Source organism: Candidatus Symbiopectobacterium sp. 'North America' (genome assembly GCF_015762685.1).
Taxonomy (GTDB): Bacteria; Pseudomonadota; Gammaproteobacteria; order Enterobacterales; family Enterobacteriaceae; genus Symbiopectobacterium.
In genome coordinates, this window is the sequence record NZ_PEHF01000032.1 from 1 (window position 1) to 52826 (window position 52826).

At 52.9% G+C, this 52826-nt stretch carries 39 protein-coding genes, 2 tRNA genes and 6 pseudogenes; 27 read left to right on the top strand and 20 right to left on the bottom strand.

From position 1 onward, the window contains the following. Positions 1 to 58: 58 nt before the first annotated feature. Positions 59 to 505 (bottom strand): annotated as a pseudogene (gene dacB, locus CS369_RS07545) (D-alanyl-D-alanine carboxypeptidase/D-alanyl-D-alanine-endopeptidase); the annotation flags it as partial. Between the two features lie 271 nt (positions 506 to 776). Here dacB and greA point away from each other — a divergent pair. Beyond that, a complete protein-coding gene (greA, locus tag CS369_RS07550; RefSeq protein WP_196906615.1) occupies positions 777 to 1253 on the top strand; it encodes a transcription elongation factor GreA in 477 nt (158 codons plus the stop codon). 118 nt (positions 1254 to 1371) lie between these two features. On the opposite strand, the gene yhbY is transcribed toward greA, so the two are convergent. Further along, a complete protein-coding gene (gene yhbY / locus CS369_RS07555) occupies positions 1372 to 1665 on the bottom strand; it encodes a ribosome assembly RNA-binding protein YhbY (RefSeq protein WP_196906616.1) in 294 nt (97 codons plus the stop codon). Between the two features lie 200 nt (positions 1666 to 1865). Here yhbY and rlmE point away from each other — a divergent pair, with 200 nt between their 5' ends. The 6 genes from rlmE (at position 1866) to CS369_RS07585 (ending at position 7455) form a co-directional block, all read left to right on the top strand. Continuing rightward, positions 1866 to 2495 carry a 23S rRNA (uridine(2552)-2'-O)-methyltransferase RlmE gene (gene rlmE, locus CS369_RS07560; RefSeq protein WP_196906617.1) on the top strand — a complete coding sequence of 210 codons (630 nt, stop codon included), beginning with the start codon at positions 1866 to 1868 and terminating at the stop codon, positions 2493 to 2495. 47 nt (positions 2496 to 2542) lie between these two features. Next, positions 2543 to 4435 (top strand): ATP-dependent zinc metalloprotease FtsH, encoded by a 1893-nt coding sequence (gene ftsH, locus CS369_RS07565; RefSeq protein WP_196906618.1) that lies wholly within the window; start codon positions 2543 to 2545, stop codon positions 4433 to 4435. A gap of 151 nt (positions 4436 to 4586) precedes the next feature. Next, on the top strand, positions 4587 to 5420 hold the full coding sequence (gene folP / locus CS369_RS07570; protein WP_196906619.1) for a dihydropteroate synthase: 834 nt from the start codon (positions 4587 to 4589) through the stop codon (positions 5418 to 5420). A 6-nt stretch (positions 5421 to 5426) separates the two neighbouring features. After that, positions 5427 to 6764, top strand: a complete 1338-nt coding sequence (glmM, locus tag CS369_RS07575) for a phosphoglucosamine mutase (RefSeq protein ID WP_196906620.1) — start codon at positions 5427 to 5429, stop codon at positions 6762 to 6764. Between the two features lie 252 nt (positions 6765 to 7016). Continuing rightward, entirely contained in the window at positions 7017 to 7352 is a 336-nt protein-coding gene (gene secG / locus CS369_RS07580; protein WP_196906621.1) for a preprotein translocase subunit SecG, read from the top strand. Positions 7353 to 7368: 16 nt separating this feature from the next. Continuing rightward, a tRNA-Leu gene (locus CS369_RS07585) sits at positions 7369 to 7455 on the top strand. A 118-nt stretch (positions 7456 to 7573) separates the two neighbouring features. On the opposite strand, the pseudogene CS369_RS07590 reads toward CS369_RS07585, so the two are convergent. The 10 genes and pseudogenes from CS369_RS07590 to CS369_RS07615 all read right to left on the bottom strand — a co-directional run bounded on the left by CS369_RS07590 (position 7574) and on the right by CS369_RS07615 (position 19662). Beyond that, positions 7574 to 9130, bottom strand: a pseudogene (locus CS369_RS07590) (TolC family protein). 115 nt (positions 9131 to 9245) lie between these two features. Further along, positions 9246 to 9833 carry a hypothetical protein gene (locus CS369_RS23290; protein ID WP_244664861.1) on the bottom strand — a complete coding sequence of 196 codons (588 nt, stop codon included), beginning with the start codon at positions 9831 to 9833 and terminating at the stop codon, positions 9246 to 9248. Between the two features lie 3 nt (positions 9834 to 9836). After that, positions 9837 to 10967, bottom strand: a complete 1131-nt coding sequence (locus CS369_RS23295) for a putative Ig domain-containing protein (protein WP_244664862.1) — start codon at positions 10965 to 10967, stop codon at positions 9837 to 9839. After that, positions 10919 to 11434, bottom strand: a complete 516-nt coding sequence (locus CS369_RS23300) for a hypothetical protein (RefSeq protein WP_244664863.1) — start codon at positions 11432 to 11434, stop codon at positions 10919 to 10921. Before CS369_RS23300 ends, CS369_RS23295 begins: the two co-directional genes overlap by 49 nt. Beyond that, positions 11427 to 13934 (bottom strand): DUF4347 domain-containing protein, encoded by a 2508-nt coding sequence (locus CS369_RS23305; protein WP_244664864.1) that lies wholly within the window; start codon positions 13932 to 13934, stop codon positions 11427 to 11429. The genes CS369_RS23300 and CS369_RS23305 overlap by 8 nt, the downstream gene beginning before the upstream one ends. Before the next feature lie 405 nt (positions 13935 to 14339). Further along, positions 14340 to 14825 (bottom strand): hypothetical protein, encoded by a 486-nt coding sequence (locus CS369_RS23310; protein WP_244664865.1) that lies wholly within the window; start codon positions 14823 to 14825, stop codon positions 14340 to 14342. Between the two features lie 18 nt (positions 14826 to 14843). Continuing rightward, entirely contained in the window at positions 14844 to 15143 is a 300-nt protein-coding gene (locus CS369_RS23315; RefSeq protein ID WP_244664866.1) for a phage tail protein, read from the bottom strand. A 308-nt stretch (positions 15144 to 15451) separates the two neighbouring features. Then, a pseudogene (locus CS369_RS24900) lies at positions 15452 to 17558 on the bottom strand (HlyD family efflux transporter periplasmic adaptor subunit). Then, positions 17555 to 18889, bottom strand: coding sequence for an efflux RND transporter periplasmic adaptor subunit (locus CS369_RS07610; protein WP_196906622.1), 1335 nt, complete (start codon positions 18887 to 18889; stop codon positions 17555 to 17557). Before CS369_RS07610 ends, CS369_RS24900 begins: the two are co-directional and overlap by 4 nt. Then, positions 18886 to 19662, bottom strand: a pseudogene (locus CS369_RS07615) (efflux RND transporter periplasmic adaptor subunit). Before CS369_RS07615 ends, CS369_RS07610 begins: the two are co-directional and overlap by 4 nt. A gap of 362 nt (positions 19663 to 20024) precedes the next feature. Here CS369_RS07615 and CS369_RS07620 point away from each other — a divergent pair. Beyond that, positions 20025 to 21260 carry a hypothetical protein gene (locus CS369_RS07620; RefSeq protein WP_196906623.1) on the top strand — a complete coding sequence of 412 codons (1236 nt, stop codon included), beginning with the start codon at positions 20025 to 20027 and terminating at the stop codon, positions 21258 to 21260. 57 nt (positions 21261 to 21317) lie between these two features. Here CS369_RS07620 and CS369_RS07625 read toward each other — a convergent pair whose 3' ends face one another. From CS369_RS07625 to CS369_RS23340, 4 genes are all read right to left on the bottom strand, one after another. Then, entirely contained in the window at positions 21318 to 23063 is a 1746-nt protein-coding gene (locus CS369_RS07625; protein ID WP_196906624.1) for a ShlB/FhaC/HecB family hemolysin secretion/activation protein, read from the bottom strand. Between the two features lie 16 nt (positions 23064 to 23079). After that, positions 23080 to 25515: an S-layer family protein gene (locus CS369_RS07630; protein ID WP_244664869.1), complete on the bottom strand. Its 2436-nt coding sequence runs from the start codon at positions 25513 to 25515 to the stop codon at positions 23080 to 23082. A gap of 146 nt (positions 25516 to 25661) precedes the next feature. After that, positions 25662 to 26096 carry a hypothetical protein gene (locus tag CS369_RS23335; protein WP_244664870.1) on the bottom strand — a complete coding sequence of 145 codons (435 nt, stop codon included), beginning with the start codon at positions 26094 to 26096 and terminating at the stop codon, positions 25662 to 25664. Between the two features lie 35 nt (positions 26097 to 26131). Continuing rightward, on the bottom strand, positions 26132 to 26620 hold the full coding sequence (locus CS369_RS23340; protein ID WP_244664871.1) for a filamentous hemagglutinin N-terminal domain-containing protein: 489 nt from the start codon (positions 26618 to 26620) through the stop codon (positions 26132 to 26134). Between the two features lie 523 nt (positions 26621 to 27143). Between CS369_RS23340 and CS369_RS07635 the strand changes: the two genes are divergently transcribed. The 11 genes from CS369_RS07635 (at position 27144) to cptA (ending at position 41556) form a co-directional block, all read left to right on the top strand. Continuing rightward, positions 27144 to 27220, top strand: a tRNA-Met gene (locus CS369_RS07635). Between the two features lie 220 nt (positions 27221 to 27440). Continuing rightward, entirely contained in the window at positions 27441 to 27893 is a 453-nt protein-coding gene (gene rimP, locus CS369_RS07640; protein ID WP_196906625.1) for a ribosome maturation factor RimP, read from the top strand. A gap of 21 nt (positions 27894 to 27914) precedes the next feature. Further along, positions 27915 to 29426, top strand: a complete 1512-nt coding sequence (gene nusA, locus CS369_RS07645; RefSeq protein ID WP_196906626.1) for a transcription termination factor NusA — start codon at positions 27915 to 27917, stop codon at positions 29424 to 29426. A gap of 26 nt (positions 29427 to 29452) precedes the next feature. Then, complete coding sequence (gene infB, locus CS369_RS07650; RefSeq protein ID WP_196906627.1) at positions 29453 to 32170, top strand: translation initiation factor IF-2; 2718 nt, start codon at positions 29453 to 29455, stop codon at positions 32168 to 32170. Between the two features lie 94 nt (positions 32171 to 32264). Further along, positions 32265 to 32666 (top strand): 30S ribosome-binding factor RbfA, encoded by a 402-nt coding sequence (gene rbfA / locus CS369_RS07655; RefSeq protein WP_196906628.1) that lies wholly within the window; start codon positions 32265 to 32267, stop codon positions 32664 to 32666. After that, positions 32666 to 33610, top strand: a complete 945-nt coding sequence (gene truB, locus CS369_RS07660; protein WP_196906629.1) for a tRNA pseudouridine(55) synthase TruB — start codon at positions 32666 to 32668, stop codon at positions 33608 to 33610. Before rbfA ends, truB begins: the two co-directional genes overlap by 1 nt. A gap of 134 nt (positions 33611 to 33744) precedes the next feature. Then, the gene (gene rpsO, locus CS369_RS07665) at positions 33745 to 34014 is read left to right on the top strand and encodes a 30S ribosomal protein S15 (RefSeq protein WP_195312637.1); all 270 of its coding nucleotides are present in this window, start codon (positions 33745 to 33747) and stop codon (positions 34012 to 34014) included. Between the two features lie 300 nt (positions 34015 to 34314). Next, positions 34315 to 36438, top strand: coding sequence for a polyribonucleotide nucleotidyltransferase (gene pnp, locus CS369_RS07670; protein ID WP_196906630.1), 2124 nt, complete (start codon positions 34315 to 34317; stop codon positions 36436 to 36438). A 131-nt stretch (positions 36439 to 36569) separates the two neighbouring features. Next, positions 36570 to 37454: a lipoprotein NlpI gene (gene nlpI / locus CS369_RS07675; RefSeq protein WP_196906631.1), complete on the top strand. Its 885-nt coding sequence runs from the start codon at positions 36570 to 36572 to the stop codon at positions 37452 to 37454. A 176-nt stretch (positions 37455 to 37630) separates the two neighbouring features. After that, complete coding sequence (locus CS369_RS07680; protein WP_196906632.1) at positions 37631 to 39526, top strand: DEAD/DEAH family ATP-dependent RNA helicase; 1896 nt, start codon at positions 37631 to 37633, stop codon at positions 39524 to 39526. A gap of 275 nt (positions 39527 to 39801) precedes the next feature. Then, a complete protein-coding gene (gene cptA / locus CS369_RS07685) occupies positions 39802 to 41556 on the top strand; it encodes a phosphoethanolamine transferase CptA (protein WP_196906633.1) in 1755 nt (584 codons plus the stop codon). Between the two features lie 135 nt (positions 41557 to 41691). Here cptA and CS369_RS07690 read toward each other — a convergent pair. The 3 genes and pseudogenes from CS369_RS07690 to CS369_RS07700 form a co-directional block, all read right to left on the bottom strand. Continuing rightward, positions 41692 to 42723: pseudogene (locus tag CS369_RS07690) on the bottom strand (luciferase-like monooxygenase). 89 nt (positions 42724 to 42812) lie between these two features. Further along, complete coding sequence (locus CS369_RS07695; protein WP_196906634.1) at positions 42813 to 43643, bottom strand: U32 family peptidase; 831 nt, start codon at positions 43641 to 43643, stop codon at positions 42813 to 42815. 25 nt (positions 43644 to 43668) lie between these two features. Next, positions 43669 to 44664, bottom strand: a pseudogene (locus tag CS369_RS07700) (peptidase U32 family protein). A gap of 380 nt (positions 44665 to 45044) precedes the next feature. Here CS369_RS07700 and CS369_RS07705 point away from each other — a divergent pair. Both CS369_RS07705 and CS369_RS07710 read left to right on the top strand, forming a co-directional pair. Beyond that, positions 45045 to 45569 carry an SCP2 domain-containing protein gene (locus tag CS369_RS07705; RefSeq protein ID WP_196906635.1) on the top strand — a complete coding sequence of 175 codons (525 nt, stop codon included), beginning with the start codon at positions 45045 to 45047 and terminating at the stop codon, positions 45567 to 45569. Further along, entirely contained in the window at positions 45563 to 46072 is a 510-nt protein-coding gene (locus tag CS369_RS07710; RefSeq protein WP_196906636.1) for a GNAT family N-acetyltransferase, read from the top strand. Before CS369_RS07705 ends, CS369_RS07710 begins: the two co-directional genes overlap by 7 nt. Before the next feature lie 5 nt (positions 46073 to 46077). Here CS369_RS07710 and CS369_RS07715 read toward each other — a convergent pair whose 3' ends face one another. Then, positions 46078 to 46380 carry a GIY-YIG nuclease family protein gene (locus CS369_RS07715; RefSeq protein WP_196906640.1) on the bottom strand — a complete coding sequence of 101 codons (303 nt, stop codon included), beginning with the start codon at positions 46378 to 46380 and terminating at the stop codon, positions 46078 to 46080. A gap of 289 nt (positions 46381 to 46669) precedes the next feature. Between CS369_RS07715 and CS369_RS23345 the strand changes: the two genes are divergently transcribed. The 6 genes from CS369_RS23345 (at position 46670) to deoD (ending at position 52723) form a co-directional block, all read left to right on the top strand. Then, a complete protein-coding gene (locus CS369_RS23345) occupies positions 46670 to 47194 on the top strand; it encodes an MCP four helix bundle domain-containing protein (protein ID WP_244664872.1) in 525 nt (174 codons plus the stop codon). A 107-nt stretch (positions 47195 to 47301) separates the two neighbouring features. Beyond that, on the top strand, positions 47302 to 48180 hold the full coding sequence (locus tag CS369_RS23350; RefSeq protein ID WP_244664873.1) for a methyl-accepting chemotaxis protein: 879 nt from the start codon (positions 47302 to 47304) through the stop codon (positions 48178 to 48180). 330 nt (positions 48181 to 48510) lie between these two features. Beyond that, positions 48511 to 49290 carry a deoxyribose-phosphate aldolase gene (gene deoC / locus CS369_RS07725; protein WP_196906637.1) on the top strand — a complete coding sequence of 260 codons (780 nt, stop codon included), beginning with the start codon at positions 48511 to 48513 and terminating at the stop codon, positions 49288 to 49290. A 41-nt stretch (positions 49291 to 49331) separates the two neighbouring features. After that, positions 49332 to 50666, top strand: coding sequence for a thymidine phosphorylase (gene deoA / locus CS369_RS07730; protein ID WP_196906641.1), 1335 nt, complete (start codon positions 49332 to 49334; stop codon positions 50664 to 50666). A 63-nt stretch (positions 50667 to 50729) separates the two neighbouring features. Continuing rightward, positions 50730 to 51953 (top strand): phosphopentomutase, encoded by a 1224-nt coding sequence (deoB, locus tag CS369_RS07735; RefSeq protein WP_196906638.1) that lies wholly within the window; start codon positions 50730 to 50732, stop codon positions 51951 to 51953. A gap of 50 nt (positions 51954 to 52003) precedes the next feature. Beyond that, positions 52004 to 52723 (top strand): purine-nucleoside phosphorylase, encoded by a 720-nt coding sequence (gene deoD, locus CS369_RS07740; RefSeq protein ID WP_196906639.1) that lies wholly within the window; start codon positions 52004 to 52006, stop codon positions 52721 to 52723. Positions 52724 to 52826 lie beyond the last annotated feature (103 nt).

A 52826-nucleotide genomic window follows, 5' to 3' on the forward strand; every position in this document is an offset into this window, starting at 1 on the left:
GATTTAAGCAAGCCCAACATCAATCGAAAATCAGTGTTGCAAAAATGGGGGTGACCATAGATTTGTCATGGCTGGCGAACACTGAGGTATCGATGATCACATCACCGGCGATACTCTGTACGCCGCGTTTTTTCAATTCGGCGATCATATTACGGATCTGCTGGCGCTTCAGTGTAGAATCGCCACTGAAACGCACTACCAAATTACCGTTCAATTTTCCGCCACTTACTGCACCATGACTTTCCAGTGTGGTCACGAAACGGTAATCTGGGCCTAGCTGTAGCAAAGCGGCTAACGCCGTCAACACTTTCTGGGTACTGGCGGGTAATGCCATTTGTTCACTGTTGTAAGCCACTGCGGGACTACTGGCACCTATTTTCTGTGCCAAGAACGCCAAATTAGCGCCATCCGGCAGGTATTGAATGTGATCGTTGATGCTTGCTGCGTGAGCCGGTAACCCAGAGCTCTGTAGCACAACCACGCAGGCAAGTCCGGAAAAGTCGATAAAAAACGCATAATATCAGCTTACAACAGGGTAACGTGGGGTCATACTACGGCGCAATGCGGTCTAAAGTAAACGATGATCCTTATGGAACTCTGGGTGAAAATACATATCAAAATGTAAAATCGCTCCTGACCTGAAACCTTGTTCCGGATCAGGTTACTTTTGTTTATCGCCAGGGAGCGCTGGCATACCGACCGTCTGTCGCATCGTTCGTTGAAGCGTCAGGATGACGATAATGAACGTCTTACAAGTTTCTTAGAGGTTTGAAGATATGAAACAATTTCCGATGACATTGCGTGGTGCAGAAAAACTACGTGAAGAGCTAGAATTCTTGAAAGGCACTCGCCGTCCGGAAATCATTGCGGCGATTGCTGAGGCTCGTGAACACGGTGATTTGAAAGAGAACGCTGAGTACCATGCGGCACGTGAACAGCAGGGTTTTTGCGAAGGCCGCATTCAGGAAATCGAAGCCAAGTTGTCCAATGCGCAAGTGATTGATGTGACAAAGATGCCAGACAGTGGGCGCGTCATTTTTGGTGCAACGGTGTCCGTGATGAACCTGGACACAGAAGAAGAACAGACCTATCGCATCGTGGGTGATGATGAAGCGAATTTCAAACAAAACCTGATTTCTGTGAATTCGCCGATTGCCCGTGGGCTGATTGGCAAAGAGCAGGATGATGTCGTGACCATCAGAACGCCCGGTGGTCTGGTCGAGTATGAGATCCTGAAGGTCCAATATCTGTAATTTCGCCGATTAAATCGGCAAATTGTGTAAAGAAAAGCAAAAGGCCGCATGCGGCCTTTTCTCTAACGAACGGGCATGGCACCTTTTCGTTAAATGTGAAACACGGTGATATAATTGGTTACTTGGGTAACACAATTTTACGTTCTTTCGACGGGCGATACAGAACCAGCGTATGGCCGATAACCTGAACGTTGCAGGCTCCGGTTTCACGGATAATGGCTTCAACAATCAATGCCTTAGTATCCCGATCTTCAGTTGCAATTTTAACTTTGATCAGCTCATGATGTTCTAGCGATTGTTCAATTTCGGCCAGAACACCTTCGGTAAGGCCATTGTTACCCAGCATAACCACTGGTTTTAGCGGGTGAGCCAAGCCTTTCAGGTGCTGTTTTTGTTTGTTGCTTAGATTCATGTGTCTTTTTTACTTAGGTTGGGATTGAAAACGGGTCATTCTACCGCCATCTCACCATTATAACCAATTTGGTGACGTTGATGGGCCGATCTTTAGCGGCGTCGTTGAGCAATACCGGTTGTAAATGGCACGTTGATGTTTGATGGCGAGTGGGTTGTACATGACAAGTTGGTTGTACATAACAAAAAGTTGGAAAGCCGATGGCAAATAAAAAGCGTTCTGCAAGCTCCAGTCGCTGGTTGCAGGAACACTTTAGCGATAAATATGTACAGCAGGCGCAGAAAAAAGGGCTACGCTCCCGTGCTTGGTTTAAACTGGATGAAATACAGCGTACTGACAAACTTTTTAAACCGGGCATGACTGTGGTGGATCTGGGCGCTGCGCCTGGTGGATGGTCTCAATACGTGGTGACGCAAATCGGCAATGCGGGCAGGATCATCGCGTGCGATATCTTACCAATGGATCCCATCGTTGGTGTCGATTTTCTTCAAGGCGATTTTCGTGATGAATTAGTGCTTAGCGCCTTGATGGAGCAGGTAGGGGATAATAAAGTTCAGGTTGTGATGTCAGACATGGCACCCAACATGAGCGGGACCCCCGCCGTGGATATTCCAAGAGCCATGTATCTGGTTGAGTTGGCCTTGGAAATGTGTCGGGATGTTCTGGCACCGGGCGGAAGTTTTCTGGTGAAGGTCTTTCAGGGAGATGGCTTTGATGAATACCTGCGACAAATTCGCTCTCTGTTCACAACAGTGAAGATTCGTAAGCCTTATGCTTCGCGTGCTCGTTCTCGTGAAGTGTACATTGTAGCGACAGGGCGTAAACTGTAGTACCCTAACGCTGTTTTTTAACACAGTTGTAATATGAGGTTAATCCATTGAGTGACATGGCTAAAAACCTGATTCTCTGGCTCGTCATCGCAGTGGTGCTGATGTCCGTATTCCAGAGCTTTGGGCCCAGCGAGTCAAATGGCCGCCGGGTGGACTATTCTACCTTCTTGACAGAGGTGAATCAGGAGCAGGTCCGTGAAACACGTATTAACGGGCGTGAGATTAACGTTACAAGAAAAGATGGCAACCGCTACACCACCTTCATTCCTGTTAACGATCCCAAGCTACTGGATAACCTGCTGACCAAGAATGTGAAAGTGGTTGGTGAACCGCCGGAAGAGCCGAGCCTGCTGGCATCGATCTTTATCTCCTGGTTCCCGATGCTGTTGCTGATTGGCGTCTGGATTTTCTTCATGCGTCAGATGCAAGGCGGTGGCGGTAAAGGCGCCATGTCCTTTGGCAAAAGCAAAGCGCGCATGCTGACCGAAGATCAAATTAAAACCACGTTTGCTGACGTCGCTGGCTGTGATGAAGCCAAAGAAGAAGTGAGCGAACTGGTGGAATACCTGCGCGAGCCAAGCCGCTTCCAGAAACTGGGCGGTAAAATTCCGAAAGGCATCCTGATGGTAGGGCCGCCGGGAACAGGTAAAACCCTGCTTGCCAAGGCGATTGCCGGCGAAGCGAAGGTGCCATTCTTCACTATTTCAGGTTCTGACTTTGTTGAAATGTTCGTGGGTGTCGGTGCATCTCGTGTGCGTGACATGTTCGAGCAGACGAAAAAAGCAGCGCCTTGTATCATCTTCATTGATGAAATCGATGCCGTCGGTCGCCAACGTGGTGCGGGTCTGGGCGGTGGTCATGATGAACGTGAACAAACCTTGAACCAGATGCTGGTTGAGATGGATGGTTTTGAAGGCAACGAAGGCATTATCGTGATTGCCGCAACCAACCGTCCTGACGTGCTTGACCCTGCATTGCTGCGTCCGGGCCGTTTTGACCGTCAGGTGGTGGTTGGCCTGCCGGATGTTCGTGGCCGTGAGCAGATCCTAAAAGTGCACATGCGTCGCGTTCCCTTGGCGACGGATATGGATGCCTCGGTGATTGCGCGCGGTACGCCAGGCTTCTCCGGTGCCGATCTGGCAAACCTGGTGAACGAAGCGGCCCTGTTCGCTGCACGCGGTAACAAACGCGTGGTCTCCATGGTGGAGTTCGAGAAAGCCAAAGACAAGATCATGATGGGTGCAGAACGCCGCTCTATGGTCATGACGGAAGCGCAGAAAGAGTCTACTGCGTATCACGAAGCAGGCCATGCGATTATTGGTCGTCTGTTGCCGGAGCACGATCCGGTGCACAAAGTCACCATTATTCCGCGCGGTCGTGCGCTGGGTGTGACCTTCTTCTTGCCGGAAGGCGACGCGATCAGCGCCAGCCGTCAGAAGCTGGAGAGCCAAATTTCTACGCTGTACGGTGGTCGTCTGGCGGAAGAGATTATATATGGTGCAGAAAAGGTATCTACTGGTGCCTCGAACGACATCAAAGTGGCAACGTCTATTGCGCGTAACATGGTAACGCAGTGGGGCTTCTCAGAAAAACTGGGGCCGTTGCTGTACGCAGAAGAAGATGGCGAAGTGTTTCTGGGCCGTTCTGTTGCCAAGGCCAAACACATGTCTGACGAAACGGCACGCATTATCGATCAGGAAGTCAAATCACTGATTGAGCGTAACTATGTGCGGGCGCGTGAACTGTTGATGGCGAATATGGATGTGCTGCATTCGATGAAGGATGCGCTGATGAAGTATGAAACTATCGATGCGCCGCAAATTGATGATTTGATGTCACGCCGTGACGTGCGCCCGCCAGCGGGATGGGAAAGTGCACCGGTCAGCAACAATGAACCGGGCAACGGTGGCGGTACGCCGACCGCAGCACAGCTAAGCTGATAAGCGAGAAGTGCAGCCCACAGCGTGCACGGTTATAACACGTTATGTGATAGTGTTGTCCGGTCATAGCGCTGTTGACCCCCCTCTTTTAAAACCCCGACTTGCCGGGGTTTTTCTTTATTGATAAACCGGTTGTTAAAGGAAGAAGGTGATGAAACTAATTGCCCGTGATGCCATTTTGGATCTCACTCATCCTCAAGTGATGGGGATTCTCAACGTTACGCCGGATTCATTTTCCGACGGCGGAAAATACACCGCTCTCGATGAAGCCATCCGCCATGCGCAAGAGATGGTCAACGTGGGGGCAACGCTGATTGATATCGGCGGCGAATCTACCCGTCCCGGTGCAGCCGACGTTAGTGTACAGGAAGAGCTTGATCGCGTTATCCCAGTGGTTGAAGCCTTGGCGGCGCGCTTTGATGCCTGGCTCTCGATTGACACGTCCAAGCCCGAGGTGATTAGCGCAGCGGCGCAGGCTGGTGCGCATCTGATTAACGATATTCGTTCATTGCAGGAACTGGGCGCACTGGAAGCCGCAGCGGCAAACGGGCTACCGATTTGCCTGATGCATATGCAAGGCCAGCCGAAAACCATGCAGCATAACCCGCACTATGACGATGTGGTGGCCGAGGTAAACGCCTACTTCCAACAGCAGATCGCACGGTGTGCCGAGGTTGGCATTGAAAAAGATCGCATGCTGCTGGATCCCGGATTCGGTTTCGGTAAGAATTTATCGCATAATTATCGCCTTCTGGCGCATTTGCAGGAGTTGCATCATTTTGGTTTACCGCTGCTGGTCGGGATGTCGAGAAAATCCATGGTGGGACAACTGCTTAATGTTCCTCCGCTCCAGCGCGTACATGGTAGTGTCGCCTGTGCGGTCATTGCTGCCATGCAGGGCGCGCATATTATTCGCGTACACGATGTAAAAGCGACGGTTGACGCGATGCGAGTTGTCGAAGCCACGTTGGCAGAGAAGGAATAATAACGAATGAGTAACCGCAAATATTTTGGTACGGATGGTGTACGTGGCAAAGTGGGCGAGAAGCCCATCACCCCAGATTTCGTGTTAAAACTTGGTTGGGCTGCCGGTAAGGTGCTGGCGAGCCACGGATCGCGCAAAATCATTATCGGCAAAGACACTCGCATTTCTGGCTATATGCTGGAATCCGCGCTGGAAGCCGGGCTTGCCGCCGCTGGGTTATCGGCTTCATTTACTGGCCCGATGCCGACACCTGCCGTGGCGTATCTGACGCGCACTTTCCGTGCTGAAGCGGGCATTGTTATCTCTGCATCACACAATCCCTACTACGACAATGGCATCAAATTTTTCTCTATCGATGGCACCAAGCTGCCGGATGACGTGGAAGAGGCTATCGAAGCGGAGCTGTATAAACCGCTGACCTGCGTAGAATCCGCTGAGTTGGGCAAAGCGAATCGCATTGTGGATGCTGCCGGGCGCTACATTGAGTTTTGTAAGAGCACGTTCCCGAATGAACTGAGCCTGAGTGGGTTAAAAATTGTGGTGGATTGCGCCAACGGCGCGACCTACCACATCGCTCCGAGCGTGTTGCGTGAACTGGGAGCAAAAGTGATTTCCATTGGCTGTGAGCCAGACGGCATGAATATCAACGAATCCTGCGGTGCAACAGATGTGCGTCAGCTTCAATCCCGCGTGTTGGCGGAAAAGGCGGACGTTGGTCTGGCGTTTGATGGCGACGGCGATCGGTTGATCATGGTGGATCACGAAGGCAATAAGGTCGATGGCGATCAGATCCTCTATATCATTGCGCGTGAAGGGTTGCGCCAAGCGCAGCTGCGCGGCGGTGCGGTGGGTACACTGATGAGCAACATGGGCCTGGAACTGGCATTGAAGCAACTGGGTATTCCGTTTGCTCGCGCTAAAGTGGGCGACCGTTATGTGCTGGAAAAAATGCAGGAGAAGGGCTGGCGCATCGGCGCAGAGAACTCCGGGCATGTCATTCTGCTGGATAAAACCACCACGGGTGACGGCATCATTGCTGGCCTTCAGGTGCTGACGGCGATGGTGCGCAACCATATGTCGCTGCACGATCTCTGTAGCGGCATGAAATTGTTCCCGCAGGTGTTGGTCAACGTGCGCTTCACCGGCAGCAGCGATCCGCTGGAAAGCGACGCCGTGAAAAACGTGGTGGCAGAGGTGGAGAAAACGCTGGCGGGACGAGGTCGCGTACTGTTGCGTAAGTCTGGTACAGAGCCTTTGATTCGCGTTATGGTCGAAGGGGAAGATGAAGCTCTGGTTGTCAGCCTTGCCAATCAGATTGCGGATATTGTGAAGGCTGCGCATTAATTTCTCGGGTATCGGGCTGTCTTTGTGGTCTGTAACGGATACAGCCTCTGTACCCATTGAGGGGTTTAGCCGTTTTTTTTCCGCAATCGCATTGATCTTTCTAAAATACACTTGCGTCGCCCAGTGGGTTTAGTTAGTATTCAGATCCGCTCTACCGGGGACAAATCCTGTCCGCTAAGCGAGATGTGTGCGGTTTGCCGCGAGAATTTAGCCTCCTCATCTGATGATAGGGAAACAGTTACGGGTACTATCATGTACGAAGCTCTTTTAGTCATTTTCCTGTTTGTTGCATTAGGCCTGGTAGGTCTGATCATGCTGCAACAAGGTAAAGGTGCTAATATGGGTGCCTCGTTCGGAGCTGGGGCTTCTGCGACGCTGTTCGGTTCGAGCGGTTCCGGTAACTTTATGACACGTATGACCGCTGCATTGGCGACGTTGTTTTTCGTCCTCAGCCTGGTCTTAGGGAACATTAGTTCACATCAAAGCAAGGGCGGCAGTGAATGGGATAATCTGGGCCAACCTGCTCAGGTTGAACAGCCTGCTACGCTAGCAGCACCGGCTGCACCTGCGAGTGACATTCCCAAGTAATTGAAAGATTTCGGATGCCGAGGTGGTGGAATTGGTAGACACGCTACCTTGAGGTGGTAGCGCCCGATTGGGCTTACGGGTTCAAGTCCCGTCCTCGGTACCAATAATAAGAAAAGACGTCGATTGACGCCTTTTTTTATCTCTATTTTGCGCATAGCAGGCTTTCCCTTCCTTTTCCCTCCGCGTTGCCCTGATGCCCCTTAGACACCAGGGTGGCTACCTTAGAATGCTTGCAGCGTACTGATTTTACCCTGTTGCCATTGACTTTCCGATTGGCGCAGCGCATTGCTGATGTCCACCAGTTTATCGGAGGGCAGCATTTTGGGCAGCAGGTCCAACCCAACGCTGGAGATAATCTGCCCGTAGGTGTTACGCAGTTCCGCATAGGCGAGATCCTGACGTAAATCGGCGTTTAACGCATTCAGCTCCCCTTGAATCAGCTGCAACTCCCCGATGCTGTGAGCCTGATAGCGGTTTCTCAACTGCTGGGCAATTTGACTATCCAAATCACGCAGTTCTGCGCTGGTTTTATACTGACGCAGCGATTCGTTATAGTTGGCACGTGCCACATATAACTGCGCCATGATGGCCAGCGACATGGCTTGAAGCTGGATCTCTGCTACCTGCTCGTTGGCTTGAGCGGTTTTGCGTGCCGCAGGGCCGGACATCAGATTGAACAGGTTCCAGGTGGCTTTGACGCCGACATCGGCCCAACTGTTGTTCACCAGGAAAGAGTTGCTGTCGTAATGCCCCCCTACACTCAGCTCAATACCCGGTAGCATACGTAACAGCGCCTTACGGGTTTCAGCCGCGTGAATACGGACCTGATAATCTTGTTCCCGCAGCGCTGGTCGGCTGACCAGCGCTGCTTCTTCGAGGGTTTTGGGGTCTACGTTCAACTGTGGAACAATTTGCTCGCTGCTGCTCGGCAGTGCTAATTTGAACGGGGTATCCAGCGGCAGGTTCATCAAGGTGGCAAGTTCTGTTTTGGCCAATGACAGTGCCCGGCGCTGTTCTTCCAACTGGCGGGTGGCATCGATCAACGCCCGATGATAGCTTAATGCTTCAACAGGATCACCGACCTGTTGTTGCGTCATGAGCTCGCTGGCATCACGCGCTTGATTTACCTGTGCGATCAGCTCATCAATTTGTCCCAATAAACGCTCAGCCGCGACCGCACGCCAATAGGCAGAACGCACATCTTGCAAAATGGTATGTACCACCTTGCGCTTGCGTTCTTCCGCAATCCAGCGCTGATAGGATTTCTGTTTGGCGCTGACGTAGCTGACGCCGAAATCGAGCACGTTCCATACCATGGTGAGATCGGCAACGTCGCGATCTTGTGAGGTTGAATAAGGTACCGTCGTGGAGCCGTTGTTAATGCTACGGCTGCTGGATGCGCTGACATTATTGCGCCCCACGTAGCCTGCTGAGGCCGCCAGCTTTGGCAGCATGTCATAACGCGCCAGCTCCAGTTGCTGTTGAGCCAGAGCGTTCTCCATTACCTTTAAACGTGATTCAAGGTTGTATTTCAGGGCGCGCGCCATGGCGTCATACAAGCCAATCGGTGCGGTGACAGGTTCTTGCTGGCTGAACATTGCCACCCGATCCTGCTGGCTGCGCTATGTGCTTTCCGATCTGGTAATGGGGTCGCTGGTGACGGCGCAACCACTGAGTGCGATTACCAATGTACTGAGGCTAAAAAGTTTTCGTCCCTTTTCCCCTATTTCACCCCTGCCCAAGGTTGTTAGTGCCGACAACCGGCTTGCCACAAACATGTTCGTCATAACGTTAGCGCCTTCTGCTGTAGACTTATTGTTATCCCTGTTGCTGACCCCTATCGGACAATGCCTGCTCAATGGCTGACAAGCGTTGTCCTTCAGCATCTCCAATCTATTGTAATTGCTGATGCAACGACGGGGTAAATATCGCTGCGGTTTTTTCGATTGCAGGAGCCGAGCCACCGGTACTCGCCGTGTCTGGATGTATACCGATACCTTTCCAACTGCCGTGGTTAAACACCTCCATTGGCGTTAGCGACGGCAAGTAAATGCCGGAGAAAACGCTAGCGAGTGAGGACGAGCCACGCAATGCAGGATTCTTGCTAAAGCTTGGGAACGATCCCAATGAACTGTCAAACTGGGTACCGCTGCTGAGCGCCCGCACACCGGCGAAGGTTGAGGCTACCTCACTGGTTGGCACGTTGTCCGCTCCGCGTTCGTGACGCGAGGAGGTGAAGATAGTGGACATAATTGAACCTGCTGCGGTTGTATTTCCGGTATTGAAACTGCCTAGTGCGTTTGCTGAGAACAGTGAACTCAAGGTCTGTGGAGCATTTCCCGCTGTCAGGGATTGCGGCGTTTGGCTTTCTCCGGAAGGGGATACGCTGGTACCGGTGGTCACGCGGAACTGCGGATCGCCGTCCGGATCGCTAAAGGTACCGGCAGGAACGGTGAAGCTGAAGCTACCATCCTGCGCCACGCTCTATGCCGGGATCGGCGTTGCGACGACGGGCACGTCATTAACGTTGGTGACGGTCAGGGAGAAGTTGGTGCTGACCGGGTTAAAGCTCAGCCAACTAGGAAGCGGCGAGCCGTCTGCCAGCGTGGCGCTTAGGGTCAGCGTGTCACCATCTGGATCGCTAAAGGTACCGGCCGGAACGGTGAAGCTGAAACTACCATCCTGCGCCACGCTTTGTGTCGGGATAGGGTTCGCTATCACCGGAACGTCATTAACGTTGGTGACGGTCAGGGTAAAGCTGGTACTGACCGAGGCATCGCCGTCATTGGCAGTAACCTTGATGCTCAGCCTGCCGACATCGCCATTGCCCGGTGTACCGGAGAAGCAGCTGGTGGTCGGGTTAAAGCTCAGCCAGGCAGGCAGCGGTGAGCCGTCCGCTAGCGTCGCGGTCAGGGCCAGGGTATCGCCGTCCGGATCGCTAAAGGTTCCGGCGGGCACGGTGAAGTTCAGGCTGCCCTCCTGTGCCACGCTCTGCGCCGGAATCGGGGTTGTAACCACCGGCGCGTCATTGACGTTGGTGACGGTCAGGCTAAAGGTGGTGCTGACAGTGGCATTGCTTGGGTCGGTCGCCGTGACCTTGATGGTCAGGTTGCCGACATCGCCATTTGCAGGCGTGCCGGAGAAGGTGCCGGTGGCGGCGTTAAAGCTCAGCCAGGCAGGCAATGGCGAGCCGTCCGCCAGTGTGGCGCTTAGGGCTAGGGTATCGCCATCCGGGTCGGTGAAGGTGCCAGCGGGCACGGTGAAGTTCAGGCTGCCGTCCTGCGCGATGCTTTGTGCCGGAATGGCCGTTGCCACCACTGGCGCATCATTAACGTTGGTCACCGTCAGGCTAAAGCTGGTGCTGACCGAGGCATTGGTGGTATCCGTGGCAGTCACCTTGATGGACAGGCTGCCGACATCACCATTCGCAGGCGTGCCGGAGAAGGTGCCGGTGGTGGCGTTAAAACTCAGCCAGGCAGGCAACGGTGAGCCGTCCGCCAGCGTGGCGATCAGGGTCAGGGGATCACCATCCGGGTCGGTAAAGGTCCCTGCGGGCACGGTGAAGTTCAGACTGCCGTTCTGCGCCACGCTCTGTGCCAGGATGGTCGTCGCCACCACCGGGGGGGCCCGGTGACGATCGTCAACGTCGAGGTGGCGCTGCTGCTGGTATCGTCGTTCACTGTCACGGAAATGGTGCGCGCGCCTGCCGTTGGGGTAACGGCCGCATTCACATAGACAATCGCACGCAGCACCGCCTGGAAGGCTTCCTGCGTTGCACCCCCCGTCAGTGTCAGTGTTTGCCCATCGCTGGTCACATTGATGCCCGCAGCATGGGCTGCCAGCCGAGCAGATGGCCACAGTGACAAGGATTCGCTGGTGCTGTCCTGTACGCCCGTTAGCGACAGTGTCATGGTCCAAATACGGCTGCCGCCATCGGTTTGCGTGATGGTGGTCAGCGCATCGGAAATGGCGACGCCATTGCTCAGCCCGCTGTTGATCGTGGCTGAATAGTTATTGCCGCTGCTGCTGCCATTGAGGTCGACTTGTGGCGCGGTGCCAGAGGCGAATTGTGATTTAGGCACCGATATCGACATTGCCCTGTCGTACACGATCCAGCCCGCTTACATCGGTGTCACCCGTAACAAAGAAACGGCTGCCCTGATTGATGGCATTACTGGCACTTATGCCGGTCAATTGCACGGTGACGGTACCGGCGGCTCGTGTCACGCTATAGCTGCCAATGCCAGTCAATGTGCCTGTACTGTTCGCACTGAGACTGATGTTGTTGCCACCGATGTTGATAAATTCGCCACTATCGGTGACATTGGAAACGGTCAAGGTGAGTGAACTGAAGGTCTGGCCGCTGTCGTTGGTATTGGCGGTAACGCCGCCGAACAGATCCACCGAGCCGGCCATGCCACCGATAAATACCGGGTTACTGCCGGTGGCGGTAAGGGTTGGCACATTACCAGCACTGGTGGTAATGGCATCGATTTTGACCACGCTAACGGTATTATTGCCGTTACTGTCCTTCGCCACCACATACACATCATACAGCGTGCTGGCAGCGAGACCGGTCAAGGTAAAACTGAAATCGTAGGGGACGCTGTTCAGTACCTGACTGCCCGATGCCGTGGCAGCCGTGCCGCTGGCGTTTTGTCCGGCAATCACTTGTGCGGCGGTTGGCGCACTGGCGCCATCGGCCACTATCACATAGTAGACATTACCGGCTTCACTGACGCTGCCGCTCAGATCAAAACCCCCGGGGGTGGCGTTGGCCACGGCGGGGGACTGGTCAAAACTGGGGGCGATATCATCGGTCACCGTCAACGTCACCACCTTGTCATAGGTGGCTTGGCCATCTGAGACCTGCAAGCGAATCGAATAGGTACCCGCTGCCATGGTGGCGGCATTGACGGCGCGCAGTTGGTTACCGCTGAGGGTGAACAGGGCGTAGTCAGTACTGCCGGAGCCGCTGACCAGGCTGTAGGTAAAGCTGTTGGAATCCACATCGGTTGCTGACAATGACGTGACCGTGCCGTTGCTGCCCAGGGATTGGCCAAACACGGTATTCGACAGAGTGATATCGGTCGGTGCATCGTTGATGGGCGTCACCGTCACTGCGCTGCTTATATTGAGCGTAACACTGTTATTGCTGGTGCCCGAGTCGGTGAGTTGTGTCAGCGTGACGGTGCGAGTGGCATTGCCCGGATTGTCACTGCTGTTGCCGTAGGTCATGCCAGACAGCAAGCTGCTCATGTCACTATTGCTCAGTGTCGCCCTGGTAATGGTGACCGTGGCAAGGCCGCTGCTCAGACTGACACTGGCGGTGCCATGCAGGGTCAGGTATTCCGTGCTGCCGGCCACATTGCTGACGGTAAAGACCGCACTGGCAAAAGTTTGCCCGTTGTCTTGGGTGTCGGCGCTGATACCGGTAAACAGGCCAACTGCGGCACCGTTCTCAGTGAAGGTGGGGTTGGTTCCGCTCCCCGTGGCGGTAGGGACTGTATCGGTAGGTTGGCCCGAATTGGTCGAGGTAAAGTGCCAAACCAGCACACCGTCACCCGACGTCATATTGGTGTTAACGTGAAAGGTGATGACTTGATCATTACCCGTCACCGTGGCAGAAATATCCGCCGCACTGGTGGTGGCCGCATTGTATTTGGTGACCGAGGTGATGGCCAGCAAAGTACCGCCATAGAAGGTGAAGTCAAAGGTGGTCAACCCATCACGTGTGAAGATGCCGTTACTCATCGTCGTGGTAATGGTTGATGTGACGGGGTCAATGTCGGCATACCAGCTTGAATCCACCGTCGACGAGCCACCATCGAAAAACAGCTCAATCCCCGGGCCCACTGAATCGGAGGAATAGGTAATGCCATCGACGCTAAAACCGACTTTGGTGCCGCTAACATCAAGGGTGTGACGGTAACTGTCTATCTGTAGGGCACTGGTTTCGATAGCACCTCTGTGATTTTCCAGAACCCAATCACCGCCCAGCGCGCTGGCACCCATGGTATCTCTGGAGGCGGCCAAATCGGCGCCAGTGAGTTGAGCTAACAGAGTGACGAAGCTTTGACCGGAGTCCTGTGCCACATCACAGCCGTAAATCAGTAAATCACCCGAGTCTGTCAGGGCAGAGACCAGCGTTGCCAGATCGGCAGAGCGTGCATTGGTAGTATCACTGTCGAGTGTCAGGTTACCCAGCTGAATTTCACCTTCAGAGCCATGACTAAGGATATGAATGGCATCATAGCCGCTGTGACCCTGTGCCCACTGCACTAGTTGGCTGAGGCCATCTTTGCTGCCGTCAAACAGTTCGACTTCAATCCCCGCCGGCACGTTATCCACCAGCGTTTGATAATCGGTGACTGAGGTGTCGATAAACACCACTTCTTTGCGCACGGTTTCACCCACGACGGCAATATCGTGAGTGCCGCTGGTGTCATAATGGCTGTCGGTCTGGCTGTGCTGAGTTTGGGTGCCATCACCAGCATGGGCTGCATTTTTGCTGTCAGTAGCGGCAGTGGGATTTGTATCGGGAGTTGTCTGCCTGATTGACGGTGGCGGCGACGGCACCATCAAACATCATGCGCGCTTCAAGCATGAAACCCAGCGGCGTTGGCGAGGTCGTGTTTAACGTAGCGCTGTTTTGAACACTGTTTCTGCGTGCCTGTAACAAGTGGTGCCATAACATAAAAAGTACCCCCGAAAACCCGAACCAGGTGACTACAGTGAGAGATACGTTGTGGGGAGACATAAACCACATGTAACAAAGTTATTATTGAACAGTTGTTTTATTATATTTGTGTAAATTTAAGTTAAAAACTTATCCTTGGAAATACTGTTTATGTAATAAATGTTAGAAAAAGGTTTCTTTTTTTACGTTCTCAATTCACGCTGTAGTTGGACAAGGAATAACCAATGAAACCGCCGTCGATCGACATAAACTGCAATGTCATCGACGGCATTTAGCACGCAATAGCGCTACGGACGTTCAGGGTAGATCCCTTGTGCTGCAATGCAAGCGGTGAGCCCTAGTGCCGGATCGCGAACGGAGAAGGGCGTATTGGCACCGGTATTGCCGACCACCACCTCCGGCACTTTAAATGAGAACGATGGAATGGTGGGGCTACCTGTAACCCCTACGTCGGCTGGCAGCGTGGAGCCAGCCGCCGGTTTGGTTTGCACATAGGGGCCTTTGAACGTGGCATTTTGTGTGCCCGCCCCGACAGGAACCGTGGCACTGATGGCTGACAGATAATTAAGGCCTGCTAAGGGCGCAACTCCACCGCTGGTGGGTGCTGTGGTCGAGAGAGGGAGCGTGGCCGTGACGTTTAACGTTCCCGGAATGGTAGAGACGGTCACATTATTATTAGCGGGCTGCACCGTGGTGACGCCATGGGAGTGCATCGCCAGATTGTTGACCGTCAACGTAGCTGTTTCCGCACCGAGCATTTGGCCGCGGACCACGTTAACGCTCAGGCCAGTTCATTGACCGACGCCGACGGCGCTGCGGCCTCGCAGATCAGGAACACCAAAGGTGCCCGCGGAAACCTGCCCACCATAAATGTTGCCGAGCAGTGAGAAGAGGGCTTGATTGGCGTTGATTTGCAGTAGCTGTCCATCCGCACGAACGAATCCGCGAGGACAAAAGTCGGTGGCCATATAGCAGACGGAGCCCACTAAAGGTTCTGAGGCACACGCGGAAGCGTCTTCAGCGTGGAATAGCACAATAGCCAGAGACGTTGCCAGGGCGGACTTGGCGAATAATGATGCGGTTAATTTCATATTGACTCTCCTTGCAATAACACAGCTTCAGGGAACAACATGGATTTGCACTAAATTAATTCGCTTTCTTATTATTTCATTGAATGATTAAATTCATAAAAGACAGCCACTTAAATACCATAGCTCAGCGACTCTGATTTGTTAGTTGCAAAAGAAAAAAAGTTAACCGGCGTAAAACAAACCTGACCGTGAGGTAGGTTCATGGGCGTGAATCATGCTGTTTTCTATTAATGGGATATGCTGGCTCTTTAATGAATTCGCCACGTGTTGATAAAAGCAGCGGGATGTAACTGTGCATTGGTCCGTGGTCAAAACCCACTTTCGCGTATGCCCAGTGCGGTAACACGTCGCCATATTGCACCCAGCAACGATTCTTTCTCACCTTGCAAAATAACGCTGCCGCGTAAAGGTTGTTGTGGCAATCGGGTTTCCGACACCAGCGAGAAGCGCACGCTGTAGTGCGCTTGCACTGGTTAAGTATATTGCTGGCTATCGCGGCGCACAGCAATGGGGCCATGGCGGTCAGAGGCCAGCATTTCCTGTTGCAGATAAGCGCTGCCGGTAGGCGCAATCGTCTGTAAGCGGACGGCCTGACGTGGAAAGGCCGGGTCGTCTGCAAGGAAGACGCCCTTCATCTCTGGCTGGGTGCGCGTCAGGCGATCTTCGAGAATATAACCTATCACTCGCCCTTGACGGGGGTCTATGAGCCGCAATAGAGGGGTATCGGCAGTCACCCAGCGGTCAGGGGTGGTATCCCGGGCAATATCGCGCACTACCCCGGCTTGTGGTGCACGTAACACTAAGCGTTGCTGCTGTGCGGCCAATCCCCGGTAGCGAGCCAGTGATTCCGCCAACTGCCTGTCGAATACCTGCTTTTCGCTGGCCGTCTCCTGTCGAACGGCTCCCCGCCGTAACTGTTGCTGCAACAGTGCAATACGCTGGCGCTCAATCTCAAGACGGTAATCGAGATCGCTTGATCCCAGCTCCAGTAAGATGTCTCCGGCATTGACTTGCTGACCATCGGTCACATAGAGGCGTTTTACCTGTGCGGGCAGCGGTGAGTAAAGGGTACTGACGTTGGCGGCTTCCAGTACCGCCGGGATATGCACACTACCTCGCCAGGGATAAAGCAGAATAAACAGCACAAACAGGAAAAACAGTATGGTACGCAACAGGGATGCAGGCTGTATGGATGAGCGCATAGACCACCAGATATAGGCTTCTTTTAAGACAGGCAACGCAATAAACCAGGCAATCTCAATCAGCATCAGGCCGATACCGATAACCTTGATGAAAAAATGATATACCACCAATGCTATGCCAAAAAAAAAGGAAGAAACGCCAGATCCACGAGGTGTATCCCCAGATAAGCAGTTTACGTTGCAGGTTCGGCGACCAGGTTTCCGGCGGCGGATGTCCGTAGCCAAACAGGCTTTCACGCAGCCGCCAACGGCACAGGGCGTAAGCACTCTCCTGTAAGTTTTACACGCGCCATAGATCGCTCAATAAAAAGTAACCGTCAAAGCGCATCAGGGGATTCAGGTTTACCGCCAGTGTGGTGACCCAGGTCGCACTGGAGAGCATAAAGGTCGCTGTGCGCATTGGACCATCGGGCAGCAACGCCCAAACCAACAGTGCAATCCTGGCCAGCAGCATTTCGGCCAGAATGCCGCCAGCGCCAATCAAGAGGCGTGAGCGCCGATCCTTGAGTTTCCAGGCATCGCTAACGTCGGTGTAGAACAAGGGAAACAAGACAATAAACGCCACCCCCATGCTCTGCACCCGGCAGCCAGCGCGCTTCGCCATAAAAGCGTGGCCCAACTCGTGAATGAATTTGGCAAACACCAATGACAGACCGAATACCGCCATGCCGGGCAAGCTGAACAGATGAGGAAATGCATGGGTATAGCGCACCCAGTCACGGCTGACCAGAAACAGGCCTAATGCCATTAGCAGCGGAAACACGCCAATAAGAAAAAACGGGCCGTAACGCTGTAACCAAGGCCAGCAACGATTGAGCATGGGATCTGGACGCCACAAAGGAATGCGGAAAAACAGATATTGATGCAGCACGTTTTTCCATAGACTGGTTCGCAGCGCGCGTGCTTTGTCCAGATAGCGCTGACGCTGCTGTGCATCCCCGGCACTGACCAAATCGTGCTGACGCAGAAACTGTAACAGTTGCTCCAGTTCCTTTATCCGCAACGGCAACCCCGGTTCCTGATTGTCGGCATCCAGAATCTGCTGCGGGTGGCGCAGCGACCAATGGCGCAGCATCCGGATTGCGGATGGCGCCAGATTGAAGTAACGCCCGGTGACCGGATCGGAAAGCACCCATTGTGGTGCACCGTTGATGCCGGGGGCGGATTCTGTCAATTGAAGATCGGCGCGCAGTGCCGGCAACAGCGGATTCATAGCCCGATGGCCTGGCGGATCACAGCCAGCGGCCGACGAAACAGATAAACCGCCAACGGAACGTATTCGCCGGACAGCTTGGCAGTACCGCGCAGGCCAATACGCGGCGGTGCATCGGTAAAGCGACCATCCAGCCGATAAGCCAGATTCCCTGCCGGCGTCAGCTCTGATTCATAGGCGATACGCGCCAACTGCGCGGCATGGGGCGTCAAGGGATCGCTGTCGAGGAACAATGTGATGGGGGCATCATGCTGCAACTGAATGGCATCGCCGACATCCAACTCGATACGCAATGCGGCCAGCATCGGGTCCGCCAGTTCCATTAACCGTTCACCTGTGCGCACGGGTTTTCCCGTCCAACGGTCCGCGTCGGCGAATACGGCGATACCCTCTCGATCCGCACGAATCTCCGAACGGTTAAGCAGGACAGTGGCATAATCGCGCTCGGCGCGCTTTTGCTCTATCTGAGCAGACAGGAAATCCAGACGCGCTTTGGAATCCGCATCCTGAAACGCACTCTGTGAGCTGGCGCGGTATTCCGCTTCGGCGACGTTAAGTGCTCGCTCAGCCACATCAGCTTGTTCTTTTAGGCTGGTGTCATCAAAACGTACCAGTACATCGCCCTGATGGACACGTTGGTTCGGTTGTACGACGAAAGATTGAATCACGCCATCCAGCGGAGCTGCCACGATGCGGCCCTGATGAGGGACAACTTCCGCAGGCGCGAGCACAGACTGACGTACCGGAATAAACAGGCAGGCGACGACCAGCAGCAGCGGCACAGCGATTTTCCAGCTAGACCGGCGTTTGCGCCAGCGAGAGGTTTGTGGCTCAAGCGCTAACCATGCATGGCTAAAGGCACCACCGAGTTGCTCTGCCAGTATCCGATCGGCGTTTTGCCACAGCTGCTCACGCGCATACCAGATGCCCCCAAAGGTGTTACCTTTACGATCAGTTAGCGGTGACCACAGCGCTTCGGGAGCGGGTAACGTTTGCCAGTCACGACGGCTCTGTTCATCAAGCAGTGTGGCCTCGATCACCGCGCATTGCTGAAATCTGTCGTTATCTGCTGCTTGCCATTGGGTGCAAGCACGCTCAATAAACGCGACAAAGGGGGCATGAGGCGCAGGCTGTGTTACACCGGTCACTGCGCGTACTCGACCATTAATGATCAAGGCCGCGTGGCGAAAGCCAAAAAGAGGCTGCCTGTCGTTGACGATACAATACGCCAACTCGTCGCTGGTGGCAGCTGCGCGAGCCTGACGTTCTACATAAAGAAAACGGGCGAAGACTGCGGCACTGGTCGTGGTGGACGAGGCGGCGCTGGTCACTTCGCCTCCGGGAACTGCGCAGTACCACTCATTCCGGCCATCAGGCTCTGATCGGGATGCGCAAGGGAGCCTGTCAGGCCGAGGGTCTGGCTGCTCTCATCAATACGCGCTCCCAGCCTTGCCACTGTGGCTTGCAGCGGCTTGCCCGTTTCGTCGGGTGTGAACGTGAAGGTTAAACCGGGCCTTAATACTGACAGCAGGCGTGACGACACCAGCAAATTAATTTCCAGATGGCGGTTATTCACGACATCCAGCAGCGGTGCTCCCTGCGCGACACTCTCATAGGTCTAGGCGCGGCGTTTAACGACTTGTCCATCAAACGGGGCGTTGATGCGACAACGGCTGACTTGAATCTGGTACACCTGACTTTCCGCTTGCGCCTGAGCAAGATGGGCGGCCGACAATGCCACGGCGTGTTTACCGACGGATTTCAGTTGGGCCAGTTGCTGGTTTTGGTTCAATTCAGCCTCTGCCGCTTGCGATGCGTTGAGTTGCGCTTGATAAATGGCACAATCAAAACGCACGACGACGTCACCTTTTTTAAAGGCTTCCCCTTCCTTGAACGGCATCTCGACAATGCGTCCCAGCAGATCGTTGGAGAGGGTGGCTTGATCGACCGCGACCAAAATGCCGCGTGCTTGAGTATCGGTGCGGTTAATCGGTGCATTGCCAGCGACAGTGGGGGTGAGCAACGGATCCGAGACATTCGCTCGCGCTGGCTGAAGCAGTGAACCAAGAAAAAGCAGACCTACCGTACAGTGGTAACCCAACATGTTAACTCTATTCACTCTCGCCTGCCTTTCCTGCGAAGGTCGTGTTTAACACCGGGAATACACGATGGAATTCGGTGTTACGTTTTGTTAATTGTTTGTATTTTAATGTTTCGCAGTATAGCAAATGGAGCCAAAGGCGGAAGAGGAAGCCAATCGGTTACGGGAAAAATCTTGGCGAGATAGCGACATTCGTACCTGTAATTTCACGCTTCAAGCCCGGCCTTATCGCTGAAGGGCGTTCCCTTAAAATTTCATTGCGCTGGTTATGAAATAATCATTTTCACACAAGTTGTCGCTGTCTTGGCAACCTACATAGTTGTTAGTCATGAAATGATGAGCAATCAACCAAAGGTACAAGCGTAATGATGATAAAAAATGGCGGGATCACCCTATCACCGCAAGTGAATGGAACAAGGACCACCAGCATCGGGGACAGTGATATTAATACCCGTACTGAGCCAACAAAAGCGACACCAAAAGGCAAACTGCAACCGCTGTTATCGGGCATCAGCAACCGTTCTTGCTCCCTTTCTACTACGGTAAAAAATGTCTTTGTCGGTATAGGTGAAGTTTTCAAGGCCATCACGGCGAAATGGGGAAGGGATGCGCACACCCCGGCGCGTATGCCGATGCAAAAGGCTTCCGCTACTAATGCGATGGCTCAGTACAATACGCTGCTGTTAGATTTGGTCTCTGGTGAGAGTGCGAACACGGTGACGCCAAAAAACATCTTGAGTCCGCTGCTTAACGATGGAAAGCCAGTTCCTAGTGATAGGAACAGTGACAGCGATAAAGATAAAAAAATGATTTTTGATTACCTCCTTAAAAATCCAACGAGCCATTTATTTAGCAGCGACAATATCCGTTGTCAGGGCGATTACATTTTTTTCAAAAAGCCTTTTCCGCTGGCTCGACGGGGTGACGATATCATATTTATCAAGAATCATATGGAGGGACGGGCGCTCTCCAAAGTGAAGATTGATATGCGTTCTGGAACTAATGGGGAGTTCCGTGGTGAAACTGCTATGAAGGTTTTGCAAGACGAAACGCTAACATTCACGAGTCTGGCCGATTTATGTCAAAAAATGACCGCAAATCCGCAACGCAATATCAAGGCGATGCAAACAGGAAACTCACTCGCCAATGCGTTTAATGCGAATAAAAAAGAGGCCGCATTTTTACTGTATGGGCAACACAGAGATCGTTTTAATGCATTCGTTACGGTGACGGGGACAGGGGATTGTGTTTCTAAGTTCGACTATGCAGCGCTGGCGCATCCGACCCAATGGTACAGTGCTGAGGCGAGCAGAGAAAATGTGCATTCTCGAGTGAATGTTGTGCCAGACCGTGTGTCATCCAGTGTGTCTGACAAGACTCTGTCAGCTATGCGCCGCACTATCAGTCCTGGGCCGGGACATGTGTTGGCAATGGCTAAACGTTTTGATGTGCAACCGTCTATTACTGACAATGCTTCGGTTAAGCACGATGCACCAACCCGCAAGCAGAAGATATCTTCTAAGATTCAGGACCTGCAAAATACATTGACTGCGAATATTAACCAGAACAAACCGCTAGGTGACGGTATTCGCCAACGCTAGCGGTGAGTCGTAAGAGAAAACGCCGTATCCCTTGGGGGATAAGGGTTATTGCGTCGATCAAAAGAAGGTTAACACGCGCAGATTGACACGGTCGTCATCGGGTTCGCCGCTTTGTTTACCTCGGGCATATTCAACGGAGACCATGGCGCTGTTAGGGCTGGCTATCTGGTTGGTGCTCAAACGTAAACCCATCCCGTAAGCGCTGCCGTGCACTTCTTTTTGTTCTAACGCTGTCGGTTTCGAGAGCCCAACGGTGCCCAGTGAGCCAAAGGCGTAAGGCATCAGTGCATTACCAAAGGTCGGTGCCCAGGAAAAAGCACCTAATGGCTGTTTAAGGCCCACTTCTGCACGCCCTACCAACGCACTGTCGCCACTCATCGTGCCCGAGTCGAAAGCGGAGATCCAACTTGAACCGCCCATAGAGGCCTGCTCGGAAGAGGGCAAGACGTTATTGAATGCCGTTTGTGCCAATCCCGCCAGAGAGAGTTGCACCTTGCCGTCAGCCAACCCCTGACTGTAGTTCATGGTCAATTCCAGTTTTTGAAAATCGGGTTTGGCACCGTCTTTGCTCATGGGGAGGTCAACGCTTCCCTTTCTGGCTCCGAGCCCATCTATACCGAAAGAGGCGGTTAGGGAGGAAGAAAAACGGGAGGCGTAATCCGTCGTGACATCGAACGTCTGCGTCAGACGCAAGATACGCAGCTTATCCTGTGTGAAAGGGATATCGAGGTTGTTGAGTTGCAGATTCTGCTGCTCATTCTGAATATCCAAAGCCATCAGCGTCGACGTATTGATGTCGCGGGCGCGCAGCCAATGGTATCCCACTCGGGTTGAGAAACGGTGATACCGATCGCGGGTCGTGACGGCCGTTTCCGATGTAGGTTTGGTGCGGCTATCAACCCCTTCAAGATTTAGCCAGAAACCGTCGGTGCCCAAGGGGACGACAAGCCCAAGCGCGAACTGGCGGCTGCGCGGTTCGCTGTCCATGATGGGATCATCGCCGCGTGGATAACCGTTCAAACGCATATAGAGCTGATCGCCCAAACCGGTGATGTTGTTGAGCTCTCCGCCGACGCCGAGTGAATATTTGCCAAGCTCATCAGACTGCCCGTTATCGAGTGAGACACTGCCGGTGATAGGGCTATAACGCCCATCGACGATCAGCACGGTTGAGCCCGGTTTGCTTCCCGGTTGCAGGGTGGATTTGAGCATTACGCCCGGCGTGTCGCCCGCTAGCAGTAAACGACATTCGAGCATGCTACGCGTAAGACGCTTTTCTCCTACAAGCGTAGCCAGCAAGCTTTCCATACGGCGGCGCGCCGTGATCGGAAAGGCGGAAGTATCGATTTTTTCAATAAAACCATCGGTGATAATTACTCTTAGCGGTGCGCCGTCATTAATTTGCTGAGGTGGCAAGGTGACACGCGTTAGCAGATAGCCTGCCTTGGCGGCTTCCAACTCTCGTGCCGCAGCAAATAGCAGGGCCGCCGAGACTCTCTTGCCTTTCAGCGTGGACGCAATGCGGGCCGTTTCTTGCACCAGTTCAGGGTAGCCGCCTTCAACAATGAGGCCTGATGGTACAACGTACAATTGTTCTGAACCTTGTGGCGCATGCAGACCCGTGGTTGCTGGCAATGTGATCCTCCCGCTGTCCCGCTGTTGAACGGGGGCATAAGAGGGTTGCGCTAATTGGCCCGCTGATGGCGCAGCCGATGCTGCGTTTGTGCTGAGGCCGATACCGATGCACAGGCTGAGCAGTGTCGGTGACAAAAATGCTGGTGAAAATAAAGATGATACTCGCATCAAAAATCTCTTTTTATTATTTGCCTGAGCAATAAAGTGCGTAGTCCGCACCTAACATACATACCGCGCCTGCAAGGCGAGGTTCGACAGTAGCCATAACGTCATCATTGGCACTGCTGCCACTCGTTTGTCCCTGTGTCGTCGGGGCCGTAGTGGTATCGTGCGTGACAATCATGTTGAAGCCTGTCAGCTGTTGCGTCAGGTTTTGCGTAGCGAAATGGTTACCAATATTGGCCGCGAGCGGTAAATCAGTGGGGATTGGCAGATCGACGGTTAATGCCCCATTCACATAGGTAATGTTGTAGTTGGCAAGGCGATCGCCCACATCATTTTCAGCCACTACAGCATATTGCCCCACCGCCGCTGAACGATCGGCACCTGAGCTCGAGACGGTTACCGACTCGACGCTATCTCCGTTCAACAGGCCGTTAGCTTGATAGCTGAGCGTTGCTGTTTGACCATAAAGCTTGCTGGCGTTATCAGCGCTAATGGTGAGTGCCGCTGGGGTAACGCTCAGCGTGCCCTCGTTATAGCTGATGGTATAGTTGCCCAGTTTGCTGCCGGTGGCATCGCTGGCGGTGATGCCGTAGCTGCCGACGTTGGCGGTGCTGGCGTTACCGGCGCTAGTCAGGGTTAACCCGTTAACCGTATCGCCGTTCACCAGACCTACTGCGGTATAACCGAGGTTTGCACTGTTGCCGTAGATCTTGCTGGCGTTACCGGCGCTGGTCAGCGTCAGTCCGTCAATCGTATCACCGTTCACCAAACCTACTGCGGTATAACCGAGGTTTGCACTGTTACCATAGATTTTGCTGGCGTTGTCAGCGCTGATGGTGAGTGTTGCTGGTGTGACGTTTAGAAAGCCACTGTTATAACGGATCGTGTAGTTGGACAGCCCGACACCGCCCGCGCCACTTACTGCGAGACTATAGCTGCCAATGTTTGCCGTGGAGGCGAAACCTGAGCTTGTATAGGTCATAGAGGTAATATAATCCCCGTTGACTAACCCGGAAGCGGTATAGGAAGCGAGGGGGAAGAAGCTGCCATAGACCTTGTCTATGTTATTCGCGGTAATGGTCAGCAGTGCGGGCGTGACAGTGCCGCCAAGGCTGATGATGTTTGCAGCTTGTCCGCTCGCGTTAATGGCGGTCAGCCCTGCGGTGCTCAATGTGTGAACGCCAACGCTGTCTGTAAGCTGAAGCCCATCGGTTAAACGGCCGCTTATCACGTTCCAGAAACCGGCACCATAATAGGTTGTCGTTGGTGTTGTGCCGTAAACGGCATTCTGTGCCACGCCGACGATGCCCGAGAAACCAAACAGATTGGGTGAAGCAGTACCGGTGGCGGGAGCCCAAACTGTGCTATCAAGCCCGCTAAAGTTACTGGCGTTTTTCATTTGAGCGGTAGTGAGCCAAACAACAGTGCTGTTGCTGCTGCCGGAGCCTACCCCCACCGAGGAGGAGGTTTGGGTATTCCAATAGAAATTTTGCAGCGTGCCGAAGCCATTATATCCGATCACCCCGCCATAGAAGGAGGGCGGCGTCGAGTAGTTAAAGACAGTGGCGGCATAACTATTGGTGACAGTACCACTTACGTTATAGCCGACCAATCCCCCTGCCCAAGAGTTAATGCCTGTATTCAAGGTACTGGTGGTGTAGACATTATTTAATGCCCCTGCGTTATAGCCGACCAGCCCACCGATAAAGGATGCTGCGCCACCCATACTCGATGCGGTTATATTGCCAGCAGAGTAGCTCTGGTTAACTTTCGCCCCGAACGCGTTGTTTCCGATCAGCCCCCCGACATTCTGTGAGCCATTGCCGGATGTCCCTGAGAGATTGATGGTACCATCGGCATAGCTTTGCAGAATATCTTTATTATTTTGCCCCACCAGTCCGCCCCAGTAGGAACCGTTTGAACTGTTGGTCGCAGTAATGTTGGCACCGGAATAGCTGTATTTGACGGTGCCTGCATTGAGCCCCACCAGCCCACCCATATAGGTGGTGGCTGTGGAGGTGCGCGTCAAGGTACCGGCCGCAGAGGCATAGGCAATCGTGCCGGTGTTATAGGCAGCTAACAAACCGGCATAGAAGGTGGCTGTGGATGAGCCAGTTAATTGCGCCGCGGTCAGCGCGATATTTCTGATGGTGCCAGTGTTGTAGCCAAACAGGCTTACATACGTATCTGCACTGGTGATTTTCAGATTAGAGATGGTGTTGCCAAGACCGGTGAAGGTGCCGCTAAATGCCGTGCTTTGTGATGTTCCGACAAGGGCATTGCTGTAGGTGGCGCCATTGGCATTCACATTTTGCGCCAGCGCATAACGACCCGATAATCCGGTGGTGTCGATGGCATCCAACTGCGCCATCGAGCGTATCAGCGTGTAATTCTCGCCACCGATAGAAAGTGACGAATTGGCACCAGACAGAGTGACGGATTTGCCCGATAGCAACGTATAGTCTTTTCCACTGCCATATAAGCGCCAGACCCGCGTTGGTACCAGTGGCAGCTATATTGCCGTTAAGGGCAATGTTGCCCGCAGCTTCCAGTGTTAACGTAGTATTGGCAGACCAGCCAATATTGCTGGCGACGGTAATATCACCGCAATGCCAGCGCCCCTTGCAGGGTGCTCGTATTAATCACGCTATCATCGGCGCTGGCGCTGAACCCAGAGCCTGTATCGGCGGCCGAAGAGATAATCACATTGTGTGGATCGAGCAGCAAGTTACCGTATTTACCACTGTCTGCCGACAGATCGGTTTTGCCTGTGTAAGCCAGAGTCGATTTGCCAGAGACTTCCGTTTCGCCAATGGTGATCGCCCCGTTTTGGCCGCCCACGCTGTTGGCTTCGACCACGCCTGAGAGATTGATGGCGTTGCGTACCGCATTACGCGCGGTTGCAGCCGTCATGATAACGGCTCCGTTATTCTGAATTAATGCCTCTTTCACACCGGAAGTGCTCGGTACGGCAACCTGGAGAAAACCATCGCCAGAGAGATCGAGCGTGGCTTTCTCGGCGGCACCCAAGCCCACTTTGCCTACCTGTACATTGATAAGCCCGTCATTTTTTACGCTCCCCCCAGCAAGGCCGCATATCCGCCGCGTCCTACGCTGATGACCCCGGCATTACTCACCTCTGCAGCTTTTTCATTTCCGGTAAACTGGCGTTTCCCTTTAAGGAAATCCTCATCTTTAATATCCAGTGTGGAGGCGACAAACCCGCCGCCTACCTTGACGGAACCGGAGGAGGTAATTGCAATGCCGTTCGGGTTAATCAGATAAACCTGTCCGTTCCCAGTGACTGCTCCGGCGATCGAAGAGCGAGTGGAGCCAGTTACCCGATTGAGGATCGCAGAAGAACTGCTCGGCTGGATAAAATTAACGGATTGACCCTGACCGACAGAGAAACTGTTCCAGTTAACAATGGCCGTATTGGATTGCTGAGTTACCGTCATCGCATTGCCGTTTGCGCCAATTGATACGTTACCCGCTGCGACTGTGGCACCGCCAGGCAACTCTCCGCCCAGTGTGGGGGCGGTGATAGCGGTGCTTACCAAGAGTGCGATGATACGTTTGTTGAACCTGGTGCTAATTTTCCTGTGCTGCGCATAACAAGATGTTACTAAAAAAGGTGATGTCATTAGCATTATTCCTAAAAGTAGTGATAATTGTAAATTTCGTTTCCTTATTATCACACTCTAATTTTACGGTAAATTTATATTTTTAGTCATTGGGTTATAAAATGAACAAGTGATCGATGTGTAAGGATTAAATGCTGATTCGGTGTGCTATTTGTTATGTTAAATGGCGCGCGGCACTGCGATATGGAGCGTTTTTTGCCAATTTGGTTTCTTAAAAAAGGCATGCGACTTTAATGCTGTTTTTTCAGCGTTTTTACGGCTGAATGAGCCGTTTTTCTCTGTTTTTTATGGGCGCGCGGCGGGCTGTTTTTCAAGGGTTGACAACTGTCTTTTCTTTTCAATAAAATAGAGAAAGATTTCAGATCTGGTCCTCGCATCATCTCTGATTAACAGCTTGCTTTTTCACGGCTGGCGGCTTACTATTTGCCACGTTTTCGGACGCGGGGTGGAGCAGGTTGGTAGCTCGTCGGGCTCATAACCCGAAGGTCGTCGGTTCAAATCCGGCCCCCGCAACCAAATCACTTCTTTCGCTTAAGTTTTTTTTCAAATGAACTATGAATAGCGGTTATGACACCCACAGCGGATTTTTTGAAAAAATCCTTGCGAGAAGTAATGCCGCAGCCTATTGCGGTATATAGGGTCCAGTTGCATAAAGCCCCGATATTTCGGGGTTTTTTGTTATTTGGCAACAACATGACTGGGCTTTTAGCCCTTTTTTTATGTCTTGGGGGTGGGCTTGTCCACATTAGAACAGAAATTGACAGCGATGATCTCGGCACCCGTTGAAGCACTAGGCTACGAATTGGTGGGCGTTGAGTTTGTCCGTGGTCGCCAATCGACGCTACGTATCTATATTGATAGTGAAGACGGCATCACAGTTGATGATTGTGCTGATGTCAGCCACCAGGTGAGTGCGGTGCTGGATGTTGAAGATCCCATTACGGTTGCCTATAACCTGGAAGTGTCATCACCTGGCCTGGATCGTCCTTTATTCATCGCAGAACATTACGTGCGCTTCCTCGGCGAAGAAGTGACCCTGGTGCTGCGCATTGCGGTACAAAACCGTCGTAAATGGGCGGGAATTATCAAATCCGTTGAAGGTGAGATGATTACCGTAACAGTGGAAGGCAAAGATGAAGTGTTCGCACTGAGCAACATCCAGAAGGCGAACCTGGTACCCCACTTTTAAAGTTTGGATGAGGCAACTAGGATGAACAAAGAGATTCTGGCTGTTGTTGAAGCAGTTTCCAACGAAAAAGCCGTTCCGCGCGAAAAAATTTTTGAAGCACTGGAAACTGCGCTAGCGACAGCGACAAAGAAAAAATACGAACAGGAAATTGACGTTCGGGTTTGCATCGATCGCAAAACCGGCGATTTCGATACGTTTCGCCGTTGGGTTGCTGTTAACGAAGTGACGCAACCAACGCGTGAAATCACGTTGGAAGCGGCCCAATTTGAAGATCCGAGCATTGAGCTCGGCGGTTACATTGAAGACCAGATCGAATCGGTCACGTTTGACCGTATCACCACACAAACGGCCAAACAGGTTATCGTACAGAAAGTACGTGAAGCTGAACGTGCCATGGTGGTCGATCAGTTCCGTGAGCAGGAAGGCGATATTGTCACTGGCGTGGTCAAAAAAGTGAACCGCGACAACATTTCGTTGGATCTGGGCAACAACGCAGAAGCTGTGATTGGTCGTGAAGATATGCTGCCGCGTGAAAATTTCCGTCCGGGCGACCGCATTCGCGGCGTGCTGTACTCAGTAAGACCGGAAGCGCGTGGCGCACAGCTGTTTGTCAGCCGTTCACGCCCTGAAATGCTGGTGGAACTGTTTCGCATCGAAGTGCCGGAAATTGGCGAAGAAGTTATCGAGATCAAAGCGGCTGCTCGCGATCCGGGTTCTCGCGCTAAAATCGCAGTGAAAACCAACGACAAGCGTATCGACCCGGTGGGGGCGTGCGTGGGCATGCGCGGTGCGCGTGTACAGGCCGTATCCAGCGAACTGGGCGGCGAACGCATTGATATCATTCTGTGGGACGATCATCCGGCACAGTTCGTCATCAACGCCATGGCACCGGCAGACGTCGTTTCCATCGTGGTTGACGAAGATACCTGCACCATGGATATCGCCGTAGAGTCCAGCAACCTGGCACAGGCGATTGGTCGCAACGGGCAGAACGTGCGTCTGGCTTCCCAAGTGCTGAAACAGCATCGTTCAGATGACCGCTGGGAACTGAACGTGATGACCGTGGAAGACCTGCAAGCCAAGCATCAGGCGGAAGCACACGCGGCAATTGACGTATTTACCAAGCACCTGAATATCGACGAAGAGTTTGCCACCGTGCTGGTCGAAGAAGGTTTCTCCTCACTTGAAGAACTGGCTTATGTGCCTATCAAGGAACTCCAGGAGATCGATGGTCTGGATGAGGAAACCATCGAAGCACTGCGTGAACGTGCCAAAGCGGCATTGACCACGTTGGCGTTGGCGCAGGAAGAGAGCCGTGGCAGTGGCCAACCAGCGGAAGATTTGCTCAGTTTACCGGGTTTACCGCGCGAGTTGGCGTTCACTCTCGCCGCGCGTGGAGTATGTACGCTGGAAGATCTTGCTGAGCAGGGCGTTGACGACCTGACAGATATTGAAGGGCTGAACGATGAAAAGGCCGGTGAGTTGATCATGGCCGCCCGTAATATCTGCTGGTTCGGCGACGAAAACGAATAACGACACTGTAGCAGGAAAGGAACAGCATGACAGAAGTGACCATACAATCGCTGGCCGTAGAGATTCAGACTCCGGTAGACCGCCTGATACAGCAATTTGCTGATGCGGGAATTACCAAGTCTGCATCGGATAACGTGTCCCAGCAGGAAAAAGAGACGCTGCTGGCGCATTTGAACCGCGAACGCGGTTCTGCGGCCGGTAAGTTGACTCTGCAACGTAAAACGCGTAGCACCTTGAATATTCAGAGCACTGGAGGAAAAAGTAAATCAGTGCAGATTGAAGTCCGCAAAAAACGCACGTATGTTCAGCGCGATCTGCTGAACAGTCAGCAGGCTGAAGCAGAAGAGCGTGCACGGCAGGAAGCTGAAGAACTGGCTCAACGTGAAGCTGAAGAGCATGCCCAACGCGAAGCTGAAGCAAAAGCTCAGCGTGAGGCGGCTGAAAAAGCGAAGCGTGAAGCTGAAGAGCAAGCCAAGCGAGAGGCCGCTGAAAAAGCCAAGCGTGATGCAGCGGAAAAAGAAAAAGTGAGCAACCAACAAAATACCAGTATGACGAAATCTGTTCCGGCGACAGAGAAGGCCCGCCGCGAGGCAGAGGCTGCTGAACTGAAGCGTAAAGCTGAAAATGCCGCTCGCCGCAAGGTCGAAGAAGATGCCCGCCGCGTTGCTGAAGAAGCACGTCGCATGGCGAAAGAAAACGCTGCCAAATGGGCCAGCGAGACGCCGAGCAGTGAAGAAGAGGATAGTACTGACTATCACGTAACCACTTCCCACCATGCCCGCGTTGCAGAAGATGAAAACGATCGCGAAGTTGAGAGTAATCCTCGTGGCCGCACCCGCAGCGCCAAAGTCACCAAGCAGAAGAAAGGCAACCGCCTGTCTGAAAGCAAGGCTGACCGTGAAGAAGCGCGTGCCGCAACTCGCGGTGGCAAAGGTAAACGTAAACCTAGCTCGTTGCAGCAGGGCTTTAACAAGCCGGTTCAAGCGGTTAACCGTGACGTGATGATCGGCGAAACCATTACCGTTGCCGAGCTGGCGAACAAGATGGCGGTGAAAGGCTCTCAAGTCATCAAGGCGATGATGAAGCTGGGTGCCATGGCAACCATCAACCAGGTTATCGATCAGGAAACGGCACAATTAGTGGCAGAAGAGATGGGCCACAAGGTCATCCTGCGTCGCGAAAATGAGCTGGAAGAAGCGGTAATGAGCGACCGTGATACCGGCGTTGCTACGGAAGCGCGCGCACCGGTCGTGACCATTATGGGTCACGTTGACCACGGTAAAACCTCTCTGCTGGACTATATCCGCTCCACCAAAGTGGCGGCGGGCGAAGCGGGCGGGATCACCCAGCATATCGGTGCCTACCACGTTGAAACTGAAAATGGCATGATCACCTTCCTGGATACCCCGGGTCACGCCGCGTTTACCGCGATGCGTGCACGTGGTGCGCAGGCCACGGATATCGTGGTGCTGGTGGTTGCTGCCGATGACGGCGTGATGCCGCAGACCATCGAAGCCGTGCAACACGCCAAAGCGGCCAAGGTGCCGGTGGTGGTTGCGGTCAACAAGATTGACAAACCAGAAGCCGATCCGGATCGCGTTAAAAATGAACTGACGCAATACGGCATCATCCCTGAGGAGTGGGGTGGCGATTGTCAGTTCGTACCTGTTTCAGCCAAAGCAGGTACGGGCATTGACGATCTGCTTAACGCGATTCTGCTGCAAGCAGAAGTGCTGGAGCTGACGGCTATCCGTAAAGGTATGGCAAGCGGCGTGGTCATTGAATCCTTCCTGGACAAAGGCCGTGGCCCGGTAGCAACGGTACTGGTACGCGAAGGTACGCTCAACAAGGGCGATATCGTGCTGTGCGGTTTTGAGTATGGCCGCGTGCGCGCCATGCGTGATGAGCGGGGTCGTGAAATTACCGAAGCGGGCCCGTCCATTCCGGTAGAAATTCTCGGCATGTCCGGTGTTCCGGCTGCGGGTGATGAAGCCACCGTGGTGCGTGACGAGAAGAAAGCCCGTGAAGTGGCACTCTATCGTCAAGGTAAGTTCCGCGAAGTGAAACTGGCGCGTCAGCAAAAATCCAAGCTGGAAAACATGTTCGCCAACATGACCGAAGGCGAAGTGTCCGAACTGAACATCGTGATGAAAGCCGACGTTCAGGGCTCCGTGGAAGCGATTGCCGATTCGTTGCAGAAACTCTCCACCGACGAAGTGAAAGTGAAAATTGTGGGCTCCGGCGTTGGTGGGATCACCGAAACCGACGCGACGCTGGCTGCGGCATCCAACGCTATCATTCTGGGCTTCAACGTCCGTGCCGACGCTTCTGCTCGCCGCATTGTCGAAGCGGAAAGTTTGGATCTGCGTTACTACTCCGTCATCTATGATCTGATCGACGAAGTGAAGCAGGCGATGAGCGGTATGCTGGCACCGGAATACAAGCAAGAGATCATCGGTCTGGCCGAAGTTCGCGATGTGTTCAAATCACCGAAGTTTGGCGCAATCGCTGGCTGTATGGTGACGGAAGGTATCGTGAAACGTCACAACCCGATTCGTGTGCTGCGTGAAAACGTAGTTATCTATGAAGGCGAGCTGGAATCTCTGCGCCGCTTCAAAGATGACGTTAACGAAGTGCGTAACGGCATGGAATGTGGTATCGGTGTTAAGAACTACAACGACGTGCGTGTTGGCGATAACATCGAAGTGTTCGAAGTTATCGAGATTAAACGTACTATCGCCTAACCTGTCAGGGTAGGACGAGACGCGCAACGTTTGCACGTCGTATTGACTTATAGGGGGCCTAGGGCCCCCCTGATTTTTCCTTGAGGACTCGATTATGGCTAGAGAATTCAGTCGCACTCAGCGCGTGTCGCAAGAGATGCAGAAAGAAATCGCCATTATTCTTCAGCGTGAAGTGAAGGATCCGCGCATTGGCATGGCGACGGTTTCTGGTGTCGATCTGTCACGCGATTTGACGTATGCCAAGGTATTTGTGACGTTTCTGAACGATAACGAACCTGAGCAAGTAAAAGTGGGCATCAAGGCATTGCAGGATGCCTCCGGTTTTATTCGTGTACTGCTCGGTAAGGCAATGCGTTTGCGCGTGGTGCCGGAATTGACTTTCGCCTACGACAACTCGTTGGTGGAAGGGATGCGGATGTCCAACCTGGTGACCAACGTTTTGCGCAATGATGCCGAGAAGCGTTTTGCCAACGGTGACGACGATCGGGAGGATTGATGAGTCGTCCTCGTCGTCGCGGCCGTGATATCCACGGCGTATTATTGCTGGATAAACCGCAAGGCGCGTCATCCAATGACGTGCTGCAAAAGGTAAAACGCATTTTTAATGCCAACCGTGCTGGACACACCGGTGCGCTGGATCCGCTGGCTACCGGGATGCTGCCGATCTGCCTGGGCGAAGCCACCAAGTTCTCTCAGTATTTGCTGGATTCGGATAAGCGTTACCGGGTAATTGCTCGTCTGGGGCAGCGTACCGACACCTCCGATGCCGATGGAAATGTGGTGGAAACGCGCGCGGTGACGCTTACCGCGCAGGCGTTGGCAGAGGCACTGGAACGTTTTCGTGGCACCACGCAGCAGGTGCCATCGATGTATTCTGCGTTGAAGCATCAGGGCCGCCCGCTATACGAGTATGCGCGTCAGGGGATCACGGTCCCGCGTGAAGCGCGCGATATTACCGTGTATGAACTGCTGTTTATTCGTCACGATGGGGATGAGTTGGAGCTGGAAATTCACTGTTCCAAAGGCACCTACATTCGTACCATCATTGACGATCTCGGTGAAATGCTCGGCTGTGGTGCCCATGTGACTTATCTGCGTCGCGTGCAGGTTGCCACTTATCCGGCAGAGCGCATGGTCACATTAGATCAACTGCAAGCCCTGTTGGCGAAGGTGCAAGCGGAAGGGCAATCCTTTGAAGCGGTTCTGGATCCGCTGCTGATGCCGATGGACAGCCCGGTCAGCAATTATCCTGAGGTGAATCTGCCGCCAGCCGTGGCGGGTTATCTTAAACTCGGGCAGGCTGTTGCGGCGGCTAACGCCCCCGCTGAAGGGATGGTGCGCATCACCGAAGGTGACGCCCATGCGTTCATTGGTATGGGGATTATCGATGATGCTGGACGTGTGGCACCCAAGCGTCTGGTGGTCGAATTCTCGGAATAAGGCTTACCGTGTCTGCCTTGCGATCGGCCATGGCTGAGAGTAGAATGGCTCGGCCTATTTTTAATAGGTTACATAGGTCGCTGAATTAGAGATCGGCACCTGTTTTTTTATCTATACTGTTTTGGAGTATTACAATGTCTCTAAGCGTTGAAGCTAAAGCAAAAATCGTCGCAGAATTCGGTCGTGGCACTAACGACAGTGGTTCTACCGAAGTGCAGGTTGCTCTGTTGACCGCGCAGATTAACCACCTGCAAGGCCACTTCTCCGAGCACAAAAAGGATCACCACAGCCGTCGTGGTCTGCTGCGTATGGTTTCTCAGCGCCGTAAGCTGCTGGACTACCTGAAGCGTAAAGATGTAGCGCGTTATGCTACCCTGATCGAGCGTCTGGGTCTGCGTCGCTAATCTGGCGAGTTTCAGTGGAAAGGGGCCTCATAGGGCCCCTTTCTTCTAGAAAGTGCTTGCAAAACAGAGTAATGTATTACCGACTTTGTCGTCGCCGTTCGCTACAGAGGTTCGCGCGGCTAATGAGAAACTTTATGTCTCTTTCTGGACTGGTTCCAGCCTGACGTGAAGGTTGTCATTAGTCGCGAGGATGTAGTGAGATGGTTTGTAATCAACGGGGAGACGCTGTACCGAACACAACGACATCGGCTGGTATCTGGTAAACCCGAGAATGATAAACCCTGAGTAAAGGATATTATTTTGCTAAATCCTATCGTACGTAAGTTTCAATACGGTCAGAATACCGTTACGCTCGAAACGGGCATGATGGCACGTCAGGCCACTGCTGCCGTTATGGTCAGCATGGATGACACCGCAGTTTTCGTGACCGTTGTCGGGGCGAAAAATGCCAAACCAGGTCAGGACTTTTTCCCGCTGACTGTTAACTATCAAGAGCGTACTTACGCTGCGGGCCGCTTCCCTGGTGGGTTCTTCCGTCGTGAAGGTCGTCCGAGCGAAGGCGAAACCCTGATTTCTCGTCTGATCGACCGCTCAATCCGTCCTCTGTTCGCTGATGGCTTTGTCAATGAAGTGCAGGTTATCGCAACGGTGGTTTCTGTAAATCCGCAGATCAACCCAAATATCGTAGCAATGATCGGTGCGTCTGCGGCGCTGAGCCTGTCTGCTCTGCCTTTTAATGGACCGATTGGTGCTGCCCGTGTTGGTTACATCAACGACCAGTTTGTGCTAAACCCGACCATCGACGAACTGAAACAGAGCCGTCTGGATCTGGTGGTTGCCGGTACGCAGGGCGCGGTACTGATGGTGGAATCCGAAGCGGATCTGCTGAGCGAAGATCAAATGTTGGGTGCCGTGGTGTTTGGTCACGAGCAGCAACAGGTGGTTATCGACAACATCAATGAACTGATGAAAGAAGCCGGTAAACCGCGTTGGGATTGGCAGGCACCTGCCGTTAACGTTGCGCTGCTGGATCGCGTGAAAGCTCTGTCTGAGACGCGTCTGGGCGATGCGTACCGTATCACCGAGAAGCAAGAGCGTTACGCGCAGATCGACGTTATCAAATCTGAGGTTAGCGCTGAATTGCTGGCTGCTGATGATTCTCTGGACGCCAATGAAATTCAGGACATTCTGGGCAGCATCGAGAAAAATGTAGTGCGCAGCCGCGTACTGCGTGGCGAACCGCGTATCGATGGCCGTGAAAAAGACATGATCCGTGCGCTGGATGTGCGTACTGGTGTGCTGCCGAGAACCCATGGTTCTGCGCTGTTCACCCGTGGTGAAACTCAGGCGCTGGTAACGGCAACGCTGGGTACCGAGCGTGATGCACAGAACATTGATGGATTGACTGGTGAAACCACCGATCGCTTCCTGCTGCACTACAACTTCCCTCCGTACTCTGTGGGTGAAACCGGTATGGTTGGCTCGCCGAAGCGTCGTGAAATTGGTCACGGTCGTCTGGCGAAACGTGGTGTTCTGGCTGTGATGCCTACCGCCGCTCAGTTCCCGTACACGGTGCGTGTGGTTTCTGAAATCACAGAATCCAACGGTTCTTCTTCCATGGCTTCCGTCTGTGGTGCTTCTTTGGCGCTGATGGATGCAGGCGTGCCGATCAAAGCCGCCGTTGCGGGTATCGCGATGGGTCTGGTGAAAGAAGGCGATAACTTTGTGGTGCTGTCCGACATCCTGGGTGACGAAGATCACTTGGGCGATATGGATTTCAAAGTGTCCGGTAGCCGCGAAGGCGTTACAGCACTGCAAATGGATATCAAAATTGAAGGTATCACCCGCGAAATCATGCAGGTTGCTCTGAATCAGGCCAAAGGTGCACGTCTGCACATTCTGGGCGTGATGGAACAGGCCATCGGCGCGCCGCGTGGCGATATTTCTCAGTTTGCACCGCGAATCCACACCATCAAGATCAACGTCGACAAGATCAAGGACGTGATCGGTAAAGGTGGTTCAGTGATCCGTGCGTTGACTGAAGAGACGGGCACCACTATCGAGATCGAAGATGACGGTACGGTGAAAATTGCCGCAACCGACGGCGAAAAAGCGCGTCATGCCATTCGTCGTATCGAAGAGATCACCGCAGAAATCGAAGTAGGTCGTGTCTACCAAGGTAAGGTAACGCGCATCGTTGACTTCGGCGCGTTCGTTGCGATTGGCGGCGGCAAAGAAGGTCTGGTACACATCTCTCAAATCGCTGACAAGCGCGTTGAGAAAGTGACTGACTACCTGCAAATGGGTCAGGAAGTTCCGGTTAAAGTACTGGAAGTTGACCGTCAGGGCCGTGTACGTTTGAGTATCAAGGAAGCAACTGCTCAGTCTCAGGATGCTGCTACAGCGCCTTCTGAGGAAGAATAACAGCCGTTTTGCTGTTGTTTTGCAACTCCCCGCTCAGGCGGGGAGTTGGGCATTTTGTGAGGCACGGATAGCCTTACATTGAGCGTGCCGGGACAGGATGTTCATCCAATGTTTGTCTTCGGGAGTGGGAAATGAAGCCTTTCTTACTCTGGTGTTATGTTGCGACAGCACTTATGCTGGCAGGATGCAGCAACACGGATTGGCGTAAAAACGCGGTATTGGCAATTCCAGTGCAGCCTGATTTACAGCAGGAAGTCATTTTGGCGCGCATGGAACAAATTCTTGCCAGTCGGGCGTTAACCGATGACGAACGCGCACAGCTATTATATGAGCGCGGAGTGCTGTATGATAGTCTCGGACTGAGAGCGTTAGCGCGTAATGATTTTTCACAGGCGCTATCAATCCGTCCGGATATGCCGGAAGTGTTTAACTATCTCGGCATTTATTTAACGAAGGCAGGCAATTTTGATGCTGCCTATGAAGCGTTTGATTCTGTACTAGAGCTTGATCCAACTTACAATTATGCGCGTTTGAACCGGGGCATCGCCTTGTATTATGGCGGTCGTTACCTGTTAGCGCAGGATGATCTGTTGGCGTTTTATCGAGACGATTCGAACGATCCTTTCCGTACGTTATGGCTGTATTTGGCTGAGCGGGAGATAGATCCCAATGCTGCCAAGGCCGCGCTGAAGAAGCGTTATGACAGTGCAGAAAGAGGTCCTTGGGGATGGAATATTGTCGAATTCTACCTGGGCAACATCAGTGAAGCTGTGCTGATGGAGCGCCTGAAGGCAGAAGCAACGGATAACACTTCGCTCGCTGAGCATCTCAGTGAAACTGACTTCTATTTAGGTAAGCACTACCTAAGTCTGGGGGACAAGAACAACGCCATGGCGCTGTTCAAGCTGACGGTTGCCAACAACGTACATAACTTTGTTGAGCACCGCTATGCATTGTTGGAATTGGCATTGTTAGGCCAAAAGCAAGACGACCTATCAGGATCGGACCAGCAATAGCTGACGAACGTAATCAGCCGGGAACCACTGTTTCCATCGCCTTAACGGGCGAGGGCTTTTTTGTTCGTTTTTTAATCTAATTTGAGCCGGTTCACACTTTTCAATGAAAATGACTGAGTATTTTCTCGACAAATTACGTGTAAACTGGCCGCCATTTCACTATGAGGCACGTTTACATGGCAGAGTTTGAAACCTCTTTTGCTGACCTGGGGCTGTCCGCTCCTATTTTGAATGCACTGTCGGATCAGGGATATGAGAAACCCTCTCCCATCCAGGCAGAATGTATTCCTCATTTGCTTAATGGCCGCGACGTGCTGGGTATGGCCCAGACCGGTAGCGGCAAGACAGCAGCGTTTTCATTACCGCTGCTGCACAATATCAAGCCTGAACTGAAAGCGCCGCAAATGCTGGTGCTGGCACCGACCCGTGAGTTGGCGGTGCAGGTGGCTGAAGCTTGTAATGATTTCTCTAAACACATGCACGGTGTGAGTGTGGTAGCGCTCTATGGCGGCCAGCGCTATGACGTTCAATTGCGTGCACTGCGCCAGGGTGCGCAAATTGTGGTCGGTACGCCGGGACGTCTGCTGGATCACCTGAAACGCGGTACGCTGGATCTCTCCAACCTGAGCGGTCTGGTACTGGATGAAGCTGACGAAATGTTGCGTATGGGCTTCATTGACGATGTCGAAAGCATCATGGCCCAGATCCCGGCTCAGCACCAAACGGCACTGTTCTCGGCAACCATGCCGGAAGCGATTCGCCGTATTACGAGCCGCTTTATGAAAGATCCGCAGGAAGTGCGCATTCAATCAAGCGTGACGACGCGCCCGGATATCAGCCAGAGCTACTGGACTGTGCACGGCATGCGTAAGAACGAAGCGCTGGTACGTTTCCTGGAAGCGGAAGACTTTGACGCTGCTATCATTTTCGTGCGTACCAAGAACGCCACGCTGGAAGTGGCTGAAGCCCTGGAGCGTAGCGGGTACAACAGCGCGGCGCTGAATGGTGACATGAATCAGCCTCTGCGTGAGCAGACGCTGGAGCGCTTGAAAGATGGTCGTCTGGATATTCTGATCGCCACCGACGTTGCGGCACGCGGTCTGGATGTGGAACGTATCAGTCTGGTGGTGAACTACGATATTCCTATGGATGCCGAATCCTACGTGCACCGTATTGGCCGTACTGGCCGCGCTGGTCGTGCAGGTCGTGCATTACTGTTCGTGGAAAACCGTGAACGTCGCCTGCTGCGCAACGTTGAACGCACCATGAAGCTGACGATCCCTGAAGTCGATTTGCCGAACGTTGAACTGTTAGGCGAGCGCCGTCTGGCGAAGTTTGCCGCCAAAGTGCAGTCACAACTGGAAAGCAGCGATCTGGATATGTACCGTGCGTTACTGGCTAAACTGCAACCGGCTGAAGAGCTGGATATCGAAACGCTGGCGGCTGCATTGTTGAAAATGGCGCAAGGTGAACGTCCGCTGATCCTGCCATCAGAACCGGTGATCGAGCGTCGTCCGCGCCGCGAATTCCGCGATCGTGATGATCGTAATGACCGCGGCGATCGTCTCCCGGGTCATGATGGCGATCGTCCGCAGCGCCGTGAGCGTCGTGATGTAGGTGAGATGCAACTGTATCGCATCGAAGTGGGTCGTGATGATGGTGTTGAAGTTCGCCACATCGTTGGTGCCATTGCCAACGAAGGGGATATCAGCAGCCGTTACATTGGCAACATCAAGCTGTTCGCATCGCACTCCACCATCGAATTGCCGAAGGGAATGCCGGGCGATCTGCTGACGCATTTTACCCGCACGCGCATCCTGAACAAGCCGATGAACATGCAACTGATCGGTGATGCACAGCCGTTCGAACGTCGTGAGCGCAGCGACAGTCGTGGCGCACCGCGTTCTGGCGCTGGCGATCGTCGTGACGGTGGCCGTCGTTCATTAGGTGGGCAGGGTGATGCTCGTCGTGAAGGTCAGGGTGAACGTCGCGAACGCAATTTCAACCGTGATGGTCAACGCAGTGAAGGTCAACGCGCTCCGCGCCGCCGTCCTGCTGATATTGGCCAATAAAAATCACATTAGGTGATCGGTGTATTGGCTTATCCTTGAGGCGAAGCTCAGCACTTCGCTTCTAAGAATAAAATAGTCCTTTACATAACTTTTACCCTTGTATTTTTTTTGACTCACCGGCTGAACTTAATTTTGTTTTAAGGTTTTAAAGGGATAGTCCAACTCTTCGACGTAGTTATTGCGGTGCCGGAAGAGAGGTACTAAAAAAATAGACCTCATTAAAGTAGTGCTATTTGGCTCTGCATAAAAAATAACAACGTTGTGTGGAATTAAATATGTCTGAACTCTTTGTTAAGGAACGCTTTAGTTGGCGTTCGCTCGGATGGCTTTTGCTCTATTTTTGGTTTTTCTCCTGCGCACTCCAGCTTGTCATTGTTCTTACTGGTCATAATGGTACCACGGGATTGCGCGATTCATTACTTTACAGCTTGCTATGGCTGATCCCCGTTTTTGTTTTCCCTGCCAGAACCAAAATCATTAGCAGCGTACTAGGTATCTTGTTATGGGCTACCTCTTTGATCGCCTTGGGCTATTACTCGATATATAAACAAGAGTTTTCACAAAGCGTTATGTTTGTGATGTTCGAGTCTAATAGCAAAGAGGCTGGTGAATATGTAAGTCAATATTTCAGTCTGAAAGTTTTGGCTATATTGCTTTTTTATACGGTGATAGTTGGGTTTCTGTGGCGTAAAGTGCAATCGGTTTACATACCGTTTAAATATAAAGTGACGGTATGCACCTTAATTGCCGTAGTGCTGTTTGGTGTTCCCCTTTATAAAAAAATGCATAACGAGGGTGAGACACTGGAAGAGGCCAGCGGTTATCTGGCAAGCCGTATGTCCACTACCGCACCGTGGCAGTATATTGCGGGTTATGTTGAGTACCGCCAGCAGTTGGCAAGCATGACAGAAATGCTCAAGCAGAATGCGGCATTGCCCCCGCAGGCAAACCTGAAAGATGCGGATGGTGATACGCCGCGCACGCTGGTGCTGGTGATCGGTGAGTCAACTACCAGTAGCCGTATGAGCCTGTATGGTTATGGTCGTGAGACCACGCCGCGGCTGGATGCGTTACGCAAAAGCGATCCCAATCTGGTGGTGTTCAACGATGTCGTGACCTCACGTCCGTACGCCATTGAAATCTTGCAGCAGGCGCTGACGTTTGCCGATGAGTTGCAGCCGTATCTCTATCTGACCAAACCCTCGTTGATGAACATGATGAACATGATGAACATGATGAACATGATGAACATGATGAAACAGGCCGGATACAAAACGTTCTGGATCACCAATCAGCAGACCATGACCAAACGAAATACGTTACTGACAGTGTTCTCTCAGCAGACAGACGAACAGTTCTATATGAACAATCAGCGCACCCAAAGCGCGCGTCAGTATGATGACGTGGTGTTCGCGCCGTTTGAAAAGGTATTGGTCGATCCCGCTGAGAAGAAATTCATTGTGGTGCATCTGCTAGGTACTCACATGAAATACAAATTTCGTTATCCGGAAGAGACAACGAAATTTGTCGGGCGAGAAGGCATTCCTGATGGCGTGATCGACAGCGATGTCGAAGTCTACAACGATTACGACAATGCTGAGCTGTACAACGATTATGTGGTCGAAACGCTGATCCGTACCTTTGAAAAAACGCAGCCGAATGGTTTCCTGCTCTACTTCTCGGATCACGGTGAGGACGTTTACGAGACGCCGCCGCACAACGTGCTCGGGCGCGATGAATCTGCGCCGACGCGTACCATGCACACGGTGCCATTCATTCTCTGGAATTCGCCACAGTGGCAGAAAGATCATCCAATCGACTATGCCCCTTACGTAAACCGGAAATACAGCAATGCGCATTTGCTGCATACCTGGTCAAGGTTGGCAGGACTCAGCTACGATCTTCAGGAGCCGGAAAAAAGCCTGGTCAGTCCTGCGTTTCGAGAATCAAAACGTTTGATCGGCGATCCCTACGGTAAGAAGGCACTGCGTACCTTTGACAGCTTGCCGATGGCGGCTGATAGCAGGTGATGTCACTTGCCATTCCCCCTGGGTCGTCATTCCCGCGTACGCGGGAATCTCTGATAGGCTAAACGCTTTCCTTCTGTTAGAGATCCCCGGCTTACGCCGGGGATGACACGCTCATTGTCGCTTGCTCTTCCGTAACTAGTCAAAAAGTGACTGACGTATCTGGATGATCCGCTCGAAAGAGTCTTTTCGTGCTTGATGATCAAAGATCTGCCCATTGATCATGATCTCGTCTGCTTTAGTCTCTCGCAGCAAGCTGCGCAAGCCATGCTGCACTTTACTGTTGTCACCCACGATCGCTAAACGCAGCGCTTGATCCACACCAAACTGTTCGGCTGGAGACCAGAGCGAATCCATATCTTGCACCGGCTCAGGCAGCGGCCCAGGTTGCCCACGGCGCAAATTCAGGGACTGCTGTTGTACTGAGGTGAACAAGAAATGCGCATCGCGTTCACTTTCTGCCGCAATCACGTTCACGCACACCGTGGCATAGGGCTTGTTCAGCGTGCTGGAGGATTTGAATTTCTCCCGGTATAGCGCCATCGCCTGAAGCAACATATCCGGGGCGAAATGTGCGGCGAAGGCAAACGGTAACCCCAATGCTGCCGCTAATTGCGCGCTGTAGAGGCTGGAACCCAACAGCCAGAGGGGCACCTGCAAGCCTTGACCCGGCACGGCGCGCACCGCCTGGTCTGGTTGAGCATCAGCAAAATAGCGTTATAATTCTTGTACATCGCGGGGGAAATCGTCGATTTCCGCATTCTGGTGGCGACGCAGGGCCATCATGGTGCGCTGATCGGTGCCCGGCGAGCGTCCCAAGCCTAAATCGATGCGTCCGGGGTAGAGTGATTCCAGCGTACCGAATTGCTCGGCGATCACCAACGGGGAGTGGTTTGGCAGCATGACGCCACCGGATCCTAGCCGGATGCGCGCTGTGCCGGAAGCAAGATAACCGATCAGTACCGAGGTTACGGCGCTGGCGATACCGGTCATGTTGTGGTGTTCGGCTAGCCAATAACGGTGGTAGCCCCATTTTTCCGCGTGCTGCGCCAGATCGAGCGAGTGATGAAAGGCATCTCTGGGCGTCGTCCCCTGTGGGATCGGCGCTAAATCCAAAACGGAAAACGGGATATCGTGAGAAAACAGTGTTGTTTGGGTATCGGTTGACATTGCGGCAGGCTCACTGTGTTTTTTTCACAGTATTGCGCACGTCCGAATTTTTTTATATTCAAAACGGGCGGATCGCCGCCCGACGCCTGTCAGGACAAAAATTCCAGACCGGCGACGCGTCGCCAGTAGCCGTTACAATTGGCATCTTGCATCAGGGGCAGCGTATCCAGCGACTGCGGCGACAAGCGAACGATATCCACCAGACCTTGCATGGACGCCAGTTCGTTGCCGAGGTTATAGCAATAGCCGCTCTGCGTCTGGATACCGTTGAGCACAAACACCTGCTGGTTTTCCTGCGACAGCATGGCGCGCCCCTGCGGGGACTTGATGCAGTAGGTTTCACACTCATCCTTGGCGCGGTTTTCTGAGCGAGCGGTGAAACAGCGTGCTGAATAAGACAACGGCAAGTGCCCGTAACTCAGCACTTCCACCTCGAACTGATAGCGAAAACCAAGCTCATCGCATTGGTCGAGCAGGTCGCTCAGCCAGTCGCGGGAAAGCTCTACCGGCATGCACCAGCGCATCATCCCTTGCTTATGCAACAGACGCAGCGTGTGGGCGTTGTAGCAGTTGAGCGCATGGCCCGCGACAAACGGTAAATGCCGGTCTGCGGCCATGTTCACCGCGCCGAGATCGTTGGCTTCCAGCAGGAACTCTCCGTTCTCCACATAGCGTTTCAATTCGCTGAGTTCTGAGGGAGCCTGAATTAACGCCAACGTAGACAATACAATTTGCTTGCCGCTGGCGGCGAGTTGTTTCGCCAGATCGAGCCAGTCGCCCACTTTGATGGCGCGCCGCTTGCTGCACACCGTTTCACCTAAATAGATAATATCGGCGCTGTTCTGGCTGGCTGCCTGATAAAAGGCTTCTACATCCGTTTTTTGCCAATAGTAGAGGATGGTACCTAACGCATATTTCATACTGTTCTCTTCTCTCACCTGCCGCTTATTGCCATTTTCGGTGGTACGCACCCAGCGTGGTTTGCGTGCCTTCCGCCACTGCCCCGAGCGCTGACATCTACTCTGCACTCGGGGTGAAGGTGCCGGGAGACGCGATGCAACGGTCAATGGCTTGTCGCCAGACGCGGGTGATTTGGCTGACATAGGCTGGGCTGCGCTGAGGTCCTTCGATTTTTACCGAGGCAATGTTGGCTGCCATCAGTTCCGGCAGTAACTCCAGCGTGTTCAGGCTGGTTGGCTCTTCCAGTGCGTGATAACGCTTGCCTCCCACCAGATAGCGACCTTTGCACAGCGTGGCATAACCGGCATTTTCATCGTCCTGATATCTGTCGATCAGGACATTATTCAAGCGTGATTCCATCCCTTTTTCGGTTTGCTGCCAGCGCACAAAACGAGCCGGCGAACAAGCACCTACGGTATTGGGGGGATTCCCCCGTCAGGTAGGATGAGAGGTAACCGCGACCTTCAGCCATGATGCACAGGCTGCCGAACGCGAACACTTCCAGCGGCACCGGGCTGGTACGCGCCAATTGTTTAACCTGATGGATCGACAACACGCGAGGCAGTACGATACGGTGAACCGCAAAATGGCGCTGATAAAAACGAATTGCCTCTTCGTTAGTGGCAGATGCTTGTACAGAGACGTGCCGTTCAATATGCGGATAGCGCTCTGCGGCATACTAAAGCATGGCAAGTCAGCCAGGATCAGCGCATCGGCACCCATATTGGCCGCCATATCAACAACGCGCTCCCAGCGTTGATAGCCGTTTGGGTGAGCAAACGTATTGATGGCGATATGCAATTTGCGCTGATGGCGATGCACATAGTCGCTCGCCTCCTGCAACTTCTTGTCCGTGAAGTTCAACCCGGCGAAGTGGCGTGCGTTGGTATCGTCTTTTAGCCTGATATAAACAGCGTCGGCACCGTTATCAATTGCCGCTTTCAGTGCGGGCAGGTTCCCTGCGGGGCACAGTAATTCCATACGGGTTTCCTCATTCATCAGGCAGCCTGATGTCATGTCAGGGCTGATGTAGGGCGGGGGCATGCGGAAAATGGGTATAACAATCGATTATCAACGCATGACCCTTCTTTAACGTTAGGGAATCTTAATTAACCCGCTGGTGCAGGACTTTGATTTAGGCCAGCTTATCGTGTAATGAATAGGGATTGCTTGCATGCATTACCGAGATTTCCGTGCATAATAATGAAATTATTGACCCGGAATCGCGTCTGCTTTACTGGGCTGTGGCAAAATAGCGTGATGAGAAAAGCAGCACATGCGGTGCGCATGGCCTGAGCGGACCCTGCGTTTAGCGGGTGAGAGGCTTGGATTGAACGGTTTGCTTTATAAGGGGTACATCAGTGTTGGAAAAACTACGGGCACAGATTGTGCGTCAAGGTCCGGGCTTGTTAGGTAAATCTCTGAAGTTAAACCCATTTTCCTTACAGCGGAAAGTGTTGAAACGGGTGCTGAGCTGGCAGTTTCAGCAGGCTCTGGATGAAGATGAGCTGTCATTTCTGACAGAACGCTGGCTGAAAGTGGAAGTCCGTGATGTCGGGCTGACCTGGTTTGTGACATTGCGAGATGAGCGCCTGGTGGTGAGCCAGCATGAAGTGGAAGACGTCAGCTTCAGTGCCGAAGCCAACGATCTGGTACTGATCGCCGCACGCCGTGAAGATCCCGATACGCTGTTTTTCCAGCGTCGTTTGCGCATTGAAGGTGACACCGAACTGGGTCTGTATGTTAAAAACCTGATGGATTCTATCGATCTAGATGCCATGCCAACGCCTTTGCGTATTGGCCTGCTGCGTTTGGCCGATTTCGTTGAGGCGGAATTACATGAGGGTGCGATGCACGCTGACGATCGCGCGGCCACCACATGTTAGTACGGGTGGAAATTCCGGTAGATGCAGCGGGTATTGATGCGCTGCTGCGTCGTGCGTTTCCCACCTCGGCAGAGGCTGAACTGGTTCATCAACTACGGGAAGACGGGCTGTTAACGCTTGGCGTTGTCGCGACGGATGACGAAGGCGTGGTGATGGGATACGTCGCTTTTAGCCCGGTGACCATCGCAGAGGAAGATCGGCAGTGGGTCGCTTTGGGGCCGCTGGCGGCAGATGAAACGCTGCGCCGCCAAGGATGGGGTGAAAAGCTGGTTTACGAAGGGCTGGATGCGCTAAACGAGTTTGGCTACACCGCCGTGGTGGTGCTCGGTTCTCCCGCCTATTATGCTCGCTTTGGTTTTGTGCCTGCCCGGGAGCAGCAGTTACGCTGCCGCTGGCCTGATAGTGATGATGCTTTCCAGATGTACCCGCTTTCCGATAACCATTTTGAAGGCGTGAGTGGCATCGTGGATTATTCTGCACCCTTCCAACGTTTTCTCCCCTGAGCGCTTCAGGGAACATCAGTACGTATATAATCAGAGAGCGTCGTAGGCTGGTTGCGTACCAGCCTCTCTTTTTGCTGTTTGCTCAGTTGCTTCAGGCGGTATTCCAGCCGTAACGCCGTGGTGTGATCCCCCACTTCACAGTGATAGACCAGCGTCAGTTCGCCTTTTCCTCGCAGTGCCTTTGCGCCTTTTCCATCCTGGTGCTGTGCCACTCTGCGCGCCACATCGCGCGTGATGCCAGTATAAAGTGCGCCGTTAGCGGTGCGCAGCATATAGAGTTGCCATTGGGAGCATGAGGCGTCTGTCATGGTTAAGGGGGCGTCTTTATCAGTCACGATAATGGCAGTGTAGCCTGAAGCACCGAACTCAAAAACATTATTTTTAATATGGTTTTTATGTAACGATAACTTTACTTGCATTGATAATATAACGCTATGCACTTCCTTTTTAGTATGAATAGCCCCCTTTTTAAAGGGCATAAGAGGTAAATATATCTCATAGTGTCGTTCATTGTTTTTTTAATTTTTTTTGAGACGCTATGAATACTTTAATCCAGTGATCGATATGCTGGTGAATCTTCTATCCAGGGATTTTTATATGAGCATTAAATTAAAATTGATTTCAGTCATGACGTTGATGGCATTACTACTGGGTGTCGTCACGATAATAGGACTGTCGGGTATTAAGTCGATGAAAACCCTGTATAACGACAGGTTGGTTGCATTGGGGTATCTGGCTAACGTCACTCGCCAGACGGACAGCGTGATGTTTGAAATCGCCAGCGTTGATCTGGCTCAGCCAGATAACGTTAGCAATGCACTCAATCAGATTGAGAATGTACTTAAAACCTATAACCAACAATGGACGCTATACAGTAATACCTATCTGACGGGCGAAGAGAAAACGCTGTTTGAAAAATATGCAGCGTTACGTGAAACCTATCATCAGAACGTTATTATTCCTGCTATCAATGCCATAAAGAACCATGACAAATATACGCTGGAAGATATTATTAATCATTCGCTAAAAAAAGAGTATTTGCCGTTACAACAGGTTATCGACCAGTTTATTAAGCTTCAGTCTGACGTCGGCAGTGCACTATATTCTGAATCATCAAAATGATTTTAGCCAGATATTATCAATAGTTGTGATTATATTTTTGGCCGGTGTCTTGATTGTGGCGCTTTCCGGCTGGCGATTGATTATGTTGATTGCCGTTTCCATCAAACATGCGGTGGAATTGGCGAGGAGCGGGTGGCGATCTTACACATCAGGTCGAGATCACGTCGCGTGATGAAATGGGGCAGCTTCAGACGGCATTACAAGAGATGATGCTGAACCTGACCGGCATCGTTAAACGCGTTCACCGCAATGCCGATATCATTGCCATGGCATCCGGCCAGATCAGTAGCGGTAATATTGACCTCTCATCTCGCACCGAGCAACAGGCCAGTTCTTTGGAAGAGACTGCTGCCTCAATGGAGCAAATCACATCGTCGGTGACGCTGAATGCGACCAATACCGCACATGCTAGCCAACTGGCGGTTTCTGCCTCTCAGCAGGCCGTCAAGGGAGGGGACATGATGGTGGAGGTGACTGCCGCGATGGAGCTGATGCTGACATCATCACAGAAAATTACCAACATCATTAACGTGATTGAAGGCATCTCGTTTCAAACTAATATCCTGGCACTTAACGCTGAGGTAGAGGCAGCGAGAGCGGGTGAACAAGGGCGCGGTTTTGCCGTGGTGGCCGGAGAGGTGCGCTCGCTGGCACAGCGCAGCACCAGTGCGGCTAAAGAGATTAATGAGCTCATCAACGCCTCGGTTGAACAAGTAAGCCAAGGCCGCCATGTCGTTAGGAATGCAGGTAATGCCATTCAAGAAGTGGTGGCGGAGATTAAGCAGGTAGCCTCACTGGTGACCGAAATTTCTACCGCCAGCCATGAACAAAGTTTAGGGATTGGGCAAATTAATACGGCGATTTCACAAATGGAGACAGTCACACAGCAGAATGCGGCGTTGGTGAATGAATCCGCCGCCGCAGCCAGTTCGCTGGCCGAGCGTGCAGAAGAGCTCAGCATGGCTGTCGGTGCATTCCGTATCTAACGTCTCGCAAGCTGTTATTCTGCGTAAAACACAGAGTGATGACAAAGTCACTTTACCCCTCGTCATCCTCGGCGAAAGCCGAGGAACTCTGTAAGAATAAACGTGTTTCCTCTGCAAAAGACTCCCTCCTTCGCGGGAATGACGGTGGGTGTAGGGCTATTTGTCACCAACCGCAAACACGTCGCGATTTCTCCTCTCGTCTTATACTTATAGAGCCGTAGTGGAAGAGTGGCTCTCACCGCATTAATGTTGTTTAAATTACATTAAACTTGTTTTTTGTTATTATTCTCACAATAAAGCGTGAAAAACCATAACATACAGGATATTGCTATGACTGACTTAATTGCTGTAGCGCAACGTGCGCTGGGGCTAATGGATTTGACCACCCTGAACGACGATGACACACCAGCGCGGGTGATCGCACTCTGTCAGCAGGCGCGCAGCGCGGCAGGAAACACGGCCGCCATCTGTATTTATCCCCGTTTTATCCCCCTGGCGCGTAAAACGCTGCGTGAGCAGGGCACTCCAGAGATCCGCATTGCGACTGTGACCAACTTCCCTGAAGGCGCTGACGATATTGATATCACCTGCGCGGAAACCCTGGCGGCGATAGCCTATGGTGCTGATGAAGTGGACGTGGTGTTTCCCTATCGTGCATTAATGGCTGGGGACACGGAAACCGGCCATACGCTGGTGGCCGCCTGCCACAAGCTGTGTCAGAAGGCTGGCGTGGTGCTGAAAGTGATTATTGAAAGCGGCGAGTTGAAAACCGATGCCTTGATTCGTCAGGCAAGTGAAATAGCCATCGACGCCGGCGCCGATTTTATTAAAACCTCCACGGGGAAAGTGGCGGTTAACGCAACGCCGCACAGCGCTGAAATCATGCTGCAAACACTCCGTGATAAAAACGTCGGCGATCGCGTGGGCTTCAAAGCCGCAGGCGGTGTGCGCACCGCACAGGATGCGGCGATTTACTTGAAACTGGCTGATGACATCATGGGTGAAGGTTGGGCCGACGCCCGCCACTTCCGCTTTGGCGCATCCGGTCTGTTAGGCGATCTCCTTACCACGTTGGGGCAGAAGGGCGCTCCCTCGTCGTCGGGCTACTGATTGCGTGGTGCATTACGGCAGTTTGATCGGGAGGCATGGCTGTGTTTCTGACTCAGGAAATCATTCGCAACAAGCGTGATGGCAAGACGTTGAGCGAAGATGAAATTCGTTTTTTCATCAATGGAATATGCGATAACAGCGTCTCAGAAGGGCAGATCGCCGCGCTGGCGATGACTATCTGTTTTCGCGATATGACCATGGATGAGCGTGTGGCGCTAAAGCTGGCGATGCGCGATTCGGGCAGCCTATTACACTGGGACGATCTCAACCTGAATGATCCGCTGATGGATAAGCATTCGACGGGCGGCGTAGGCGATGTCACCTCCCTGATGCTGGGGCCGATGGTGGCGGCGTACGGCGGCTATGTGCCAATGATCTCCGGGCGCGGTTTGGGCCACACGGGCGGCACACTGGACAAACTGGAGTCGATACCCGGCCTCAACATTTTCCCGGAAGACGAGCAGTTTCGCGACATTATCCGTCAGGTCGGCGTGGCGATCATCGGGCAAACCCGTTCTCTGGCACCTGCCGATAAGCGTTTTTACGCCACGCGTGATATCACCGCAACGGTCGACTCTATCCCATTGATCACCGCCTCAATACTGTGTAAAAAGCTGGCGGAAGGACTGGATGCGTTGGTGATGGATGTCAAAGTGGGGTCGGGCGCCTTTATGCCCACTTACGCGCTGTCGGAACAGCTGGCGCAATCCATCGTTAGCGTAGCAAACCGAGCGGGTTGCCGCACCACGGCACTGTTAACCGACATGAATCAGGTACTGGCATCGAGTGCGGGTAATGCGTTGGAAGTCCGTGAAGCCGTACGGTTTTTAACGGGTGAGCACCGTAATTCCCGGCTGTATGATGTTACCATGTCGCTTTGCATTGAGATGTTGCTGGCAGGCGGTCTGGCTGAAAACCCTGATGTGGCGCGCCAGCGTCTGCAAGCGGTGCTGGATAATGGACGCGCCGCTGAAGTATTTGGCCGTATGGTGGCAGTCCTGGGTGGGCCAACGGATTTTGTCGAGCAGATGGACGCTTATTTACCGGCAGCCGTGCTCAGTAAACCGGTATTTGCCACCCATAGCGGTGTCGTTACTGCGATGGATACCCGGGCACTCGGCATGGCGGTGGTCGCGCTAGGCGGCGGGCGTCGTCAGGCGGGGGACGCTATCGATCACAGCGTCGGGTTAGACGCCGTGGTGAGCCTGGGCGATAGCGTGGACGCCTCGCGTCCACTGGCGGTGATTCATGCTAACAGTGAAACCGCGTGGCAAGCGGCAGCGCAGGCGGTTCGAGCAGCCATCAGCATAGGTGATGAACCGCCAATAGCCATGCCGATGGTTTATCGCTGTATCGGTGCCGATCAGGCTGATTAACTGCGAGTCACTTAGGCAACATCGAGCAACGCAAACGTCGCTTACGAAAAATGAGAGAAAACAATGAAACGTGCATTTATAATGGTTTTGGATTCATTCGGCATCGGTAGCAGCGCGGATGCGGCGCGTTTTGGCGATGCCGGTTCTGATACCCTTGGTCACATTGCGCAAGCCTGCGCTGAGGGTAAAGCCAATCAAGGTCGTACCGGGCCACTTCATCTGCCGAACTTAACCCGTTTGGGATTGGGCAAGGCGGCGGAAGCCTCTACCGGACATTTCCCTGCGGGGTTGGATGCGAAGGCAGACATCATCGGTGCGTATGCGCATGCCAGTGAAATCTCCTCTGGTAAAGACACGCCGTCAGGCCATTGGGAACTGGCAGGGGTGCCGGTGCTGTTCGATTGGGGCTATTTCAGCGATCAGGAAAACAGTTTCCCGCAGGCATTGCTGGATTTGTTGGTGGAACGGGCCAACCTGCCGGGATATCTGGGGAATTGTCACTCATCCGGCACCGTTATCCTCGAGCAACTGGGTGAAGAGCACATGAAAACCGGGAAACCGATTTTCTATACCTCGGCCGACTCCGTGTTCCAAATCTCCTGTCACGAAGAGACCTTCGGGCTGGACCGGTTGTATGAACTGTGCGAAATCGCGCGCGAGGCCCTTACCGAAGGGGGCTATAACATTGGACGCGTTATCGCTCGCCCCTTTATTGGCGACAAGCCGGAAAACTTCCAGCGCACCGGTAACCGTCACGACTTGGCCGTCGAACCCCCTGCGCCTACCGTACTGAAAAAACTGGTGGATGAAAAAGGCGGGCAGGTGGTTTCCGTTGGCAAGATTGCCGATATCTATGCCCAGGTGGGGATCACCAAGAAGGTCAAAGCGACCGGTATTGATGCGTTATTTGATTCCACGCTGAAAGAGATGGATGCCGCAGGCGACGATACCATCGTGTTTACCAATTTCGTTGATTTTGACTCTTCCTATGGTCACCGACGTGATGTTGCTGGCTATGCAGCGGCGTTGGAACTGTTCGATCGCCGCTTGCCGGAAATGCTGGCACGGGTTAAACAGGGCGATATTCTGATTCTGACCGCCGATCACGGTTGCGATCCCACCTGGCCGGGCACCGATCACACCCGTGAACATGTGCCGGTATTGATCTACGGGCCGACGGTGACGCCGGGTTCGCGCGGGCACCGCACCACGTTTGCTGATGTCGGCCAAACGGTGGCGCACTATTTTGGCGTGTCCGATATGGACTACGGCACCTCGATGCTGTGATCGCCGGTATTTACTGAATTCACACGACGTACTCTATAAGGAATCAAAGAATGGCAACGCCACATATCAATGCGGAAAAAGGGGATTTTGCCGATGTTGTACTGATGCCGGGCGATCCGCTGCGTGCGAAGTACATTGCCGAAACCTTTTTGGAAAATGCCCGTGAAGTCAACAATGTGCGCGATATGCTGGGTTATACCGGCAACTACAAAGGGCGCGCGATTTCGGTGATGGGGCACGGTATGGGTATTCCGTCTTGCTCTATCTATACCAAAGAGCTGATCACGGAATACGATGTGAAAACCATCATTCGTGTTGGCTCCTGCGGTGCGGTGCGCGAGGATGTGAAGTTGTATGACGTGGTGATTGGCATGGGCGCGTGTACGGATTCAAAAGTAAACCGTCTGCGCTTTAAAGATCATGACTTTGCCGCTATTGCCGATTTTGATCTGGTGCGTAATGCGGTGGACGCAGCTCAGGATACAGGTATCACCGTTCGGGTGGGTAACCTGTTCTCTGCTGATCTGTTCTACACGCCAGACCCGCAGATGTTCGACGTGATGGAAAAATACGGCATTCTTGGCGTAGAAATGGAAGCGGCGGGAATTTATGGCGTCGCTGCCGAGTTTGGTGCCAAGGCGTTGGCTATTTGCACTGTCTCTGACCATATTCGCACTGGTGAACAGACCACGTCGCATGAACGCCAAACCGAGTTTAACGACATGATTACTATTGCGCTGGAATCTGTACTGCTGGGCGATCGCCGCTAATCCGATTCGTAACGGTCATAAAAATCTATGGTCATCCCCGTTTTTGCAACACTGATTTTCGATTGATGTTGGGCTTGCTTAAATCTATCCGGCGTCTTTATGG

Coding starts and splice junctions, on each gene's coding strand:
- greA (WP_196906615.1), top strand. CDS start 777: ATGAAACAATTTCCGATGACATTGCGTGGTGCAGAAAAACTACGTGAA.
- yhbY (WP_196906616.1), bottom strand. CDS start 1,665: ATGAATCTAAGCAACAAACAAAAACAGCACCTGAAAGGCTTGGCTCAC.
- rlmE (WP_196906617.1), top strand. CDS start 1,866: ATGGCAAATAAAAAGCGTTCTGCAAGCTCCAGTCGCTGGTTGCAGGAA.
- folP (WP_196906619.1), top strand. CDS start 4,587: ATGAAACTAATTGCCCGTGATGCCATTTTGGATCTCACTCATCCTCAA.
- glmM (WP_196906620.1), top strand. CDS start 5,427: ATGAGTAACCGCAAATATTTTGGTACGGATGGTGTACGTGGCAAAGTG.
- secG (WP_196906621.1), top strand. CDS start 7,017: ATGTACGAAGCTCTTTTAGTCATTTTCCTGTTTGTTGCATTAGGCCTG.
- CS369_RS23305 (WP_244664864.1), bottom strand. CDS start 13,934: ATGGTGCCGTCGCCGCCACCGTCAATCAGGCAGACAACTCCCGATACA.
- CS369_RS23315 (WP_244664866.1), bottom strand. CDS start 15,143: ATGAAATTAACCGCATCATTATTCGCCAAGTCCGCCCTGGCAACGTCT.
- CS369_RS07620 (WP_196906623.1), top strand. CDS start 20,025: ATGATGATAAAAAATGGCGGGATCACCCTATCACCGCAAGTGAATGGA.
- CS369_RS07625 (WP_196906624.1), bottom strand. CDS start 23,063: ATGCGAGTATCATCTTTATTTTCACCAGCATTTTTGTCACCGACACTG.
- nusA (WP_196906626.1), top strand. CDS start 27,915: ATGAACAAAGAGATTCTGGCTGTTGTTGAAGCAGTTTCCAACGAAAAA.
- infB (WP_196906627.1), top strand. CDS start 29,453: ATGACAGAAGTGACCATACAATCGCTGGCCGTAGAGATTCAGACTCCG.
- rbfA (WP_196906628.1), top strand. CDS start 32,265: ATGGCTAGAGAATTCAGTCGCACTCAGCGCGTGTCGCAAGAGATGCAG.
- truB (WP_196906629.1), top strand. CDS start 32,666: ATGAGTCGTCCTCGTCGTCGCGGCCGTGATATCCACGGCGTATTATTG.
- rpsO (WP_195312637.1), top strand. CDS start 33,745: ATGTCTCTAAGCGTTGAAGCTAAAGCAAAAATCGTCGCAGAATTCGGT.
- nlpI (WP_196906631.1), top strand. CDS start 36,570: ATGAAGCCTTTCTTACTCTGGTGTTATGTTGCGACAGCACTTATGCTG.
- CS369_RS07680 (WP_196906632.1), top strand. CDS start 37,631: ATGGCAGAGTTTGAAACCTCTTTTGCTGACCTGGGGCTGTCCGCTCCT.
- cptA (WP_196906633.1), top strand. CDS start 39,802: ATGTCTGAACTCTTTGTTAAGGAACGCTTTAGTTGGCGTTCGCTCGGA.
- CS369_RS07695 (WP_196906634.1), bottom strand. CDS start 43,643: ATGAAATATGCGTTAGGTACCATCCTCTACTATTGGCAAAAAACGGAT.
- CS369_RS07710 (WP_196906636.1), top strand. CDS start 45,563: ATGTTAGTACGGGTGGAAATTCCGGTAGATGCAGCGGGTATTGATGCG.
- CS369_RS07715 (WP_196906640.1), bottom strand. CDS start 46,380: ATGACAGACGCCTCATGCTCCCAATGGCAACTCTATATGCTGCGCACC.
- CS369_RS23345 (WP_244664872.1), top strand. CDS start 46,670: ATGAGCATTAAATTAAAATTGATTTCAGTCATGACGTTGATGGCATTA.
- CS369_RS23350 (WP_244664873.1), top strand. CDS start 47,302: ATGCGGTGGAATTGGCGAGGAGCGGGTGGCGATCTTACACATCAGGTC.
- deoC (WP_196906637.1), top strand. CDS start 48,511: ATGACTGACTTAATTGCTGTAGCGCAACGTGCGCTGGGGCTAATGGAT.
- deoB (WP_196906638.1), top strand. CDS start 50,730: ATGAAACGTGCATTTATAATGGTTTTGGATTCATTCGGCATCGGTAGC.
- deoD (WP_196906639.1), top strand. CDS start 52,004: ATGGCAACGCCACATATCAATGCGGAAAAAGGGGATTTTGCCGATGTT.